Origin of the sequence: Streptomyces sp. ATexAB-D23 (assembly GCF_000373645.1) — a bacterium.
Lineage (GTDB): Bacteria > Actinomycetota > Actinomycetes > Streptomycetales > Streptomycetaceae > Streptomyces > Streptomyces castrisilvae.
Window position 1 is genome coordinate 115,344 of the sequence record NZ_KB892008.1, and the last position, 57,671, is coordinate 173,014.

A 57,671-nucleotide genomic window follows, 5' to 3' on the forward strand; every position below is an offset into this window, starting at 1 on the left:
GCTCTACACGACTGTCGCGGTCGTCGCGGTCCTGCTGATCCTCATCTACCGCAGCCCGCTGCTGTGGCTGGTGCCGCTCGGCGTCGCCGGCGTCGCCGACGCCCTGTCGATGGGAGTCGTCCACGCCCTCAACCGGGCCTTCGACGTCACCGTCACCGGCCAGAGTTCCGCCGTGATGACCATCCTCGTCTTCGGCGCGGGCACCGACTACGCCCTGCTGCTCGTCTCCCGCTACCGCGAGGAACTGACCCGCGCCGAACGCCCCCACGAGGCGATGGCGGCGGCGCTGCGCGGCTGCGGGCCCGCGGTCCTCGCCTCCTCCGGGACCGTCGCGGCGGGCCTGCTGTGCCTGCTGGCCGCCGATCTGAGCAGCAGCCGGGGGATGGGCCCCATCGCCGCCGTCGGCGTGCTGTGCGCGCTCCTGGCGATGCTGACGCTGCTGCCGGCCGTCCTCGTCCTGCTGGGCCGCCGGGTGTTCTGGCCGCTCGTGCCCGTGTACGGCTCCGAGCCGCGCCGCCGCCGCTCGCTGTTCGCCGCCATGGGCGGCTCCGCCGGGAGCCGGCCCGTCGCCGTCCTCGTCACCGGCGGGGTCCTGCTGGGCGCGCTGTCGCTCGGGGTCCTCCACCTGCCCGGCGACCTCAAACAGGAGGACTCCTTCACCACGAAGCCGGACTCGGTCGCGGCCATGGCGACCCTCGCCGACGCCTACCCCGGCCGCTCCAGCCAGCCGATCGCCGTGACCACCCGCACCGAACGGGCCGCCGAGACGCTCGCGCAGGTCCGGGCCACCGAGGGCGTCGCCGCCGCCGAGCGGGGCCGCAGCGGCGGCGGCTGGACCGAGCTGTCCGTCACCGCCGCTGCCGCCCCCGAGTCCGCCGGCGAGAAGGCCACCGTCCTGGCCCTGCGCGAACGGCTGCGCGGCAGCCACGTCGGCGGGCCGGGCGCCCAGCAGATGGACCTGGAGACGGCAGGCACCCGGGACCTGAGGGTCGTCGTCCCGCTCGTCCTGCTCTCCGTCCTGCTCATCCTGATCGCCCTGCTGCGCAGCCTCGTCGCACCCCTGCTGCTCGTCGCCGCCGTCGTCGCGGTCTGGGGCGCCTCCCTCGGCATCGGCGGACTCCTCTTCGAACCGCTCCTCGGGCTCAAGGGCACCGACCCCGGACTGCCCCTGCTCTCCTTCGTCTTCCTGGTTGCCCTCGGCGTCGACTACGGCATCTTCCTGATGCACCGGGTCCGCGAAGAGGCCCGGCGCGGCGCCGAGCCCACCGAGGCCGCGCTCACCGCCCTGCGCACCACCGGCGGGGTCATCGCGTCGGCCGGGCTCGTCCTCGCCGCCACCTTCGCCGTACTGACGAACATGCCGCTGGCCGGCCTGGTGGAAATGGGCTTCGTGATCGCCGTCGGCGTCCTCCTGGACACCTTCCTCGTCCGCACCTACCTGGTGACATCGGCGAGCGTGGCCCTGCAACGGAGGATCTGGTGGCCGGGCGCGCTCAGCCGCACCCCCGAAGCGCCCGCACCCCGCGCACCGGAACCCGTCGAAGCCCCCTGACAGCGGTCCGCCCCGTACCGGAGGATGGCGACGTGCCCCCAGCCCCAGCCCCAGCCCCGAGCCGCCGTGACCGCGTCCTGGCGGTCGTCAACCGCGACCCCATGCGGGCGCCGCACCGCGAGCGCAACGACGCCCTGATCGCCGCGGGTGCCGGAGCGCTCTCCGCGGGCCTCGCGCTGTCCGCCGGCGGCGCCCACACGCTCGGGGCGGCGGGGTGGGCCCTGCTGCTGGGCAGCGCCGTACCGCTCGCCTGGCGGCGGCGGAGCCCCGTGCCGGCCCTGCTCGCCATGGTGCCGCTGCTGGCGCTCTACCACGGCGGCGACAACCTCCACTCCGCCCCGATGCCGCAGACCTGGATCGCGCTCTACACGGTGGCCGTGACCGGCCGCCCGCTGCGCACCCTGCTCGTCGGTATCGGCGTCACCTCCGTGATGGTGACGGTGGTGCTCGCGCTCAGCGCGCACGACGGGCTCGAACTGCTGCGGATCTCCGGGTGGATCGTCGCGGTGCTGTTCTGCGGGGTGGACGTGCGCATCTACCGCCAGTACGTCGCCTCGGTGCTGGAGCGCGCCGAACGCGCCGAACGGACCAGGGAGGAGGAGGCCGGGCGGCGGGTCGCCGAGGAGCGGCTGAGGATCGCCCGCGATCTGCACGACCTCCTCGCGCACAGCATCACCCTCATCGGGGTGCAGACATCGGTCGCCTCGCACATCCTGACCGTCGACCCGGACCGGCTGGACCGGCAGGCGGTGGCCGCGTCGCTGGACGACATAGCCGAGACCTGCCGGGAGGCCAGGGCGGAGCTCCGGACCACCCTCCAGGTGCTGCGCGGCACCGGGCAGGAGGGCGGGGACGGTACGGACCCGGAGGGCCCCCTGCCCGACCTGGCCGCCCTGCCCGGCCTCGTACGGGCCGCCGAGGCGGCCGGGGCGCGCGTCGGCCTCCAGGTCCGGCTCCCGCCCGGCCGCCTCGCCCCGGCGATCGGAGCCGCCGCCTACCGGATCATCCAGGAGTCCCTGACGAACGCGGTACGGCACGCGGGCGCCGGGGTCCGCGTCCGCGTCGTCGTGGAGCCCGCCGCCGGGGCACTGCGGGTCACCGTCACCGACGACGGCACCGGTCCGGTGGACGACGGCTCCGCACCGGGGTTCGGGATCCTCGGAATGCGGGAACGCGCCCGCAGCACCGGGGGCACCCTGAGCGCGGGACCCCGCCCCGGCGGCGGCTTCGAGGTCGCGGCCCTGCTGCCGTTCCCGCCCCCGCCCGAGAAGAATCAGGCACGACACCTCCCCGCGCACACACATGAACACGCACCGGAACGGGAAGCGGAGACCACCTCATGATCCGGGTACTGCTCGCGGACGACCAGACGCTCGTGCGGGCGGCGTTCGCCATGCTCGTCGGCTCCGACCCGGAGATGGAGGTGGTCGGGGAGGCCGCCACCGGCCTGGAAGCGGTCGAGCTCGCCCGCTCGGCGCGCGCCGACCTCGTCGTCATGGACATCCGGATGCCCGAACTCGACGGCATCGGGGCGACCCGGCTCATCGCCGCCGACGAGGACCTGGCCGGGGTGAAGGTGCTGGTCCTGACCACCTACGACACCGACGACCACATCGTCGAAGCGCTGCGCGCCGGCGCCTCCGGCTTCCTGGTCAAGGACACCCGGCCCGCCGACCTGCTCGCCGCGATCAGGACCGTGGCGGCGGGCGAATCGCTGCTCTCGCCCGGCCCGACCGCCCGCCTCATCGCCCGGGTGCTCAGCGCCCCACGGGCCCCCACCGGTCCGGGGCCCGGCGCCCTGGCCATGCTCTCCGAGCGCGAACGCCAGGTCCTCGCCCTGGTCGCGCGCGGCCTCAACAACACCGGGATCGCGGAGAGCCTCGGCCTCAGCCCGCTCACCGCCAAGACCCACGTCAGCCGGATCATGGGCAAGCTGCGCGCCCGGGACCGCGCCCAGCTGGTGATCGCCGCCTATGAATCGGGGCTGGTCGTGCCCGCGGGCGGCGGCGCCGGCGGAAGCTGAGCGGACCGGGTCGCGGGGGCGGGCCCGGCGCGCCGGCCGCGTACCGGACAATGGACGCATGAGCTTGTTCCGGGACGACGGCGTGGTGCTGCGCACGCAGAAGCTGGGCGAGGCCGACCGGATCATCACGATACTGACCCGGGGCCACGGCCGGGTGCGGGCCGTCGCGCGCGGTGTGCGCCGCACCAAGTCCAAGTTCGGGGCCCGGCTGGAGCCGTTCTCCCATGTGGACGTGCAGTTCTTCGCACGCGGCAGCGAACTGGTCGGGCGCGGGCTGCCGCTCTGCACCCAGAGCGAGACGATCGCCCCGTACGGCGGCGGGATCGTCACCGACTACGGGCGCTACACCGCGGGCACCGCGATGCTGGAGACCGCCGAGCGCTTCACCGACCACGAGGGCGAACCCGCGGTCCAGCAGTACCTGCTGCTGGTGGGCGGGCTGCGCACCCTGGCCCGGGGCGAGCACCAGCCGCATCTGATCCTGGACGCCTTCCTGCTGCGTTCCCTCGCCGTCAACGGCTACGCCCCGAGCTTCGTCGACTGCGCCCGCTGCGGGCTGCCGGGACCGAACCGCTTCTTCTCCGTCGCGGCGGGCGGCGTCGTATGCGGCGACTGCCGGGTGCCCGGCAGCGTCGTACCCTCGGCTGAGGCCGTCGCCCTGCTGAGCGCCCTGCTCACCGGCGACTGGGAGACGGCGGACGCGTGCGAGGCGCGTCACGCCAGGGAGGGGAGCGGGCTGGTGTCCGCGTATCTGCACTGGCATCTGGAGCGCGGGCTGCGTTCGCTGCGGTACGTGGAAAAGTGACACAGGGAGACTGAGAAGCTCATGGCAGTACGCGGGATGCTCGGCGGCCGTAACCGGCGCGACCACAAGACCCCGGAGCCGCACCCGTCCGGTGCCGTGCCCCCGAAGATCCCCGGTGAGCTGGTGCCCAAGCACGTCGCCATCGTGATGGACGGCAACGGCCGCTGGGCGAAGGAGCGCGGTCTGCCGCGCACCGAGGGACACAAGGTCGGCGAGGGCGTCGTCATGGACGTGCTCAAGGGCTGCATCGAGATGGGCGTCAAGAACCTCTCGCTGTACGCCTTCTCCACGGAGAACTGGAAGCGGTCACCGGAAGAGGTGAAGTTCCTCATGAACTTCAACCGGGACGTCATCCGCCGCCGCCGTGACGAGATGGACGAGCTGGGCATCCGGATCCGCTGGGTGGGCCGCATGCCCAAGCTGTGGAAGTCCGTCGTCCAGGAGCTTCAGGTCGCCCAGGAGCAGACCAAGGACAACGACCGCATGACGCTGTACTTCTGCGTCAACTACGGCGGCCGGGCCGAGATCGCGGACGCCGCGCAGCGGATCGCGCAGGACGTCGCCGCCGGGCGGCTCGACCCGTCGAAGGTCAACGAGAAGACGTTCGCGAAGTACATCTACTACCCGGACATGCCGGACGTCGACCTGTTCGTGCGGCCCAGCGGTGAGCAGCGCACATCGAACTACCTGATCTGGCAGAGCGCGTACGCCGAGATGGTCTTCCAGGATGTGCTGTGGCCGGACTTCGACCGCCGCGATCTGTGGCGGGCCTGCCTGGAATTCGCCCAGCGGGACCGCCGGTTCGGCGGCGCCGAAGAGGTCGCGGCCTCCGGCAGCTGAGCAGCGGGCCCGGCGGGGGCGTACCACGCTGTACGCCCCCGCCGGGCCCGGATCACTTCACTTCTCGTTGCTCGCGCAGTCCGCGCAGGTGCCGAAGACCTCGACGGTGTGCGCCACGTTCACGAAGCCGTGCTGCGCCGCGATGGTCTCCGCCCACTGCTCGACCACCGGCCCCTCGACCTCGACCGCCTTGCCGCACATCCGGCAGACCAGATGGTGGTGGTGGTCGCCGGTCGAGCAGCGGCGGTAGACGGACTCGCCCTCCGTGGTGCGCAGGACGTCGACCTCGCCCGCGTCGGCGAGGGACTGCAGGGTGCGGTAGACCGTTGTCAGGCCGACCGAGTCCCCGCGGTGCTTGAGGACGTCGTGCAGCTCCTGGGCGCTGCGGAACTCGTCCACCTCGTCGAGCGCCGCCGCCACGGCCGCCCGCTGCCGGGTCGACCGGCCACGGACCGGAGCCGCGTTCGTACCACTGATCGGCGCCGTCGCCACAGGAGCCTCCTCGTGTCGCCCGTACATCTGTCGGGCCATTGTGCCAGCCCGCACCCCGCCGGAGGGGCCCCGGCGGTCAGACGCCGACGTCGTCCGGTGCCGGGCGGGCGGCCGGTACCTCCAGGGTGCACCGTTCCGCCGCCGTCTCGCTGCGCCGGGCCCGGCCGCGGGCCAGTGGGGCGGCGAGCACGGTGAGGGCGACGAAGACCCCGATCGCGAGCAGCACGATCGTCGCGCCGGGCGGGACGTCCTGGTAGTACGAGGTCACGGTGCCGGCCAGGGTGACGCCGACCCCGATGAGGACGGAGAGCACGAACGTCACCTTGAAGGACCGGGTGATCTGCTGCGCGGCGGCGACCGGGACGACCATGAGGGCGCTGACCAGGAGCAGCCCGACGACCCGCATAGCGACGGTGACGGTGACCGCGGCGGTGACCGCGATCAGCAGGTTCAGCACGCGCACCGGCAGACCGGTCACCCGGGCGAACTCCTCGTCCTGGCTGACGGCGAACAGCTGCCGCCGCAGCCCCACGGTCACCAGCAGGACGAACGCGGCGAGCAGCGAGATCGCGGTGATGTCCTCGGAGGAGACCGTGGACAGCGAGCCGAAGAGGTACGAGGTGAGGTTGGCGTTCGAGCCGGTGTCGGAGAGGTTGATCAGCAGGACACCGCCCGCCATGCCGCCGTAGAAGAGCATGGCCAGCGCGATGTCGCCGCGGGTGCGGCCGTACCAGCGGATCAGCTCCATGACGACCGCGCCCGCGACGGCGACGGCCGTGGCCATCCAGACCGGGCTGGTGGAGAGCAGGAAGCCGAGGCCGACGCCGGTCATGGCGATGTGCCCGATGCCGTCGCCCATCAGGGCCTGCCGGCGCTGCACCAGGTAGATGCCGACGGCGGGCGCGATGACGCCGACCAGCACGGCGGCGAGCAGGGCCCGCTGCATGAAGGGGGGTTCGAGGAATTCCATGATCAGCTCAGCAGTCCCGTCCGGACGGGCTCGGAAGCCGCGTGGGGGTGTACGTGGTCGTGGCCGGGCAGGGCGTGCTGCCCGACGGCCTTCGGGGGCGGCCCGTCGTGCATGACACACCCGTCGCGGAGCACGACCGCCCGGTCGATCAGGGGCTCCAGCGGGCCGAGCTCGTGCAGGACGAGGAGCACGGTGGCACCGGCCGCGACCTGTTCGCGCAGGGTGGCGGCGAGGATCTCCTGGCTGGCCAGGTCGACGCCCGCCATCGGCTCGTCCATGATCAGCAGCTCGGGCTCGGCGGCGAGCGCGCGGGCGATCAGCACGCGCTGGTGCTGGCCGCCGGAGAGGGCGCCGACCGAGTCCCTGGCGCGGTCGGCGAGGCCGACGAGCTCGATGGCCCGGTCGACGGCGGCGCGGTCGGCCTTGCGGGGCAGGCCCAGCCGGGTGCGGGACAGCCGCCCGGAGGCGACGACCTCGCGGATCGTGGCGGGCACGCCGCCGGCGGCCGTGGTGCGCTGCGGCACGTAGCCGACCCGGGCCCATGCGCGGAAGCGGCGCAGCGGGGTGCCGAAGAGCTCGACGGTGCCGCCGCTCAGGGGGACCTGGCCGATGACGGAGCGGACGGCGGTGGACTTGCCCGAGCCGTTGGCGCCGAGCAGCGCGACGACCTCGCCGCGGCGCACGGTCAGGTCGATGCCGCGCAGCACGGGGCGTGCCCCGAGGGTGGCGGTGGCGTCACGGACGACGATCACGGGGTCGGGGGTGGTGCTCTGGGGCTCGGGCATGAGCGCCTCCGGTGCTGCTGAGCGGGTCGGGCCGAGGGGTTCGGTGGGGTCGTCGCTCACTTCGCGCCGAGCGCGGTGCGCAGGGCGGCGAGGTTGGACTTCATGACCTCGATGTAGTCATCGCCCTTGGAGGTGTCGGTGATTCCCTCCAGCGGGTCCAGGACGTCGGTCTTCAGCCCGGTGTCGCGGGCGACGGTCTTCGCCGTCTTGTCGCTGGCGAGCGTTTCGAAGAAGACGGTGGTGACCTTCTTCTCCTTCGCGACGGAGTGCAGGGCGCTGATGCGGGCGGGGCTGGGCTCGGCCTCGGGGTCGATGCCCGCGATGCCCTCCTGGGTGAGGCCGTAGCGCTCGGCCAGGTACCCGAAGGCGGAGTGGGTGGTGATGAAGGTCTTGGTCGCGGTGTCCTTCAGCCCCGTCCGGTACGCCGTGTCGAGCGCGCCGAGCTCCTTGACCAGGGCGGCGGTGTTCTTGCGGTAGTCCGCGGCGTGGTCCGGGTCGGTCTTCTCCAGGGACTTGCCGACGCCCTTGGCGACCTCGGTGTACTTCACCGGGTCCAGCCAGATGTGCGGGTCGGCGCCGGCCTCCTCGCCCTCGTGCTCGTGCGCGTCGTGGCCGTGCTCCTCGTCGCCGACCTCCGTGCCGTGGTCCTCCAGCGTGGTCAGCGTCGTGACGTCGAGGGTGTTCGAGGAGTCGGACTGCTTGATCGCGTCGTCCACGGCGGGCTGGATGCCCTTGAGGTAGAGGATGAAGTCGGCGTCGCCGAGGCCGCCGATCTGCCGGGGGCTGAGCTCCAGGTCGTGGGGTTCCACGCCGGGCTTGGTCAGGGTGGAGACGGAGACGTGGTCGCCGCCTATTCGCTCGGCCAGGAACTGCATCGGGTAGAAGGACGCCACCACGTCCAGCCGGTCGCCGTTCTTGTGATCGGAGGCGTTGGAGGTCGAGCAGGCGGAGAGGGTGGTGAGCCCGAGGACGGCTGCGCCTGCGACGGCGGCGGTGGGTATGAGGCGGCGTACGTTCATGACAGTCATTTTCAACAAAAGTGGAAACGATTGTCAACAAGCCGGGTGGGGCGGGGGGCGCGGTGAGGGGCCGGCACCGGGCGAAGGCGGCGGCTCCGGTATCGATTTGATCGAAGGGGCGTGCCCGCCGGTAATCTGGGCCATTCGCCCGCTCGTCTCCCGACCACCACCCCCACAGAGGCGCCCCGGGCCACCCTTGTCCAGTTCCGTCGTCGTAATGAAGAGAGCACCGTGGCCGCCGACAAGATCGACTCCATCGTCAGCCTGAGCAAGCGCCGTGGCTTCGTCTACCCCTGCAGTGAGATCTACGGTGGTCAGCGCGCCGCCTGGGACTACGGGCCGCTGGGCGTCGAGCTCAAGGAGAACCTCAAGCGCCAGTGGTGGCGCTACATGGTCACCTCCCGCGAGGACGTGGTCGGCATCGACTCGTCGGTCATCCTGGCCCCCGAGGTGTGGGTGGCCTCCGGCCACGTCGCCACGTTCTCCGACCCGCTGACCGAGTGCACCTCCTGCCACAAGCGCTACCGCGCGGACCACCTGGAGGAGGCGTACGAGGAGAAGCACGGCAAGCCGCCGGTCAACGGCCTGGCCGACCTCAACTGCCCCAACTGTGGCAACAAGGGCACCTTCACCGAGCCCAAGCAGTTCTCCGGCCTGCTCTCCACGCACCTCGGCCCGACCCAGGACTCCGGCTCCGTCGCGTACCTGCGCCCCGAGACCGCCCAGGGCATCTTCACCAACTTCGGCCAGGTGCAGCAGACCTCGCGCAAGAAGCCGCCGTTCGGCATCGCGCAGATGGGCAAGTCCTTCCGGAACGAGATCACTCCGGGCAACTTCATCTTCCGCACGCGCGAGTTCGAGCAGATGGAGATGGAGTTCTTCGTCAAGCCGGGTGAGGACGAGCAGTGGCAGGAGTACTGGATGGAGCAGCGCTGGAACTGGTACACCGGTCTCGGCCTGCGCGAGGAGAACATGCGGTGGTTCGAGCACCCGCAGGAGAAGCTCTCCCACTACTCCAAGCGCACCGCTGACATCGAGTACCGCTTCCGCTTCGGCGGCAGCGAGTGGGGTGAGCTGGAGGGCGTCGCCAACCGTACGGACTACGACCTCACGGCCCACTCCAAGGCCTCCGGCACGGACCTGTCCTTCTTCGACCAGGAGAAGAGCGAGCGCTACACCCCGTACGTCATCGAGCCCGCGGCCGGTGTCGGCCGCGCGATGCTGGCCTTCCTCCTCGACGCCTACAGCGAGGACGAGGCGCCGAACGCCAAGGGCGTCATGGAGAAGCGCGCCGTGATGCGTCTCGACCCGCGCCTGGCGCCGGTCAAGGTCGCGGTCCTCCCGCTGTCCCGCAACGCGCAGCTCTCGCCGAAGGCCAAGGGCCTCGCCACGGACCTGCGGCAGAACTGGAACATCGAGTTCGACGACGCGGGCGCCATCGGCCGCCGCTACCGTCGCCAGGACGAGATCGGCACGCCGTTCTGCGTCACCGTCGACTTCGACACCCTCGACGACAACGCGGTCACCGTCCGCGAGCGCGACACGATGAAGCAGGAGCGCGTCTCCCTGGACCAGATCCAGGGCTACCTCGGCTCCCGCCTGCTCGGCTGCTGACGGCCGCATCCGCCGACCGGGGCCCCCGGTTCCGCGCCCGCCGCGGAGCCGGGGGCCCCGTGCGTCCGGAAAACGGGGTGAGGAGGGCGCCCCGTATGGGTACCGTCATCCGCATGTATTCGTTCTTCCAGATCTACGAGTGAGCGCGCGGCGGGTCCGACCACCCGCCGCCCCCCCCGTATCGATCCAGGGTCGCGACAGACCTCACTGAGACCAGGAATGGGAGAACCCCGTGGCCAAGAGCCGTAACAACCTCCTCGGCGTCGGCGGACAGCGCAAGAAGCTGTCCCGCACCGGGGCGCAGGGCGTCGGCCCCGCGCGCGACGCCGACCGCAGGACGGCCGCCGACCAGAAGCAGGAGCTGCTCCGCAAGATGCGGGAGCGGGCCACCGGCGTCGCCGAGCCGGAGACCCCGGACGCCGGCCAGGAGACCGCCCAGGAGCGCGAGACCCCGCAGGGGAGCGCCGGGCAGAGCTGACCCGTACGACGGAGCCCCGGCGTACGGACCGCGCGGTCCGTACGCCGGGGCTCCGGCATTCCGGCAGAACCCGCCTCACCCCACCGCGCGCGGCAGCCGCAGGCTCAGCAGCGTCGTCAGGGCGACCGCCGCCAGCTGGACCAGCAGCGTGATGATCAGGGCGTCCCGCATCCCCGAGCCCGGCACCAGGGCCAGGAACAGCGAACCGAGCGTCGCCACGCCCAGCGTCAGCGCGGCCTGCTGGGTCGTCGTCATCACCCCGCCGCCCACCCCGGCCCGCTCCGGCGGCACATCGGACAGGACGATGCGGAACAGCACCGGCAGCTGGAGGCCCTGGCCGAAACCGGCGACGGCCATCCCGGGCACCAGCCCCGCCATCCCCAGGTCCGGCCAGCCGCGCCACACCGTGAGCGCGAGCACCACGACACCGGCCGCCTGCACCAGCCCGCCCGCCGTCACGACCCGGCTGCCGTAACGCCGAACCAGCCGGGGACCGGCCAGCGAGGCCGCGAAGAAGGCCACCGCCATCGGGGCCATCGACAGGCCCGAGGCGGCCGGGCCCAGCTCAAGGCCCTGCTGGAGCGCCACCGCGATGACGAACATGAAGCCGCCGAAGCCCACCGAGAACGGGGCCACCAGCGCCAGCCCGCGCCGCAGCGATTCCAGCCGCAGCAGGCTCGGCGGCACCAGCGGGATCAGCCCGCGCCGGTCCGCCCGCCGCTCCACCCGGTAGAAGGCGCCCGCCGCGAACGGGAACAGCGCGAGCGACACCCAGGTCCACAGCGGCCAGCCCGCCGCCCGCCCCTCGGTGAGCGGGGCCAGCAGGGTCACCAGCGAGACGGCGAGCAGCAGCGTGCCCGGTACGTCGACGGGCGCCGGCCGCTCGGAACGGGTCTCCGGCACCGCGCGCGCCGCCAGCACCAGCCCGACCGCAGCCACCGGGACGTTGACCAGGAACACCGAGCGCCAGCCCGCGCTCTCGCCGAACACCGACGACAGCGGCGCGGCGGCGACCAGCGCCCCGCCCAGGATCTGGCCCGCGACCATGGAGAGCCCGGCCGTCGCCCCGTACAGGCTCATCGCGCGGGCCCGGCGGTGGCCCGAGGTGGCCGCCTGGATGGTGGCGAGCACCTGCGGCAGCATCAGGGCCGCCGCCGCGCCCTGCGCCACGCGCGCCCCGACCAGGGACCAGGCGTCCGGCGCGAGCCCGCAGGCCAGGGAGGTCAGCCCGAAGGCCGCCATGCCGGTCAGGAAGAGCCGCCGCCGGCCCGCCATGTCGCCGAGCCGCCCGCCGAGGACGAGCAGCACGGCGTAGGAGAGCCCGTAGCCCGCGACGACCAGTTCCAGCAGGGCGGGACCCGCCGCCAGGTCGTGGTCGATGGTGGGCAGGGCGACGTTGACGATGAAGAAGTCGATCAGGGGCAGGGCCGCGCCCAGCAGCACGGTGAACAGCCCCAGCGCCCCGAGCGCCGGGGCGGGGTGGTCGTGCCGTGGCACCGGAGACGCGGTGGGGCCTGCCGTCGTCGTGCGTACAGAGGGCGTGCGTACAGAGGAATCACTCACGACAGCGACTCTCGCTCCACTCGGAGCCTGGTACCAGAGTGTCTTTATCCTGGTACAAGTACCACCTGGAACAGCCCGCCTCTTGTCCGCGGAACCTGGAATCGGCCCGGTCCGTCCCGCACCCTGGAGGAATGACGACGATGGCGACCCCGGCCGCGCGGACGGCCGCCCCCGGCCGCAGTGAGCCCGAGATCCGGCGGCACGAGCTCGCGAACTTCCTGCGCAGCCGCCGCGAACGCATCACCCCCGAGCAGGTCGGACTCGTCCGGGGCCGCCGTCGGCGCACGCCGGGGCTGCGCCGCGAGGAGGTCGCCCAGCTCTCCGCCGTCGGCGTGACCTGGTACACCTGGCTCGAACAGGCCAGGGACATCCAGGTCTCGCCCCAGGTCCTCGACGCGCTCGCACGCGCCCTGCTGCTGGACCGCAGCGAGCGCAGCCACCTCTTCTCGCTGGCGGGCGCCGCCGACCCCGCGCCCGGCACCGACTGCCCGCACATCACCCCGGCCCTGCGCGCCATGCTGCGGCAGCTGGAGCCGATCCCCGCCTGCGTGCAGAACAGCCGGTACGACATCCTCGCCCACAACCGCACCTACGGGCGGCTGCTCTGCGACATGGACGCGGTCGCCCCCGAGGACCGCAACGTCATGCTGCTCGCCTACACGAACGAGCAGTGGCGCTCCTCGGTCATGGACACCGCCGAGGTCGCCCGCTATCTGACCGCCAAATTCCGCGCGTCGATGGCCGACCACCTCGCCGAACCCTCCTGGAAGGATCTGCTGGGGCGGCTGGAGGCGGCCTCACCGGAATTCCGTGAGAACTGGGCCCGGCACGAGGTCGTGGGGGCCGGCAGCCGCTCCAAGATCTTTCGCAACGCCTGGGTGGGCCTGCTCCGCGTGGAGACCACCGACCTCTGGCTCGGCCCGGCGGCAGGACCCCGGCTGGTCAGCTACGCCCCCCGGGACGAGGAGACCCGCGAGCGCCTGGAGCGCCTTCAGGAACTGGTCCGCGCCGCCGAGGACTGAGCGGCGGACAGCGCGTCCATGTCCCCGGTCCCGGGCTCCGCGAGGCGTTCGGCGGTCCGGCGGGCCGTGTCCCGCGCCCAGCGTCCGCTGCTCAGCGCCCCGACCAGCAGGACGCACAGCCCGCAGCCGGTGACGATCCACCAGCCGGGCCTGCTCGCCGCCACGAAGCCGTCCGTCGCGCCGGCCGAGGAGCCCCCGCCGCTCATGCCCGCCGCGAGGGCCGCGCCGATCACGGCGACGCCGAGGGTCTGCCCGATCTGCCGGCTGGTGGACGCGACGGCCGCCGCCACGCCCGCCTGGGAGCGCGGCATGCCGGAGACCGCGGTGTTGGTGATGGGCGCGTTCACCATGCCGAAGCCCAGACCGAACAGCACATAGGCGGCGAACATCGAGACCGTGCCGGTCTCCGCGTCGAACGCCGCGAGCATCAGCCCGCTCACCGCCATCGCGCAGCCCGCGACCAGCAGCGGGATGCGCGGCCCGCGCGCGGCCACGAGCCGCCCCGAGAGCGGCGCCAGAACGCAGACCATGGCCGCCATCGGCAGCGTGTACAGACCGGCCTCCAGCGCGCTCAGCCCCCGGACGTCCTGGAGGTAGAGGGTGTTGAGGAAGAGGAATCCGCCGAGACCGGCGAAGGCGCTGACCGCGATGACGGTGGCCCCGCTGAACGGGGCGCTGCGGAAGAACCGCAGGTCGATCAGGGGGTCCGTGCGCCGGGGCTCGTACACCAGCAGACCGGCCAGGGAGGCCGCCGCGAGCGAGGCGAACAGCAGGATCTCGGCGGAGACCCAGCCCTTCTGCGGGGCCTCGATGATCGCGTACGTCAGCGAACCCAGCAGAGTGATCACCAGGAGCTGCCCCACCGGGTCCGGGCGGCGGGCCCGGTGGGCGCGTGACTCGGGGACGTAGCGCCAGGTCAGCAGCAGGGCGGCGATGCCGACCGGCAGGTTGACCCAGAAGATCGAGCGCCAGCCCACCGAGTCGACCAGGAGGCCGCCGGCCACCGGGCCCGCCGCCATCGAGATGCCGACGACACCGCCCCAGACGCCGATCGCGCGGGCGCGCTCACGGGGGTCGGTGAAGGTGTTGGTGATGATCGACATCGCCACCGGGTTGAGCATGGAGCCGCCGACGGCCTGCACCATCCGGAACGCGATCAGCGCCTCCAGGTTCGGCGCCAGCGAACAGAGCGCCGAGCCCAGCGTGAACAGGACGAGCCCCGCCATGAAGACCTTGCGCCGGCCGATCCGGTCGGCGGTGGAGCCCGCGAGCATCAGCAGGGACGCGAGGACGAGCGTGTACGCGTCGATCGTCCACTGCATCCCCGCGACGCTCGCGTCCAGCTCCCGGCGCATGGCGGGCAGGGCGACGTTCAGGGCGGTGGTGTCGAGGCTGACGATCAGCAGACTCATGCAGCAGATCGCCAGCACCAGCATCCGCCGCCGGTGGCTGAGCTCAGGCATTCATCGATAGTACGACTAACTAACGACCCCTGCCGCCAGGGCCTTCGCCGCGTCCCGGACCAGCGGGTGGTCGCCCGCGGCGCCGGAATCGCCGTCGGGCTTCGTCGTCAGCACCGCCAGGACCACCGGCGCCCCCTCGGGCGTCCACGCGATCCCCACGTCGTTGCACGAGGCGTACGAGCCGCCGCCGGTCTTGTCCGCGACCGTCCACTCCACCGGCAGCCCGGCCCGGAAGCGGGTGCCGCTCGTCCGGCAGTTCAGCAGCCACCCGGTCAGCCGTTCCCGGTCCCCGGGCTCCAGCACGTTCCCCAGGACGAGCCGCGCGTAGTCACGGGCGATCGCGGCGGGGCTCGTCGTGTCCGTGACCCGGCCCGGCTCGGCGGAGTTGAGCTCGGGCTCCCAGCGGTCCAGCCGGGTCACCCCGTCGCCCAGCGAGCGGGCGAAACGCGTGACCGTGCCGGGGCCGCCCAGCTCGCGCAGCAACAGATTGGCGGCGGTGTTGTCGCTGTCGCCGATGGCCGCGTCGCACAGCCGGGCGACGCTCAGCCCGTTCGCGATGTTCTCCGGGGTGTTCGTGATGGGCGAATCGGAGACGCAGTCCGCCCCGGTGTAGTGGATCACCTTGTCCAGGACCTCCCCGTCCCGGTCCAGGTCCCGCAGGACGGCCGCAGCGGCGAGCGTCTTGAAGGTGGACAGCATGGGGAAGCGCTCGTCGGCCCGGTGGCGGACCGCGACCCCGGTGGCCACGTTGTACGCGAAGGCCCCGACGCGGGCGCCGTGCACCCGCTCCAGCTCGCGCAGCCGGGCCGTCGTGGAAGCGGACGCACGCGCGGTCGCCGCCCGAGCGGGTCCCGCGCCGAGCAGCAGCGCCCCGGCGGCGCCCGCGCCGCCGAGCGTGAGCAGCCCGCGGCGGCTGGGGGTCGCGGTGCCGGTACGGATTAAGCGTGAGGTGGGCAGCATGGTCTTCGTCTCCTTCGTGAGCCGGCTCCTTGCCGGAAACCCCACGCTACGGCGGGGCTCCGGCAATGCCCGCCCCTTTCCCCCGCCCCGGCGGGCCCCGGCCGCCCGTGGAGCAGTGGCGCGGGTACGGGACAATGGGGCCATGACCACGCTCGCCCCCTCGCCCCCGCTGCTCCGCATCGGCCCGCACACCGTGCAGCCGCCGGTGGTCCTGGCCCCCATGGCCGGCATCACCAACGCCCCCTTCCGCACGCTGTGCCGGGAGTTCTCGGGCGGCAAGGGGCTGTTCGTCAGCGAGATGATCACGACGAGGGCGCTGGTCGAGCGCAACGAGAAGACCATGCAGCTCATCCACTTCGACGCGAGCGAGACCCCCCGCTCCATCCAGCTGTACGGAGTGGACCCGGCCACCGTCGGCAAGGCGGTCCGCATGATCGTCGACGAGAACCTGGCCGACCACATCGACCTGAACTTCGGCTGCCCCGTCCCCAAGGTCACCCGCAAGGGCGGCGGCTCGGCCCTCCCGTACAAGCGGCCGCTGCTGCGCGCGATCCTGCACGAGGCCGTCTCGCAGGCCGGGGACCTGCCCGTCACCATCAAGATGCGCAAGGGCATCGACGACGACCACCTCACCTTCCTCGACGCCGGCCGGATCGCCGTGGAGGAGGGCGTCACGGCCGTCGCCCTGCACGGTCGTACGACCGCCCAGCACTACGGCGGCACCGCCGACTGGGAGGCCATCGCCCGCCTCAAGGAGCACGTCCCGGAGATCCCGGTCCTCGGCAACGGCGACATCTGGTGCGCGGACGACGCCCTGCGCATGATGCGTGAGACCGGCTGCGACGGCGTGGTCGTGGGGCGCGGCTGCCTGGGCCGCCCCTGGCTGTTCGGCGATCTGGTCAGCGCGTTCGAGGGGACGGCGACGAGGCAGGCGCCCACGCTGCGCACCGTCGCGGACGTCATGCTGCGGCACGCGACGCTGCTGGGGGAGTGGATCGGGGACGAGGCCCGGGGCGTGATCGACTTCCGCAAGCACGTGGCCTGGTACCTCAAGGGCTTCGCGGTCGGCTCCGAGATGCGCAAGAAGCTGGCGGTCACTTCCTCGCTGGAGGAACTCGGGTCCCAGCTCCAGGAGCTGGACCTGGACCAGCCCTGGCCGGACGGCGCCGACGGGCCGCGCGGGCGCACCTCGGGCAACAACCGGGTGGCCCTTCCGGACGGCTGGCTGAAGGACCCGTACGACTGCGCGGGCATCGGCGCCGACGCGGAGCTGGACACCTCCGGGGGCTGAGGCCGAGAGAGCGGTGTGACGGGAGGGCACGGGGTGCCCTCCCGTTCTTCTTGCCCTCCTCCCGCACCATCCGCTCATCTGAGCGCTCCGTGGGGCGTAAATCGGGCTGCGCATCCTTGAATCGGCGCTCTGTGTACACGTATTGCCCAGGGTTCTGTCTCTGTGTAAGCGAATTCTCTGCGCGCAGTTACCAAACGGGTGTCCGGATGGTGACATCTGAGCGGCCATTCCGGAGTGATTCTCGCCACTCTGAGAGTGTCTACGCTCTGATGAGCGCGAAAATGAGGGCTGCACTTCTCAAATGATGGCACTGGGTGCCAGGTATCTCTACTTTGATCGATCGAGGTTTTGGCTACTTTCAGCCACCGAACCACCGGGATCGGGGTGCTCTCCGTAATTCTGTGTACGAGTCCTGAACGCAGTGATCCATGGGGCCCGTCGACCGGGTGACTTTCGATCTGCTGGCGGACGGGTGGTTACGGCCCCACGACGCGCAAGTGGACGTACCCACGCACCTTCGATCTGGGTATGTTCCTCGCCGTCAGGGCAGCCACCGCGTCTTCGAGGAGTCGAGACCGTGTCGGAAAACAGTGATGTGCAGAAGTTCGTCTACGACTTCACCGAAGGCAACAAGGAACTGAAGGACCTGCTCGGCGGGAAGGGGGCCAACCTCGCCGAGATGACCAACCTCGGTCTCCCCGTCCCTCCCGGGTTCACCATCACCACCGAGGCCTGCAAGGTCTACCTGGAGAGCGGCGAGGAGCCGGCGGCGCTCCGCGACGAGGTGAGTGCGCACCTCGGCGCCCTGGAGACGCGGATGGGCAAGAGGCTCGGCCAGGCCGACGACCCGCTGCTGGTCTCGGTCCGCTCGGGCGCCAAGTTCTCGATGCCCGGGATGATGGACACGGTCCTCAACATCGGCCTCTCCGACGCCTCCGTCGTGGGCCTCGCCGACCAGGCCGGTGACGAGCGGTTCGCGTGGGACTCCTACCGCCGCCTCATCCAGATGTTCGGCAAGACCGTCCTCGGGGTCGACGGCGACCTCTTCGAGGAGGCGCTGGAGGCCGCGAAGGAGGCCAAGGGCGTCACCGTCGACGTGGACCTCGACGCGGCCGACCTGAAGAAGCTGGTCGAGCAGTTCAAGAAGATCGTCACCCGCGACGCGGGCCGCGACTTCCCGCAGGACGCGCGCGAGCAGATGGACCTGGCCATAAAGGCGGTCTTCGACTCGTGGAACACCGACCGGGCCAAGCTCTACCGCCGCCAGGAGCGCATCCCCGGCGACCTCGGCACCGCCGTCAACGTCTGCTCGATGGTCTTCGGCAACCTCGGCCCCGACTCCGGTACGGGCGTCGCCTTCACCCGTGACCCGGCCAGCGGCCACCAGGGCGTCTACGGCGACTACCTCCAGAACGCGCAGGGCGAGGACGTCGTCGCGGGCATCCGCAACACCGTGCCGCTCGCCGAGCTGGAGCAGATCGACAAGAACTCCTACGACCAGCTGCTCAAGATCATGGAGACGCTGGAGACCCACTACAAGGATCTCTGCGACATCGAGTTCACCATCGAGCGCGGCCACCTGTGGATGCTCCAGACCCGGGTCGGCAAGCGCACCGCCGGTGCCGCCTTCCGCATCGCCACCCAGCTGGTGGACCAGGGGCTGATCGACGAGGCCGAGGCCCTTCAGCGGGTCAACGGGGCGCAGCTGGCGCAGCTGATGTTCCCGCGCTTCGACGACACCGCCAAGACCCGGCGGCTCGGCCGGGGCATCGCCGCCTCGCCGGGCGCGGCGGTCGGCAAGGCGGTCTTCGACTCGTACACCGCCGTCAAGTGGTCCCGCTCCGGCGAGAAGGTCATCCTGATCCGCCGCGAGACCAACCCGGACGACCTGGACGGCATGATCGCCGCCGAGGGCATCCTGACCTCGCGCGGCGGCAAGACCTCGCACGCCGCCGTCGTCGCCCGGGGCATGGGAAAGACCTGTGTCTGCGGCGCCGAGGAGATCGAGGTCGACACCAAGCGCCGCCGGCTGACGGTCGGCGACACCGTGGTGGAGGAGGGCGACCTCGTCTCCGTCGACGGCTCCACCGGCAAGGTGTACCTCGGTGAGGTCCCCGTCGTGCCGTCCCCGGTCGTCGAGTACTTCGAGGGCCGGATGCACGCGGGCGCCGACGACGCCGACGAGCTGGTCGCGGCCGTGCACCGGATCATGGCGTACGCGGACCGGGTGCGCCGGCTGCGGGTGCGGGCCAACGCCGACAGCGCCGAGGACGCGCTGCGGGCCCGCCGCTTCGGCGCCCAGGGCATCGGGCTGTGCCGCACCGAGCACATGTTCCTCGGCGAGCGCCGCGAGATGGTCGAGAAGCTGATCCTGGCCGACACCGACCAGGAGCGCGAGACGGCCCTGGAGCAGCTGCTGCCGCTCCAGAAGGCGGACTTCATCGAGCTGTTCGAGGCGATGGACGGGCTGCCGGTCACCGTACGGCTGCTGGACCCGCCGCTGCACGAGTTCCTGCCCGACATCACCGAGCTGTCGGTGCGGGTGGCGCTCGCGGAGTCCCGCAAGGACGCCAACGAGAACGACCTGCGGCTGCTCCAGGCCGTGCACAAGCTGCACGAGCAGAATCCGATGCTGGGTCTGCGCGGGGTCCGCCTCGGGCTGGTCATCCCCGGTCTGTTCGCCATGCAGGTGCGGGCCATCGCCGAGGCGGCCGCCGCCCGTAAGAACGCCAAGGGCGACCCGCGCGCCGAGGTCATGATCCCGCTCGTCGGCACGGTCCAGGAGCTGGAGATCGTCCGCGAGGAGGCGGACCGGGTCATCGCCGAGGTGGAGGCCGCCACCGGCACCGACCTCAGGCTGAAGATCGGCACGATGATCGAGCTGCCGCGCGCCGCGCTGACGGCGGGGCAGATCGCGGAGGCGGCGGAGTTCTTCTCCTTCGGCACCAACGACCTGACCCAGACGGTGTGGGGTTTCTCCCGCGACGACGTGGAGGCCTCGTTCTTCACCGCGTACCTGGAGAAGGGCATCTTCGGGGTCTCGCCGTTCGAGACGATCGACAAGGACGGCGTCGGCTCGCTCGTACGCAGTGCCGTGGCGGCCGGCCGCGCCACCCGTCCCGACCTGAAGCTGGGCATCTGCGGGGAGCACGGGGGTGACCCCGAGTCGGTGCACTTCTTCCACGAGGCGGGCCTCGACTACGTCTCCTGCTCGCCGTTCCGCATTCCGGTGGCGCGGCTGGAAGCGGGCCGGGCGGCCGCCGGGCCGCGGGGCAGCGACAGCCGCTGACGCGGCACCCAGCACTGATTCCGCGGCCGCCGGTTCGTCCGGCCCTCACCGAACCGGCGGCCGACGCGGAATTCCGGAGGCGGCGGCACCCTGTGCGGGGGTGCCGCCGCCTTGTCGTACCCGCCCCCGAGTCGTTGTCATGTCCGGGTAATTCCTACTCCGGCCGACAGTCGGGTTACCAGCGTCCATTGCTTCGTTTAATACGCAAAGAAATCGGTCCGAACGAACCGGGGTGCGGCCCATGGATCCCCATCCATGGGCCGCACCCCGCTTACCCCCATCGAGTGCGGAGCCGCACCATTGCCAACCGCCGCCGAACGAGCAAAACCCCCCACGGCCTTCACTCGCTCTTCCGGTGGCTCCGGAATCGCACCCGACGTCGTACAGCCTTTCGTCCGGCGGCGGGTCGGGGCGAGACGTTTCACCTCTGGCCGAAACCCCGTGGTGACGTGCTGTTACGGTTCGCATACTCTTGCGAGGGGGGAATTGCAGGTGCAAGGGGTGGGAGTTCGGTGCTGCGTATCCATGTCTCCGGATGGGACCTTTCCAAGGTGCGGATGGCCGCCGGGCCCGACGCGCTGTGGGAGACCATTCTCAGCTTTCACCGGCTGAGGGACCGGAGGGCTTCCGCGGTGTTCGGAAAATGGCGCACGGAAACCCGCCCCCGGCTGAGCGGTGAAGTGCGTCTGCTGTCCGCGGTGGTTCCGCCGCGCGGATATTTCCCCGACTTTCTGACGCCTTCTCAGGAAAGCGCGGAACCACTCGCTCTCGACGCCGGAATGGAGGCCGTGCGCGCGACCCCGCCCGAGCGGCTGCGGGCCGAAATCGCGATGGTGGACGACCGGACCGCGCCCGGCGCCCGGCGCACGGCCCGGCGCGCCCGGCTCGAACCGCTGCGCGAGGGCTGCGACGCGCACCTGGGCCGGCTCGTCGGCGCCCTGCGGGACTACCACCGCGCAGCCGTCGAGCCGTACTGGCCGCACATCCAGTCCGCCGTCGAAGCCGACCGCGTCATCCGGGGCCGCGCACTCCTGGACGGCGGCACCAACGAGCTGCTCGCCTCGCTCCCGCCCGTGATCCGCTGGCGGGCGCCCGTCCTGGAGGCGGACTACCCCGTCGACCGCGATCTCCACCTGGACGGGCGGGGCCTGCTCCTCCAGCCCTCGTACTTCTGCCGGGGCACGCCCGTCGTCCTGCGCGACCCCCTGCTCCCGCCCGTCCTCGTCTACCCGGTCGCCCACCCCGCGGCCCCCGCCTTCGCCGAACCCGGCCCCTGGCTCGGCCGGCTCCTGGGCCAGACCCGCTCCACGGTCCTGCGGGCCATCGGCGACGGCTGCACGACCAGCGAACTGGCCCGCCGCGCCGGGGTCTCCCTCGCCTCGGCCAGCCAGCACGCCTGCGTGCTGCGCGAGGCCGGGCTCGTCCACACCCTGCGGCACGGCAGCTCGGTCCTGCACACCCTGACCCCGCTCGGCGGCTCACTGCTGCGGGGCGGGGCGCCGCTCGCGGTGACCTGAGCGCCCCGGCGGTTTTCCGTCCGGCGCCGCGCGGAAAGGATCTGCCGCCCGCCACCGATGAGTTTCCGGCGGTGCGGGCGTCTACCTGTCGACACCTGTTCGACGGACACGCATCCCGTACGCCGGACGACGCACACGGAACACGCACCGAGAGAGTGAGACGGCCATGGCTCAGATGATCTTCGTGAACCTGCCGGTCAAGGACCTGGAGACGGCCAAGGGCTTCTTCGGCAAGCTGGGCTACTCCTTCAACCCGCAGTTCAGCGACGAGCGCACCGCCTGTCTCGTCATCAGCGACACGATCTTCGCGATGCTGCTCCAGGAGGAGCGCTTCAGGGACTTCACCAAGAAGGAGATCGCGGACGCGTCGACGTCCACCGAGGTGATCCTCGCGCTCAGCGCGGACAGCCGCGAGAAGGTGGACGAACTGGCCGACGCCGCCCTCGCGAACGGCGGATCGCCCGCCAACGAGCCGCAGGACCTCGGCTTCATGTACGGCCGGTCCTTCCAGGACCCCGACCACCACATCTGGGAGGTCGTCTGGATGGACCCGTCCGCCGTCGAGGACCAGGGCTGAGTCCGGGGCTCAGGCCCCGGGCACCGCGAACGTCACCCCGGTCAGCTGCTCCGACGCCACCCACAGCCGCTCACCCGCCACGTCGCTGCGCGTCCAGCCGGCCCGCCAGGACGGGCGGGGCGCGCCGCGCCACCCCAGCAGCCGCGGCCCGGTGAACGAGTCGGGGCGCACGCCCGGCGCGGTGGCCGCGTACAGGGTGGGCAGGGCGCCGGCCGAAGCGGGCTGGGCTATGACGCGGTTGCCGAGCTCCATGACCCGCTCCGCCAGCCTGCGGTTCTCCATCCGGGCGCCCGCCGTCTGGAGGTTGGTCGACGCGTACCCGGGGTGCGCGGCGGCGGCGACCAGAGCGCTGCCGGCCGCCGCCGCCCGCCGGGCCAGCTCATGGACGAACAGCAGGTTGGCGGTCTTCGAGCGCCCGTAGGCGATCCAGCGGCGGTAGTCGCGCTCGCTGTTGAGGTCGCCCATGTCGATGTCGGCCAGCGCGTGCAGCCCGCTGGAGACGCTCACCACCCGCGCGCCCGGGGTGGCCAGCAGCTTCGGCAGCAGCAGCCCGGTGAGCGCGAAGTGCCCCAGGTGGTTGACGCCGAACTGGGTCTCGAAACCGTCGGCCGTCCGCCCGTAAGGCAGGGCCATCACCCCGGCGTTGTTGATCAGCAGGTCGAGCCGGTCCGCCCGGTAGCCCGCCGCGAACTCGCGTACGGACGACAGATCGGCCAGGTCCAGCGCGGCGAACTCCACGTCCGCGCCCCGCACCGCGTACCGGATGCGGTCCGCCGCCTCCTTGCCGCGCCGCTCGTCACGGCAGGCGAGCAGTACCCGCGCGCCGCTGCGGGCCAGCTCCCGCGCGGTGATCAGCCCGATCCCGCTGTTGGCTCCCGTCACCACGGCCCTGCGGCCGCTCTGGTCCGGGATGTCGCGCGCGTTCCAGCCCTGGTTCATGGATCAAGCGTACGACCGGGGCCCGGGGCGGCCGGAAGGGCCCGTTCAGAGGTTCTTCCGGCCGCCGGCGCGTGCGGGCGGTCAGTCCGCCCGGACCTCGAAGACCGGCACACGGACCTCGTCGTCGTCCAGACAGGCGCCCGTCGCCAGGTCGAAGCGCTGCTTCAGGAGCGGCGAGGCGACGAAGGGCCGCCCGCCGTCCGAGCCGACCAGGCCGCGCGAGAGGACGTAGGCGCCGGTGAACGGGTCCCGGTTGTCGATCGCGTACGTCCGCCCCGCCCGGTCCACGAACAGCGCGACCTGACGCCCGTCCGGGAGGAGGGCGGCGACCCCGCGGCCCGGGGTCAGCCGCGAGCGGTCGCAGACCGTGACCCAGCCGTCCCCGGTGGCGAGTCGGACGGCCCGGGTGCTCCGCGCGGTCTCCATCGTCTGCGTCGTCATCAGGAGGCGGTCCCTTCAAGAGTGCGGACGGCGAGGACCGGGCCGGCGAGGATGTCCAGATCGGGCTTGACCTGGTCGCGTTCCGGGACGAACCTCACCGACGGGTCGGGCATGTCCGGGGCGTTGACGAAGGTGACGAACCGGCGCAGCCGCTCCGGGTCGTTGATGGTCTCGGCCCACTCGTCGCGGTAGCCGCGCACATGGTCGGCCATCAGCCGCTCCAGCTCGTCGCAGAGCCCGAGCGAGTCGTGCACGACGACGTCCCGGACGTGCTCCAGACCGCCGTCGATGCGCTCAAGCCAGGCCGAGGTGCGCTCCAGCCGTTCCGCCGTGCGGATGTAGAACATCAGGAACCGGTCGATGAGCCGCACCAGTTCGGCGTCGGACAGGTCCTGCGCGAGCAGGTCGGCGTGGCGCGGGGTGGCGCCGCCGTTGCCGCCCACGTACAGGTTCCAGCCGCCGGCCGTGGCGATGATCCCGAAGTCCTTGCCCCGGGCCTCCGCGCACTCCCGGGCGCAGCCCGAGACCGCCGACTTCAGCTTGTGCGGGGCGCGCAGGCCCCGGTAGCGCAGCTCCAGGTCGATCGCCATCCTCACGGAGTCCTGCACGCCGTAGCGGCACCAGGTCCGCCCCACACAGGACTTGACCGTCCGCAGCGACTTGCCGTACGCGTGCCCGGACTCGAAGCCCGCGTCGACGAGCCGGGTCCAGATCAGCGGCAGCTGGTCGACCCGGGCGCCGAGCAGGTCGATGCGCTGAGCGCCGGTGATCTTGGTGTAGAGCCCGAAGTCGCGGGCCACCTCACCGATCACCACCAGCTTCTCCGGGGTGATCTCGCCGCCGGGGATGCGCGGCACGATCGAATAGGAGCCGTTGCGCTGGAGGTTGGCCAGGAAGTGGTCGTTGGTGTCCTGGAGCGCCGCCTGCTCGCCGTCCAGGACGTAGCCGCTCGCCCCGACCGTCGGCGCCAGTGACGCGATGACCGAGCCGACCGTCGGCTTGCAGACCTCGCAGCCGTCACCGCCGCGCGCCGCCTCGCGCCCGTGGGAGTCGAGGAGTTCCGCGTACGAGGTGATCCCCAGGGTGCGGACGATCTCGTACAGCTCGCTGCGGGTGTACGCGAAGCAGCCGCACAGGCCCGTGTCCCGGCTCCGGGGGAGCAGCTGGCCGATGGTCCTGACGCAACTGCCGCAGCCGGTGCCCGCCTTGGTGCACTTCTTCACCTCGGGCAGCGTGGTGTGGGCACGGATCGTGCCCTTGGTGACGTTGTGGCAGGAGCAGATCACCGCCTCGTCCGGCAGCGCCGAGGGGCCGAGCGCCGCCGGACCGCCCGCCCCGGCGGGCAGCACCAGCTGCTCGGGGGCGACCGGCAGCACGGTCCCGGTCATCGGCCGCAGCGTCCCGTACTGTTCGGCGTCGCCCACCAGCACCCCGCCCAGCAGGGTGCCGTCCGCCGCCATCACCAGCTTCTTGTAGACCCCGGACCTGGCGTCCGCGTACACGACGTCGAGGCAGCCGTCGGCGGTGCCGTGGGCGTCGCCGAACGAGGCCACGTCCACCCCGAGCAGCTTCAGCTTCGTCGACAGGTCGGCGCCGCCGAACGCGGCCCGCCCGCCCGCGATCACCTCGGCGGCCGTCAGCGCCATCTCGTAGCCGGGCGCGACCAGCCCGTACACCCGGCCGTCCGACGCGAGCGCGCACTCGCCGATGGCGAAGACCGCCGGGTCGGACGTACGGCACTCCTCGTCCACGACGATCCCGCCGCGCGGCCCGACCGCCAGACCGCAGTCCCGGGCCAGCTGGTCGCGGGGACGTACGCCGGCGGAGAACACCACCAGGTCCGTGGCGAGCGAGGAGCCGTCGGAGAGGGCCATCCCGGTCACCGAGCCGTCCTCGCCCACGGTCACCTCCTGGGTGCCGACCCCGGTGTGGACGGTCAGGCCCATGTCCTCGACGGTGCGCAGCAGCGCCGCGCCCCCGCCCTCGTCCACCTGGACCGGCATCAGCCGCGGCGCGAACTCCACCACGTGCGTATCGAGGCCGAGCCCCTTCAGCGCGCCCGCCGCCTCCAGACCGAGCAGCCCGCCGCCGACCACCGCGCCGGTCGTCGCCGTCCCCGCGTACGCCTCGATGGCGAGCAGGTCCTCGATCGTCCGGTAGACGAAGCAGCCCTCGCTGTCCCTGCCGGGGACCGGCGGGACGAACGGGTAGGAGCCGGTCGCCAGCACCAGCGTGTCGTAGGCGAACACCTCGCCCGACCGCGCGGTGACCGTACGGGCCGCGCGGTCCACGGACTCGGCCGGGTCACCGAGCCGCAGCTCGAAGCCGTGCCGCTCCATGAAGCCCGGCTCCACCAGCGACAGTTCGTCGGCGGTCCGGCCCGAGAAGTACGAGGTCAGCCGGACCCGGTCGTAGGCGGCGCGGGGCTCTTCGCACAGGACGACGACCCGGGCGGTGCCGGCCGCCGCGGTCAGCCCGCGCTCGGCGAGGCCCTCCAGGAAGCGCTGGCCGACCATCCCGTGCCCGACGACCACGATGGCCGGCGGGGGAGCGGGGGCGGGCGGGGGAGTGGGCACCGGCATCTCAGGGCCTCCGTCGTCGGTGAGCGGATGGGGCAGGGGCCACGGGTACGGGGCCCGCGTGCTCATGACGGAAGCGTGGTCCGGCGGTGTTACCCGTCCGGATCCCCGCTGTTTCCCGGGAGGAACCTTGCGCTCAGCGGCCGGGGCCCGCGCCTGTGAGGGCCGGCCTGGGCGTTTTGGACACGGCGCGGGGCGCCCCGCCGGTCACGGCCGTCCCCCGTGACACCCGGCACGGGGGACGGCCGTACCGGATGCGTCAGACGCCGAGTGCGGGCAGTTCGTGGGCGAAGGGCGGCTCGGCCCCGGCCCGCGCACAGGTGGCCGCGGCGGCGCGGGCGGCGAAGCGGAGTACCCGCTGCCAGCTGTCGGAGGTCAGCCCGGCCAGGGCGCCGGCGGACAGCGGGCCGCGCGCGGACAGGGCGTGCAGCAGCGCCGCGTTGACGGTGTCCCCGGCCCCGATGGTGTCGACGACCCGGACGGATTCACCGGGTACCGCGTACGCGCCGGCGCGGGTGTGGGCGGTGAGGCCCGCCTCGCCCCGGGTGACCACGACGGCGGCGGGGCCGGCGTCCAGCCAGCCCGCGATGTCGTCACCGAGCCACCGCGCGTCCTCCTCGCTGAGCTTCAGGAGCGAGACGGAGGGCAGGAGCCGGCGGAAACGGGCCCGGTAGGCGTCCGGATCATCGATGAGGCCGGCACGGATGTTGGGGTCCAGGGCGATGAAGCGCCCGAGCCGTGCCTCGCGGCGCATCAGCTCCTCGTAGGCGCTCGCACCCGGTTCGAGCACCAGCGAGCAGGTGCCGAACGACACCGCCCGGGTTCCGGCGGGCAGCGGCCCCGGCAGGGTGAAGAGGCGGTCGGCCGTGCCCCGGCAGTAGAAGGTGTACGCGGCCGAGCCGGCGGCGTCGACGGCGGCGACGGCCAGTGTGGTGGGCTCCGGACCCCGCTGCACCAGGCCGAGGTCCACCTTCTCCTCGTGCAGCCGGGCGGCCAGCGACGCCCCGAAGGCGTCCGTCGAGATCCGCGAGCAGAAGGCGACCTTCGAACCGAGCCGGGCCAGGGCGACGGCCGTGTTGTACGGCCCGCCGCCGCGGGCGGGCAGCAACGGGGCCAGGGCGTTGCCGGAGGCCTCGGGTACCAGGTCGATCAGCGCCTCACCGGCGACGACGATCACGGCAGGGGCTCCTTTCGGGCGGGGGCGGTCATCGGAAACGGGCGATCCGAGCTTGTCACGCGCCGGCCACGGTGATCAGCACCTTGATGTGCTCCGGTGCCACCGAGGCGGCGAAGGCCTCGGCCGCGTCCTCCAGCGGGTAGGTGGCGGTGATGATCGCGTCGGTGTCGATGGCGCCCGAGCCGATCAGTTCGAGGGCGGCGCGGTAGTCGTCGGCGGTGTACATGAGAGTGCCCTCGATGCGGATCTCGCGGTCCTGGACGAGGTCCAGCCGGATCGGGGTGGTGCCGGGGGCCCCGACGCCGACGACGATGATCCGGCCGCCCTTGGCGACGAGGTCGATGGCCTGGGCCATGGACTGCTCCCGGGCCACGCAGTCGAAGACCACGTCGGCCGGGCCGTCCAGGACGGCGTGCGCCTGCGCGGCCAGGCCGGCCGCGTCGGCCGCGAGGGCGCCGTCGGCGCCGAGCCGCAGGGCGCGCTCGCGTTTGGTCTCCAGCAGGTCGGTGGCCACGATCCGGGCGGCACCGGCGTGCCGGGCGGCCGCGACGACGAGCAGCCCGATGGGGCCCGCGCCGAGGACGGCCACGGTGCGGCCGGTGAGGTCGCCGGCCTTCGCGACGGCGTGGACCGGGGTGGCGAGGGGCTCGACGAGGCCCGCCTGGAGGTCGGACATGGCCTGAGGCACCCGGTGGACGCGATCGGCGGGGATCGTGAAGAGGTCGGCCATGCCGCCGGGGGTCTGGCAGCCGAACACCTTCAGCTGCTCGCAGATGTTGTAGCGGCCCGAACGGCACTGCGCGCACGTGCCGCAGTAGAGGTTGGGCTCGACGATCACCCGGGTGCCCGGGGCGAAGTCCCCGGCGCCCTCCCCGGTGGCGACGACCACGCCGACCACCTCGTGTCCGGGCCGGTAGGGCAGCTCGATGAAGGGGTGGTGGCCGCGGGCGGCATGGGTGTCGGATCCGCAGATGCCGACGACGGTGCTGCGGATGAGGAGTTCGTTCGCGCCGGGGCGGGGCGCGGGCACCTCCTCGATGCTGATGTCGTCGATGGACCGGACGAGCACGCGGCGGTTTCGCTGGGACATGGTCAGGGAGATCCGTTCGATGTGGAGTGGTCGGGGCGGCGCTGTGCGGCGGGGTCCGCACGGCCGGCCCCCGCCGCTCCGTGCCCATGGGGAGGGGGCACGGAGCGGCGGGGGAACCGCGGACACGGGCTACGGCTGCCGGGCCGGCTCGGTGCTCCGGTCCGGCGCGGCGGGAACCTCCCGGACCCGCAGTACGGCGGTCTCACGGATCGAGGTGATCGCCACGGTCAGAGTGATGGCGGCGAGGAACATCACGTAGAACGAGGGGGAGAGTTCGTTGCCGGTGGAGGTGATCAGCCAGGTGGCGACGTACGGAACCGTCCCGCCGAACGCCGAGACCGCCAGGTTGTACGGGATCGCCATCGCACCGCTCCTGATCCGCGCGGGGAACTGCTCCGCCATCGCCGCGCTCAGGGCGCCGTCGAAGACGGCGATCAGGAGACCGAGGATCAGCATGCCGGCGATCGCCGTGGCGACGCCGCCCCGCGACATCAGGTAGAACGCCGGCCAGGTGAGGACGACGAAGCCGGCGCTGCCCGCGATGAGCATCGGCTTGCGGCCGACACGGTCGGAGAGCGCGCCCATGCACGGCACGGCGATGGCGGTGACCCCGATGCCGATGGTCGTGACCGTGAAGCCCTCCATGGTGCTGAACCCGAGTTCGCTCGTGAGGTAGCTCGGCAGGAAGGCCACCAGCGCCCAGTGCCCGATCGCCTTGAGCAGCAGGATGCCGCACAGCACCAGCATGGCCTTGTACCCGGTGCGGAACGCCTCCTTCGTCGGCGACTCGGACACCCCGCCGGTGTCCTCCAGCTCGCGGAAGGCCGGGGAGTCCTCCAGCTTCATCCGGACGTAGAGACCGACCAGGCCGAGCGGGAGCGCGACGAGGAAGGGGACGCGCCAGCCCCAGTCCGTCATCTGGTCGTTGCTGAGCACGTTGATCAGTACGAGCACGAGTCCGGACCCGGCGACGGACGCGACGAATCCGATGGCGTCCATCCAGCTCGTCATGAAGCCGCGGCGCGTACGGGGGGAGTGCTCGAACAGCAGCGCCACCGCGTTGGAGGTCTCACCGCCGGCACCGAAGCCCTGCACCATCCTGGCGATCACCAGCAGTACGGGGGCGAGCATGCCGACGCTCCCGTACGTGGGCAGCATGCCCATCGCGAACGTCGCACCCGAGGTGAGCAGGACGACGATGACCAGGGTCCGCTGCCGGCCGATACGGTCGCCGAGCGGTCCGAAGAAGAGACCGCCGAGCGGCCGCAGGACGAATCCGATGGCGGAGACCGCGAACGTGGCCAGCAGGGCGGCCGTCGGATCGCCGGAGACGAAGAAGTTGGCGGCGAGAAAGGTCGCCAGCAGCCCGTAGGTGCCGACGTCGTACCACTCGATGAAGTGACCGACGCCCGCGGCTACGAGAACCCTCCGGGCTTCGGGGGATATCTTCTGGCTTTCCGCCTCTGCGTTGCTGTGCACTCTGTGCTCCTGAGATGTCACGGCGCCGGTGACGTGACGAGACCGCCCTGCGCCCCAATAGTGCTGCGGAGTTCCTTGCTGTCGAGCTCGCGCGGCTGCTTGCCGCTGGTCGCGGCGAGCGCCGCGGCGACACCGGCCGCCTGACCGGTCGCCGCGCACGTGGCGCCGACCCGTGCCGATCCGAGCGCCTCGCGGTCCACCGAGATGCACCGGCCGGCCACGAGCAGGCTGTCCGTCTCCCGCGGCAGCAGGCTGCGGTACGGGATCTCGTAGGGGAGCGGCACGAACATGGCGTGCACACCGACCCCGCCCTCGGCCGGGTGGACGTCGATCGGCCAGCAGCCGACCGCGACGGCGTCGTCGAACCGCGCGCTCGCCCTGACGTCGTCGCCGGTCAGCGTGTACGCCCCGACGAGGCGCCGGGTCTCGCGCACGCCGATCTGGGTGCTCGTCTGCAGCAGGCGGCCGTCGGCGAAGGCGGGGCTGTGCTCGCGCAGGTAGTCGAGCAGCACGACGGAGTCCTTGCGGCCCCGCAGCTCCGCGCGGGTCAGCTCGTCGGCGTCGGAGGCGTCGCCGACCACGCGCGTGGTGTTGACCCAGGCGATGTCCTTCTCCATGCCCCCGAACCAGGGCCCGCCGAAGGGCGGCAGCTCGCCCCGGGCCCGCGCGTCGCGCATGGCCTCGACATCCAGGTCGATGTCCTTGCGGGTGGAGGCGACCTGCCCCAGCAGCGGCTGTTCCAGCAGCGTCGCCTCCGGGCCGATCGGGATCCGTACCGGTACGGCGTGCTCGCGGTCCGGGTCCGGTGTCACGTTGCCCACCCGGAACGGCATGGTCATCGGCTGGAGGGTGTCGCCCTTCACCCAGTCGGCCCCGGCGCCGGCCACGATGTCGCCGTTGCCCGTGCAGTCCACGGTGACCTTGGCGAGGATGGCGCGCCGGCCGTCCACGTTCTCGACGAAGACGCCACGCACGGCACCGTCCTCGACGATCGGACGGGCGCCCCAGCTGTGCAGCAGCAGCCCGACGCCCTCGGCTTCGAGCATCTCGTCGGCCACGCGCTTCATGACCTCCGGGTCGGAGTTCAGCACCCAGCCGTCACCGTCGACCGCGCCGCCCTGCTTCGCCGCGCGGGCCAGCCACTCGGCGGGAACGCCCTCGACACAGCGCTGGTAGGGGCGCAGCCAGGAGTTGTAGCCGGCGAGCGTGAGGACCATGCCCGCGGTCCACATCCCGCCGAGGAATCCGTGCCGCTCCACGAGGAACGTCCGCGCGCCCGCCCGCGCCGCGGCGACGGCGGCACACACGCCGGCCGGTCCGCCGCCGACGACCAGGACATCGACATCGGCGGCGACGGGCACCTCCCTGGCCTGCTCGTAGATGGTCCGCTGGGGCGTTCCCGTTTTCGGCATCGTCATGGTTCCTTTCAGTTCACTTCATGTCGGTCGCCGCCGGCCGAGGCACGCGCCTTCAGCTCCGGCGGCAGATAGAGAGTCGTGGCGGGGGCGGTCGAGCCCTGGATGCGCTCGAACAGCAGGTCCGCCGCGCGTGCGCCGATCTCGGTGGCCGGCGGGCGGACGCTGGCCAGCGCGGGCTGGAGGTACTCGGCGAACGGCAGGTCACCGTGACCGATCACCGCGACCTGCGCGGGCACGGTGATGCCCTTCTCGGACAGCGCGCGGTACAGGCCGAGCGCGAAGTAGTCGCTCCCGGTCAGTACCGCCGAACCCGGTCCGAGGCCGCTAGCCAGCTGTTGGGCGTGCCGGTAGGCGGCGCCCGGTTCCCACGGCGACGCCTGCCGCCCCGCCGGCGGCGGTACCAGCGTGACGGTGTCGTCCTGTACGGGGACGCCGCGTTCGGCGAGCGCGCGGTGGAAGCCGGCGCGCCGGTCGGCGGCGGAGGAGTAGGGCACGTCCTCCTCCATCAGGTGGAGGGAGGTGGCGCCGTTGTCGAGGAGGAGGGACGCGGCCTCGAACGCCCCGCGCTCGTGGTCGACACCGACGAAATCGCAGTCGAGGCCCTCCAGGCCGCGGTTGACCAGCACGATCGGCACCCCGGAGTCCCGCAGCCGCTGCCAGTGGTTCGCACCCTCCTGGACGGGAATCACCACGGCCCCGTCCACGCCCCACCGCAGGAGCGCCTCGGCCGCCTCCCGCTCCGTGCCGGGGTCCTCCTCGGTCACCATGAGCAGCAGCGAGTAGCCGTTCGCACGGCAGCGTTCCTCGACCGCGCTGATCAGGAGCGCGTAGAAGGGGTTCGCCGGATGGGTGATGACCATGCCCAGGGTCATCGCGGCACCGGAGACCAGCGACCTGGCCATGGAGTTCGGTACGTAGCCGAGCCGGTCGGCCTCCGCGCGGATGCGCGCCCTCAGCTCCTCACCGACCGAGTCCTTGCCCGTCAGCGCACGCGATACGGTTTTCGCGGAGACCCCCAACGAGTCGGCGATCGTCTTGAGTGTGACGCGCCCGGCAGCTCGCATCGTTCTTCCCTTCGCAGCATCGTCAGTTGATGGGTAAACGTTTACCTCACAGCGCGCGGTCAGCGCTACGGGCAAGGGTGGGTAAACGTTTACCCGAATCATGTGGTCCGACAGGGGGTAAACGTTGGGGTCAGCGATTACCTTAAGGAGCCTTCCCGGTGCCGTCAATGGCCTCGGCCAGTCGGTCCGCGCCCTGCCCGCCGTGACCGTGTCGCCGTTCCCTTAGGGTCGCGACCATGCCTGACATCACCCTGACCACGCTCGTCGTGCTGTGCATAGCCGCCGCGGCGGCCGGCTGGATCGACGCCGTGGTCGGCGGTGGCGGGCTGCTCCTGCTGCCCGCGCTCCTGCTGGGGCTGCCGCACCTGCCGGCCGCGCAGATCCTCGGCACCAACAAGGCGGTCGCCATCGTCGGCACGTCGGGCGCCGCCGTCACCTACGCGCGCAAGGCGCCGGTGAGGATCGGCACGGCGGTACGGATCGGGCTCGCGGCCCTGGCCGGATCGATGACCGGCGCGTTCTTCGCCGCCGGGATCAGCAGCGAGGTGCTGCGCCCGGTGATCATGGTGGTCCTGCTGGCGGTCGCCGGGTTCGTGATGCTGCGGCCCCAGTTCGGCCGGGCTGCCGGGGACGGCGTCCCGCCCCGGGTCACCCGGGCCCGCACGGTCACGGCGATCGTCCTCGTGGGCGGCGGCATCGGCCTGTACGACGGGCTGTTCGGGCCGGGCACGGGTACCTTCCTGGTGCTGGCGCTGACCGCGGTGCTCCACCTCGACCTGGTGACGGCCTCCGCGACCGCCAAGATCGTCAACGTCTGCACCAACGCGGGCGCCCTCGCGATGTTCGCCTACCAGGGCAACGTCCTGTGGCAGCTGGCCGCGCTGATGGCGGTGTTCAACCTGGCGGGCGGACTGCTCGGGGCGCGGATGGCGCTGAGCAGGGGCAGCGAGTTCGTGCGCGGGGTGCTGCTGGTGGTCGTCTTCTCGCTGGTCGCCAAGCTCGCCTTCGACCAGTGGCACGCCTGAGCCGGGTGCCGAGGCGTCTCAGCGCACGCCGGTGAGGTGGGCGTACGCCACCACGTTGCCCCGGTAGCCCGTCGACTCCGAGAACCCGCCGCCGCAGGTGATCAGCCGCAGCGAGGCGTGCTCGGACGCGCCGTACACCCGCTGATCGGGGAACTCCTCGCTCTCGTACACCTCGATGGCGTCGAGCGTGAACACGGCGGTACGGCCGTCCTGCCGGTCCACCTCGACGCTGCTGCCCTTCTTCAGCGAGCCCAGGTCGTAGAAGACGGACGGGCCCTGGGCGTTGTCGACATGGCCGGCGACGATCGCCGTGCCCCTGGCGCCGGGCGGGGTGCCGTCCTTGTACCAGCCGACGATGTCGGTGTTCCCGGCCGGTGGTACGTCGAGGCTGCCGTCGGCCCCGAGGCCGAGCCGCATCATCGGCGCGTCGACCCGGATCGCCGGAATCCTGATGCGCACGGGGGCGGAGGGGCGCAGCGGTTCGGCGACCGGGGAGCCGGGCAGCAGGGCGGGACCGGCGGCGAAGGCCTCGGCGGCGGCGGGTCCGGGCGGGGTGAGCCGGGTGCCCGCGCCGTTCTGGATCAGCCAGACACCGGCCAGCGCCGCGACGACGAGCAGCCAGCCCTTGGCCTTCTGGGACACGGTCGTCCTCCGGGTGCGAAAACGGAACGGGTCCCGTCCCGGTGGCGCGAGGCCACCGGGACGGATACCGGGCGGGACGGAGGGGTGGATGCCTCCGTCAGCTGCCGTCCTGCGTGCCGCTCGCCCGGCGACGCAGGAGCCAGGCTCCGCCGACGGCGGCAGCGGCGAGTACGCCGGCTCCCGCCGCGATCTGGGTGGTGTCCGGTCCGACGCTGCCGCCGACTCCGGTCTTCACGTGCCCCGTGGGGGCGGTGGGCGCGGCCGAGGTGCGCGGCCCGGTGGGGGTCTCGTGCCCGCCGGACCCGGTCTCGTCCCACCCGGACCCGGACCCGGCCTCGTCCCTGCCGGGCGCGCTCTGGTGGCCGGAGGGGGCCGGGCGCTCGGTGGGCGTGGTGCGGCCCGCCTCCGCGGGCGCGTCGGGTACGAGGGCCGAACCGGCGGCCTCCGCCTCATCCAGGCCGTCGAGCGCGTCGCGGCCGTCCAGCCCCTCCCGGCCGTCCTGGCCGTCCTGGCCGTCCTGGCCGCCGAGGCCGTTCGGGCCGGTGAAGTCGTAGTCGGAGGCGCCGGGGGCCTCGGCGGGGCCGTCGGACGAGGCGGTGCCGTCGGACGAGGCGGCGCCGGAGCCGGAGTCCCGCGAGGCACCGGCCGCGCTGTCCCCGGACGCCCGGTCCGCGGCCCGCACCTCGACCTCGCCGGTGGCCTCCTTGCCGTTCGCGCACTCCACGCCGATGCTGTACGGCCCCGGCTCGATGCCGCCCGGCACCCGGAACGAGCCGGCCAGCACCTCTTCGAGCGTGGCGGGCGCCAGCGGGAACCGGGGGGCGTCCAGCGCGCTCGCGTCTCCGGTGGCACCGGTGTCGCTCCCGCAGGCGGTGGTGTCCACGGTGACCGTGGCGCCCGGGGCGGCGCTCGCCGGGGTGATCCGCAAGGGTGCCGGCTCGTCCCCGTACGCGGACGGGGCGGCGGCGCTGAGGCCGAGCGCGGCGGTGGCGAGGGCCGCGGCAGCGGTGCCGGTCACGAGTCGGGCAGGACGGCGCATGGGGGTTTCCTCCGAGCAAGGGGCGCTGGCGGGTGTGTCCTGACCCCGAGCCAACAGCCGTACGGGCCCCCATGCCTGCTGACACCAAGTCAGCTTTCACCCGTACGGCCCGGCGCGGCCTCCTTGCCACGGGGTATCGCCGCAGGTCGTGGCGGTGGCGGCGGGCAGGGTGCGCGGTTCTTCGCCCCTCGGTGCCGATCGGGTGACGAGGTCCCCGATAAATGTGTCGTACGTCACATGAGTGACCCCGCTCCGGGCGGGAACACGCATCACAACCCCCCACGGGACGGTGCGCACCGCCGCCCCCGGCCGCCGCCCCCTCCGGACCTACCCCCCCTGGGTCCGGAGGGGGCGGACTGCATTCGGCGTGCCCTGCGGCGCGTTGGCCGACCACTGGACGACCGGCGGCCTGATCCGGGCGCAGCGGGGCCGCCCCTCGGCGTCGGAGAGCGGGAGCCGTGCGGTGAGGTGGCCGGAGCCGGTGGCCGCCGCCAGGACGTCCGCGTCGATGTCGGTGAACATCAGCTTGGCCCGCCGGAACATGGAGAACAGTCCGTCGTCGTCGACCGTGCCCCAGGACAGGTAGACGAAGCGCCCGCCGAGCCGGTTCTGCACGTACGGCCCGCGCACCGCGACGCCCTCCTCGTCCGTGGTCGCCGTGCAGTCCAGGGTCCAGTGGGCGCCGGCCGCGTCGCCCGGGTGCAGGCCCAGGAGTTCGCCGGGCAGGTCCTTGCGCTGGACGCCCACGTGGACGTTCTCGTAACCGGGGAAGCCGGGCCCCGGCGGGCACGAGCGGCCGGGCAGCCGTGAGCCCTCGATGTGGATGCGCAGGGGCACGGTGTGCGGGCCTTCGGCGGGAGTCTCCATGGGGCCATGATCCCGCGCCGGACCACCGGCTCCGGCACTCTCCCCCGCCGCGCTTGACCTCAACCTTGGTTGATGTACGAACGTCTTCGCCATGGACCTCATCACCGCGGAATCCACCGCCGCCACCCTGTCCGGAACCACCCCCCTGAAGGTGGCCGTCATCCTCGCCAGCAACCGTGAGGGCCGGTTCGCGCCCGTCGTCGCCGACTGGTTCCTCGCCCATGCCGACGGCCACCCGGCGATCGAGACGGAGCTGATCGACGTCGCCGGGCTCGACCTGCCCACCGCCCTCTCCTACCGCCCGGAGCCGGGTTCCCGGGAGGTGGTCGCCGATGTCGGGGCGCGGCTCGCGCGGGCCGACGCCTTCGTCGTCGTCACCCCCGAGTACAACCACTCCTATCCGGCGCCACTGAAGAACCTCATCGACTGGTACCGCGCCGAGTGGCAGGCCAAGCCGGTGTCCTTCGTCTCCTACGGCGGGGTCTCCGGCGGGCTCCGGGCGGTCGAGCACCTGCGGCAGGTCTTCGCCGAACTGCACTCCGTCTCGATCCGCGACACGGTCTCCTTCCACAACGCCGGCGCCCAGTTCGACGACGAGGGCAGGCACCGCGACCCGGCCGGGGCCGACGCGGCGGTGAAGTCGCTGCTCGACCAGCTGGTCTGGTGGGGCCGGGCGCTGCGGGCCGCGAGGGACGCCCATCCGTACGCCGGCTGATGGCGCGTCGGGGGCGCGGGGGCCGACAATCGGCCGGGAAGCGCAACCGCCCACCCTCGTGAGGAGACCGCGAAGTGACGACACCGGCATGGCTGACCGTACTGACCACGACGGACAGCGAGGAGAAGGCCAGGGAGCTGGCGCGGGGAGTGGTCGAGGCGCGGCTCGCCGCCTGCGTGCAGATCTCCGCGCCCGTCACCTCGGTCTATCGCTGGCAGAACGCCGTCGAGGCCACCGAGGAGTGGCAGCTGCTGTTCAAGACGACGGCCGAGCGGTACGACGAGCTGGAGGCCCACCTCCAGGAGGCGCACGACTACGACACCCCGGAGATCATCGCCCTGCCGATCCTGCGGGGCAGCGCCCGCTACCTGGGCTGGGTCTCCGCCGAGACGGCCCCGGTCACCTCGCTCTGAACGCGCCGCCCTGCCCGGCGGCGGCCGTCATCCGGCGGCCGCCGCGAGGGCTTCGTCCACGCCCCGCTCCCGGGGTCCCAGGAAGTGCGGGTCCGGCCTGAACAGGGCGTCCAGCGCCGCCTTCCCCGCCGCGAACACCTCCCTGGTCCCGCCGTAGTACCAGGTCACGTCGTGCTTGGCGGTCACGCCCACGCCGTACGCGTCGATCCCCGCCACCCGGCACAGCGCGATGGCCCGCCGGATGTGGAAGCCCTGGCTCACCAGCACCGCACGGTCGACGCCGAAGATCTTCTTGGCCCGCACGCAGGAGTCCCACGTGTCGAAGCCCGCGTAGTCGCTGACGATCCTGTCGTCCGGCACGCCCTGCCCGACCAGGAATGTCCGCATCGCGTTCGGCTCGTCGTACTCCACCCGGCTGTTGTCACCGGTCACCAGTACGACCTTCACCTTGTCGTCCCGGTAGAGCGCGGCGGCCGTCCGCAGCCGGTTCGCGAGGTACGGGGACGGCTTCCCGTCCCACAGCCCGGCCCCGAACACCACCGCGACCTGCCGCGCCGGCACGTCGTCGGCCGACCGCACCCGGGAGTCGGCGAACGCGTGCAGCCAGGTCGCGGGCGCGAGGGCGAGCACGCAGGCGGCCATCAGCCCCTGCACGGCCCGCCGCCGCCCCCGCCGGGTGCGCGGCAGCCGGGGCCGCACCCGGGAGGCGGCCCCGCGCAGCACGGCGGCGGCCCTCCGCGGCCGGGCCCCGCCCGCCCGTCCGCCCCACGGTGTCAGCCACTTCCGTGCTCCCACGTCCCCGCCCTCACTCGCCCGTCTCCCGCGCCGGGGCGGCGTGCGCGCAGCCGGCCCGCCCCCTTCTCCCTCCCTGGACGAGCGAACGGCCGAAAGGGTTCTCCGCCCGCCGGTTGCGAACGGCCGGGTGGGGGGGGGCTCACTTGTCGGTTACAGGCGGCCGGGAGGGGGCCGCACTCGTCGGTATCGGACGGCCGGGAGGGTTCTCCGCTCGTCGGGTTACGGGTGGCCCGGAGGGGACCCTGCTTCCCGGGCGCACGACGGCCGAAACGATTCTTCGCCGTCTTGGTACCGGCCGATACCATCGGCCGATGTCGCTCCCACGGTTGATCGCCTCCGACCTCGACGGAACCCTTCTGCGGGGTGACGGCACGCTCTCGCCCCGCACCCTGCGCGCCCTGCGCGTGGCGCGGGACGCCGGGACGGAGGTCGTCATCGTGACCGCTAGGCCGCCCCGCTTCGTGGACCGGCTCGCCGAGGCCACCGGCCTCGCGGGAACGGCGGTGTGCAGCAACGGCGCGCTCGTCTACGACATCGCGAGCCGTACCGTCGTCTCCTCCCAGGTCCTGCCCCTGGCCGTCGCCCAGCGGGTCGCCACCGCACTCGCCGCCGCCGTGCCGGAGGTGGGCTTCGCACTGGAGACGGGCAACCAGGTGCTGTACGAACCGGCCTACCGGCTGCGCATGTCCGAGGACGCCGGTGCCGAACTGCCCGTGCCCTCCCTCGCCGAGCTGTGGCTGACCGAGGCTCCCGTCACCAAGCTGCTCGCCTGGTCGGAGCGGCTCGACGCGGACACGCTGCTGGCCGCCGCCCGGCAGGGCGCGGGCGACACGGTGCAGCTGACCCACTCCGGCGGGCGGGGGCTGCTGGAGATCAGCGCGCCCGGGGTCACCAAGGCCGGTGCGCTCGCGGTGCTGTGCGCGGCCCGGGGCATCGAGGCCGCCGAGGTCATCGCGTTCGGGGACATGCCCAACGACCTCACCGTCCTCACCTGGGCCGGCACCGGCTACGCCATGGCCAACGCCCACCCCGCGGTGCTGGCCGCCGTGCCGACGCACGCCCGGACCAACGAGGAGGACGGGGTCGCCCAGATCATCGAGCACCTGTTCGCCACCCGGGACCGGCAGGGCACGGACGCCTGAGGAGGCCGCAGGGCACGGACGCCTGAGGAGACTGTCCGGGGCGGCTGTCCGGGGCGGTCGTCCGGCGCGGTCGTCCGGGGCTCGATCCGGGCGTGCGCCGGGGCACGTACGCCCGGGTGCGCGCCGCCTCCTGACAGCGGGCCGCGTCCCCGGGTGAGGCGGCGGAAAACCCCCGTGACCGGCGTGCAACGACGCGGCAACCTGGCTCCGCCACCATCGGCTCATGCACCGCATCCGGTACCCGAGCCCGCCCGGCCACGCGAGCGGCACCGCGCCCGCCGCCCCCGCCCTGGTCGCCGTCGCCCACGGCAGCCGGGACCCGCGCGCCCTGCACACCGTGACCGAACTCCTCGCGCAGGTGCGCGAACTGCGTCCCGGGCTCGATGTCCGCCTCGGGCACATCGAGCTCAACGCGCCCCTCCTGCCGGACACCCTGCACGCCCTCGGCAGCGGCGACGCCGTCCTCGTACCGCTGCTGCTCGGGCGCGGGCACCACGTCAAGCACGACATCCCCGCCGCCGTCGCCGCGGCCCCCGCCCTGCGCGCCCGGACCGCGGGCCCGCTCGGGCCGCACCCGCTGCTGGTGGAGGCGCTGCACGGCCGGCTCACGGAGGCGGGCTGGCACCCCTCGGACCGGGGGAGCCGCGACAGCGCGGTCGTGCTCGCCGCCGCCGGATCGCGCGACCCCGAATCGGCCGCCGACACCCGGCGCACCGCACGGCTGCTCGGGGAACGGCTCGGCGGGGTGCCCGTCGTACCCGCGTACGCCTCCGCCGCCGCGCCCACCGTCCGGGCCGCCGTGCGCGCGCTCGCCGCCCGGGGCCACCACCGGATCGCCATCGCCTCGTACTTCACCGCACCCGGGCGGTTCGCCTCCGCGGCGGCGGCCGGGGCGCCCTGGATCGCCGCCGCCCCGCTCGGCGCCCACCCGGCGATGGCCCGGCTGCTCCTGCACCGCTACGACCGGGCGCGGGCGGGCGGCGCACCGGAGTACGAAACCCTGATGAACACACGTTTCCCGGCCCCCGCCTGACCGCTCCTGCCCGCGCGGCCGATTAGGGTCGGTGCCATGAACGGCACGGACGGCACACAGCACCCCGGGGCGGCGCCCTACGGCCCGGCCGACGCCGAGCGCTGGGACCCCGAGCCGGACAAACGACCGGGCCGCACCGCCTTCCAGCGCGACCGCGCCCGCGTGCTCCACTCCGCCGCGCTGCGCAGGCTCGCCGGGAAGACCCAGGTCGTCACGCCGGGCACCCGCAGCCCGGCCTGGGACGCCAGCCCGCGCACCCGGCTCACCCACTCCCTGGAGTGCGCCCAGGTCGGCCGCGAGCTCGGCGCCGCCCTCGGCTGCGACCCCGACCTGGTCGAGGCGGCCTGCCTCTCCCACGACATGGGCCACCCGCCCTTCGGCCACAACGGCGAGCAGGCGCTCAACGACTTCGCGTCCGACTGCGGCGGCTTCGAGGGCAACGCCCAGTCGCTGCGGCTGCTGACCCGTCTCGAACCCAAGCGCTTCGTCCCCGACACCCGCACCGGCGACCTGGTCAGCGTCGGGCTCAACCTCACCCGCGCCGCGCTCGACGCCGCCACCAAATACCCCTGGCCCCGGGCCGCGCACCCCACCGACCCCGGCTCACCCAAATTCGGGGTCTACGAGGACGACCTCCCGGTCTTCGAGTGGTTCCGCGAGGGCGCCCCGCTCCACCGCAAGTGCTTCGAGGCCCAGGTCATGGACTGGTCCGACGACGTGGCGTACTCCGTCCACGACTTCGAGGACGGGCTGCACGCCGGGCACATCGACCCCAACTGCCTGGAGGCCGAGCCGGAGCGCCAGGAGATCTGGGGCGTCGCCGTCGGGCGGTACGTCCCGGCCGACACCGACCCGGGGGAACTGGCCGAGGCCCTGGACCGGCTCATCGCCCAGGAGTGGTGGCCGCACGGCTACGACGGGTCCGCCGTCGCCCAGGCCCGGCTGAAGGACGCCACCAGCCAGCTGATCGGCCGGTTCTGCCTCGCCGCCGAGACCGCCACCCGCGAGGCGTACGGCACCGGACGCCTCGGCAGGTACGGCGCCGAGCTCGTCGTCCCCCGGGGCGCGCGCAACGAGTGCGCGGTGCTCAAGGCCATCGCCGACCGCTACGTCATGCAGCGCGCCGAACAGGAGGAGATCCGGGCCGGCCAGCGGATCGTCATCGCCGAGCTGGCCGCCGCGCTGACCGCCCGCGCCCCCGAGGGCCTGGAGCCGCAGCTGCGCGCGCTGTACGAGGCGGCGCCCGACGACCGGGCCCGCAAGCGGGTCGTCGTCGACCAGATCGCCGCCCTCACCGACGCGTCGGCCCGATCCCTGCACCGCGCGCTCACCGCACCCCGCGTCTGACCGCCACCGGGGGTGACCTGATCGGGCCACACCCCCTTTCGCCACTACGCTGCGTGCGGGACGCTCGCAGTTGGCGCCGCGCAGCAGCAAGCACCGAGGAGGCATCACGTGGTCGACGCACATCGGACGTTCGTCATCGTCGGCGGAGGACTCGCAGGGGCGAAGGCAGCCCAGACCCTCCGGTCGGAGGGTTTCAGCGGCCGGGTCATCCTGATCGGCGACGAGCGCGACCATCCCTACGAACGCCCGCCACTGTCCAAGGGGTACCTCGCGGGGAAGGAGGAGCGCGACAGCGTCTTCGTCCACGAGACCGCCTGGTACGCGTCGGCCGACATCGAACTCCACCTCGGCCAGCCCGTCACCGCCCTGAACCGCGACGCCCGCTCCGTGGAGCTGGGTGACGGCGCCGTCATCCACTACGACAAGCTGCTGCTGGCCACCGGCGCCGAACCGCGCCGCCTCGACGTGCCCGGCACGGACCTCGCGGGCGTCCACCACCTGCGCCGCCTCGCCCACGCCGACCGGCTGCGCAACGTGCTGGCCGCGCTCGGCCGCGACAACGGCCACCTGGTGATCGCCGGGGCCGGCTGGATCGGCCTGGAGGTCGCCGCGGCGGCCCGCGGCTACGGCGCCGAGGTCACCGTCGTCGAACCGGAGGCCACCCCGCTGCTGCGGGTCATCGGCCCCGAGCTGGGCCAGATCTTCACCGAGCTGCACAGCGACCACGGCGTCCGCTTCCACTTCGGCGGCCGGCTCACCGAGATCGTCGGCCAGGACGGCATGGTCCTCGCCGTGCGCACCGACGACGGCGAGGAGCACCCCGCCCACGACGTGCTCGCCGCGATCGGCGCCGCCCCGCGCACCGCGCTCGCCGAGGCGGCCGGCCTCGACATCGCCCCGCGCGAACAGGGCGGCGGCATCGCGGTCGACGCCTCGCTGCGCACCAGCGACCCGCACATCCACGCCGCCGGTGACGTGGCGTGCGCGGTCCATCCGCTGCTCGGTTCCCGGCTCCGCGTGGAGCACTGGGCCAACGCCCTGAACAGCGGCCCCGCGGCGGCCCGCGCCATGCTCGGCCAGGACGTCAGCTACGACCGGGTGCCGTACTTCTTCTCCGACCAGTACGACCTCGGCCTCGAATACTCCGGCTGGGCGCCCCCGGGCAGCTACGACCAGGTCGTCATCCGGGGCGACGCGGGCAAGCGCCGCTTCATCGCGTTCTGGCTGAAGGACCGCACCGTGCTCGCCGGGATGAACGTGAACGTGTGGGATGTCACGGAGACCGTGCAGAAGCTGATCAGGGCCGGCCGCCCGGTCGACCCGGACGCCCTGGCCGACCCGTCGGTACCGCTGGAGTCCCTGATCTGACCGGCCGCCACGCGTCTGCGGCAGACGTAGGGCCGGTGTGCGGACGCACGCGAGAGCGGGTGGGGGCGTGCGGGGGAGTCCCCGCAGGAAATGGCGTACGACCCGGGTATCTGTTCGTCGTCGGGTGCGCACGCCATTTTCGAGGAGTCTTCCCCGAGGGACCCCACCCCCACCCACCGCACAAAGGCGCACCCCGCAAGGGGACCCGCCTCCGGGCGTGGGTTGTCGTAGCTCCCCCGTAGACTTCACGCGTGGCAGGCAGGATCAATGACGACGATGTGAAGGCGGTACGGGACGCGGTCCCGATCGACGCCGTCGTTTCCGAGTATCTCCAGCTGCGCAACGCCGGCGGGGGAAACCTCAAGGGCCTGTGCCCCTTCCACGACGAGAAGTCCCCCTCCTTCCAGGTCAGTCCGAGCAAGGGCCTCTTCCACTGCTTCGGCTGCCAGGAGGGCGGCGACACGATCGCCTTCGTGCAGAAGATCGACCACCTGACCTTCGCCGAGGTGGTCGAGCGGCTCGCCGCCAAGGCCGGCATCACCCTGCGCTACGAGGAGGGCGGCTACAACCCCTCCCACCAGCGCGGCGAGCGGATCAGGCTGGTCGAGGCGCACAAGGCGGCCGCCCAGTTCTACGTGGACCAGCTGGACGGCCCCGAGGCCGAGATCGGCCGGAAGTTCCTCGCCGAGCGCGGCTTCGACCAGGCCGCCGCCACCCACTTCGGCGTCGGCTACAGCCCGGCCGGCTGGGACCACCTCACCCGCTTCCTGCGCGGCAAGGGCTTCAGCGACAAGGAGCTGATCACCTCCGGCCTCTCCCAGGACGGCAGGCGCGGCCCCATCGACCGCTTCCGCGGCCGCCTGATGTGGCCGATCCGCGACACCGCGGGCGACGTCGTCGGCTTCGGCGCCCGCAAGCTGCGCGACGACGACAACGGCCCGAAGTACCTCAACACCCCCGAGACCCCGATCTACAAGAAGTCCCAGGTGCTCTACGGCATCGACCTGGCCAAGAAGGACATCGCGAAGTCCAGCCGGGCCGTCGTCGTCGAGGGCTACACCGACGTGATGGCCTGCCACCTCGCCGGGGTCACCACCGCCATCGCCACCTGCGGCACGGCGTTCGGCGGCGACCACATCAAGATCCTGCGCCGGCTCCTCATGGACAACGGCAGCGCCCGCGTGATCTTCACCTTCGACGGTGACGCGGCCGGCCAGAAGGCCGCCCTGCGCGCCTTCGAGGACGACCAGAAGTTCGCCGCCGAGACCTACATCGCCATCGCCCCCGACAACATGGACCCGTGCGACCTGCGCCTGGCCAAGGGCGACGACGCCGTCCGCGACCTGGTCGAACCCCGCACCCCGCTCTTCGAGTTCGCACTGCGCCAGATCGTCGCCCGCTACGACCTGGAGACCCCGGCGGGCCGCGCCGCCGCCCTGGACGAGGCCGCCCAGGTCGTCGCCAAGATCAAGACGGGCAGCATCCAGCGCGAGGTCGCCGTCCAGCTGGCCGGCTTCGTCGGCATCCTGGACCAGGAGTACGTCGTCCACCGGGTCAACCAGCTCGCCCAGTGGGCCCGCGGCCGGGGCGGCGACCGGCGCGCCCCCGCCCCCCGCAACGGCGCCCGCCACCAGCAGCAGGTCCAGGCCCCGCCCGCGGTCTCCGGCCCCGCGCTCAACCTCCGCAGCCCCGCCCACCGCACCGAACGCGAGCTGCTCAAGCTCGCCCTCCAGAAGCCCGAACTGGTCTCGCCCGCCTTCGACGCCTACGGGACCGACGAGTTCACCGCCCCGCCCTACGCCGCCGTGCGCGAATGCGTCGCGGAGGCCGGCGGCGCCGAACAGGGCCTCGGCGACAACCGCGAATACCTGGTCCGGGTGCTCGACGCCACCCCCGACGAGACCGTGCGCAAGCTGGTCACCGAGCTGGCGGTCGAGGTCTTCCACGGCAAGTCCATCGACGAGGCCTACGCCGGCGAGCACCTGGTCAAGGTCCGCCTGCGCGCAGTCGACCGCCGGATCAACGACGTCCAGAGCAGCCTGGCCCGCCTCGGCAGCAACGTCGCCCCCGACCACCTGGCCGCCGCGCAGAACGAGGTCTGGGTCCTCCAGCAGTACGCCCAGTCCCTGCGCAACCACGGCGCCGCCGCCCTCTGACCCCGGCCCGCCGCGGCCGGCCGGTCACGGAATGCCCCTCCCAGGTCCCAGAAAGTCACCGCACGCCCCTCGTGGCAGCTGTGTGTCGTACCCCACACTGGATGGCGGTGCCTGAGTCATCGGAGCGCGGCCCCATCCCCGCGGTCCGGCAGCGATCACCTGGAGGTCGCCCCCGTGCAGACCCGGACCGTGACCGATACCGAGAGCCTGCCCGCCATCCCCGTGCAGGCCGGGGCCGCGCGCCACCCCGAGGCGGTCATGGAGGAGTCCGTGGAGCCGGACGAGCCCCCTCAGCCGCGCGGCCGGCCGGAGACCGGCCCCACCTCCGACCTGTTCCGCCAGTACCTGCGCGAGATCGGCCGCATCCCGCTGCTCACCGCCGCCGACGAGGTCGAACTCGCCCGCCGCGTCGAGGCCGGCCTGTTCGCCGAGGAACGCCTCGCCCGCACCCCCGACCCGGACACCCGCCTCGCCGTCGACCTGGACCGCCTCGTCGTCATGGGCCGGACGGCCAAGCGCCGCCTCATCGAGGCCAACCTGCGCCTGGTGGTCTCGGTGGCCAAACGCTACGTGGGCCGCGGCCTGACCATGCTCGACCTCGTCCAGGAGGGGAACCTCGGCCTGATCCGGGCCGTGGAGAAGTTCGACTACGCCCGCGGCTACAAGTTCTCCACGTACGCGACCTGGTGGATCCGGCAGGCCATGTCCCGCGCCCTCGCCGACCAGGCCCGGACCATAAGGGTCCCGGTCCACGTCGTCGAGCTGATCAACCGCGTCGTCCGGGTCCAGCGCCGCATGCTCCAGGAACGCGGCTACGAGCCCACGCCCGAGGAGGTCGCCGCCCACCTCGACCTCACGCCCGAACGGGTCGGCGAGATCCTCCGCCTCGCCCAGGAACCCGTCTCCCTGCACGCCCCGGTCGGCGAGGAGGACGACGTCTCGCTCGGCGACCTCATCGAGGACGGGGACGCCGCGTCCCCCGTGGAGTCCGCGGCCTTCCTGCTGCTGCGCCGGCACCTGGAGGCCGTTCTCTCCACCCTGGGGGAGCGCGAACGCAAAGTGGTCCAGCTGCGCTACGGGCTGGCCGACGGCCGGCCCCGCACCCTGGAGGAGATCGGCCACATCTTCGGCGTGACGCGCGAACGCATCCGCCAGATCGAGTCCAAGACCCTCAACAAGCTGCGCGACCACGCCCTGGCCGAACAGCTCCGCGGCTACCTCGACTGACGCGCACGCGCGTACGGCCGGGGCAGCCGCGGAACTCCGTACGGCTCAGTCGACCTCGACGACCGCCTGGGCGAACTGCGCCGCGTACAGCCGTGCGTACGCACCGTCGGCCGCCAGCAATTCGTCGTGCGTGCCCTGCTCGACGATCGACCCGTTCTCCATGACCAGGATGATGTCGGCGTCCCGGATGGTGGAGAGCCGGTGCGCGATCACGAAGCTCGTACGGCCGTGCGCGAGGCCCGCCATCGCCTTCTGGATCAGCACCTCGGTACGGGTGTCGACGGAGCTGGTCGCCTCGTCCAGCACCAGTATCACCGGGTCGGACAGGAACGCGCGTGCGATGGTGATCAGCTGCTTCTCGCCCGCGCTGACCCCGGCGCCGTCGTCGTCGATCACCGTGTCGTAACCGTCCGGCAGGGTACGGATGAAGCGGTCGGCGTGGGCCGCCTTCGCCGCCTCCTCGATCCGCTCCCGGGTGACGTCGCCCGACGCCCCGTACGCGATGTTCTCCGCGATGGTCCCGCCGAACAGCCAGGTGTCCTGGAGGACCATGCCGATGCCCGACCGCAGATCGGCCCGCGACATCTTCGCGATGTCGACCCCGTCGAGCGTGATCCGGCCGCCCGTCACCTCGTAGAACCGCATCAGGAGGTTGACCAGCGTCGTCTTGCCGGCGCCCGTCGGGCCGACGATCGCGACCGTGTGGCCCGGTTCGACGTTCAGCGACAGGTCCTCGATGAGCGGCTTCTCCGGGTCGTAGCGGAACGCCACCTTCTCCAGCGCGACGCTGCCGCGCAGGATGCCGGGGTGCTCGCCCTTGTCCTTCGCCGGGTCGGGCTCCTGCTCGTCGGCGTCCAGCAGCTCGAAGATCCGCTCCGCCGACGCCACCCCCGACTGCACCAGGTTCGCCATCGAGGCGACCTGGGTCAGCGGCATCGAGAACTGCCGCGAGTACTGGATGAACGCCTGCACATCACCGATCGAGAGCGTGCCGGACGCCACCCGCAGGCCACCGACCACGGCGATCAGCACGTAGTTCAGGTTCGAGACGAACATCATCAGCGGCTGCATGATCCCGCTGTTGAACTGCGCCTTGAACCCGGCCTCGTACAGCGCCTCGTTCTGCTCGGCGAAGTCCCGCGCGGACTCCTGCTGCCGGCCGAAGACCTTCACCAGGGTGTGCCCGGTGTACATCTCCTCGATGTGGGCGTTGAGCTTGCCCGTCACCTTCCACTGCTGGACGAAGTGCGGTTGCGAGCGCTTGCCGACCTTCGTCGCCACGACCACCGACAGCGGCACCGTCACCAGTGCGACCAGCGCCAGCAGCGGCGAGATCCAGAACATCATCACCAGCACGCCGATGATCGTCAGCAGGGAGTTGATGAGCTGGCCCATCGTCTGCTGCATCGTCTGCGAGATGTTGTCGATGTCGTTGGTCGCCCGGCTCAGCACGTCGCCGCGCTTGGCGCGGTCGAAGTACGACAGCGGCAGCCGCGACAGCTTCGTCTGGATGTCCTCGCGCAGCTGGAAGACGACCCCGTTGATCACCCGGATCGCCAGCCGCGTCGACACCAGCATCAGCAGCCCCGCGCCGAGGTACACCGTCAGCGCCACGAGCAGCACCTGGGCCACCGCGGTGAAGTCGATGCCCTGCCCCGGTGTGAAGTCCACCGTGGACAGCACGTCGGCCAGGCTGCTGTTGGTCCCGCGCAGGCCCTCGACGGCCTGCTCCTTCGTCGTCCCCGCCTCCAGGCCCCGGCCGACGACCCCGGCGAACACCAGGTCCGTCGCCTTGCCGAGGACCTTCGGGCCGAGCACGGAGAGCCCGACGCTCAGCGCTATGCCCGCCAGCATCGCGTACAGGGTGTTCTTCTCGACGCCGAAGCGCTTCAGCAGCCGCTTCGAGGACCCCTTGAAGTCCATGGACCGCTCGGTCGGCGCCCCGCCCGCCATCATGCGTCCGCCAGGCCCGGCCATTACGCGGCCTCCGCTTCCGTCAGCTGGGAGAGCACGATCTCCCGGTAGGTGTCATTGCCGTCCATCAGCTCGTGGTGGGTGCCGGTCCCGACGACCTGCCCCTCGTCCAGCACGATGATCCGGTCGGCGTCACGGATCGTGGACACCCGCTGGGCCACGATCACCACCGTCGCCCGCGCGGTCTCCCGCAGCAGCGCCGCCCGCAGCGCCGCGTCCGTCGCGTAGTCCAGCGCCGAGAACGAGTCGTCGAAGAGATAGATCTCCGGCTGCTGCACCAGCGTCCGCGCGATGGAGAGCCGCTGGCGCTGACCGCCGGAGACATTGGTGCCCCCCTGCGCGATCGGCGCGTCGAGCCCGTGCTCCAGGCCCTCCACGAACTCCTTCGCCTGGGCGACCTCCAGCGCGTGCCACAGCTCCTCGTCGGTCGCGTCCGGATTCCCGTACCGCAGGTTCGTCGCGACCGTCCCGGAGAACAGGTACGGCTTCTGCGGGACCAGGCTCACGGTCTTCGCCAGCAGCACCGGATCCAGCGTCCGCACGTCCGTCCCGTCGACCAGCACCTGACCGTCCGACACATCGAACAGCCGGGGTACGAGACCGAGCAGCGTCGACTTCCCGCTGCCCGTCGACCCGATGATCGCGGTCGTCTCGCCCGGCCGCGCCACCAGGTCCACCGACCGCAGCACCGGCTCCTCGGCGCCCGGGTAGCGGAAGTCCGCGCCGCGCACCTCCAGATGGCCGTGGGCGCGCAGCTCCCGCACCGGCGCGCTGGGCGGGACGACGCTGGAATCGGTCTCCAGGACCTCCTGGATGCGCTCGGCGCAGACCTCGGCGCGCGGCACCATGATGAACATGAAGGTGGCCATCATCACCGACATGACGATCTGCATCAGATAGGCGAGGAACGCGGTCAGCGCGCCGATCTCCATCCCGCCGCTGTCGATGCGGTGCGCACCGAACCAGACGACGACGATCGAGGACACGTTCACGACGGTCATCACGGTCGGGAACATCAGCGCCATCAGCCGGCCCGTGGACAGCGTCACGTCCGTCAGCTCGGTGTTCGCGCCCCTGAAGCGCCCCTCCTCGTAGTCGTCGCGGACGAACGCGCGGATGACGCGGTTGCCGGTGATCTGCTCGCGCAGCACCCGGTTCACCGTGTCGAGCCGCTCCTGCATCAGCCGGAACAGCGGGCGCATCTTCCGCACGATGAGACTCACCGCGATCCCGAGGACCGGCACCACCGCGAGCAGCACCGCCGACAGCGGGATGTCCTGGCCGAGCGCCATGACGACGCCGCCGATGCACATGATCGGGGCCGACACCATCAGCGTGAACGACATCAGGACCAGCATCTGTATCTGCTGGACGTCATTGGTCGTACGGGTGATCAGCGAGGGGGCGCCGAACCGTCCGACCTCGCGCGAGGAGAACGACTGCACCCGGTCGAAGACCGAAGCACGCACATCGCGCCCGAGCGCGGACGCGGTACGGGCACCGATGTAGACCGCCCCGATGTTGCAGATCACCTGGGCGATGCTGACGACGAGCATCACGCCGCCGTACTGAAGGATGTAGCCCGTGTCCCCCTTCACGACACCGTTGTCGATGATGTCGGCGTTGAGGGTCGGGAGGTAGAGGGTCGCGGAGGTCTGCAACAACTGGAAGACGACCAGCACCGCGAGCGGTTTCTTGTACGGAGCGAGATAGGCCCGCAGGAGTTTTATGAGCACGCGTGTCTCTCGGAGTCGGCGTAGGTCTGGGGGAGCCGACCCATCTTCCGGCACCGCTCACCGGGACCGCGAACGGTTTTGTTCAAGTCCAGGTCAAAAACCAGACTCGGTCCATAATTCCGCGGCCCCGCCCTCACTCACCGCACAGGGGAGAACGCTCCCGGGTGGATCTGGTCCCTGGTCGCCACGTACTGCTGGCGCACGGCCTGCCCCACCGGCAGCTCCTCGCCCGGCTCCAGCACCTGCGCCGCGGCACCCTGCCAGGCCGGGGGCGTACGCCCGTCGAGCGAGCCCTGCGAGACCCCCAGCGCCCAGGCCGCCTGCCGGGCGGCGCCCAGCGCCGCGTACTGCGCCGGCTGCACCACGACGACCTGCGTCCCCAGCAGCGCGGGCGCCAGCTGCCGCACCGCCGGCAGCTCGGCCGCCGCCCCCAGCAGGAACACCCGCCGCACCTCCACGCCCCGGCCGCGCAGCACGTCGAGCGCGTCGGCCAGCGAGCAGAGCATCCCCTCGAACGCGGCCCGCGCCAGATGCTCCGGCTTCATCGACTCCCGCCGCAGCCCGCACAGGGTCCCGGCGGTGTGCGGCAGCTGCGGGGTCCGCTCACCCTCCAGATACGGCAGCAGTACGAGCCCCGAGGAGCCGGGCGTCGACTTCAGCGCCAGCGCCGAGAGCGCGTCGAGCCCCTCCACGCCCAGCATCTCGGCGGTCCCGCGCAGGACCCGCACCGCGTTCGACGTGTGCACCACCGGCAGATGCATGCCCGTCGCGTCGGCGAACGAGGTGATCATCCCGGTCGGATCGGCCAGCGCCTCGTGATGCACCGCCATCACCGAACCCGATGCCCCCAGCGACACGACCGCGTCCCCGACCCCGACGCCGAGCCCGAAGGCCGCCGCCATGGTCTCGCCGGTCCCGGCGGAGATCAGCAGCCCCTCCGGCGTCGTCCCGGCGGCCTCGGAAGGACCGAGCACCTCCGGCAGCGCCGCCTGGTGACCGAGTGCCAGCTCCACCAGCTCCGGCCGGTAGGACTCGCTGCCCGCCGACCAGAACCCGGTCCCGGACGCCGCGCCCCGGTCGGTGGTCCGCCGGGCGGGCCGCCCCAGCAACTGCCACACCAGCCAGTCGTGCGGCTGCATCACCGCGGCGACCCGCTGCGCCTGCTCCGGCTCGGTCCGCGCCAGCCAGCGCAGCTTCGAGACCGGCTGCGCGGCCTGCGGCACCGCCCCGACCGCCTCGGCCCAGGCCTGCCGCCCGCCGAGCCCGTCGATGAGATCGGCCGCGGCGGCCTGCGCCCGCTTGTCGTTGCCGAGCAGCGCCGGGCGTACCAGGTTGCCCTGGTGGTCCAGTGGTACGAGGCCGTGCTGCTGCGCGGACACCCCGATCGCCTGCACGCCTTCGAGCAGCCCGCCCGTGGCGGCCTCACCGAGGGAGAGCAGCCACGCCTGCGGGTCGACCTCGGTGGCCTTCGCCTCGACGGGATGCGCGGCGTACCCCTGCCGCAGTACGGCGCCCGTGTCCGTATCGCAGACCACGATGTGAGTGAACGCGGAAGAACTGTCCAAGCCGGCGACTATGCCCATACACAGATTCTGCCGCACCACCGGAGGTTTCCCGTACCGGTGGTGCGGCAGACGTGGGTCCGGACCGACTCAGGTGTTGGTGGTCCCCCAGTCGTCCTCGCCGCCCGCACCGCGCCCGCGCAGCGACCGCACCCGCTCCGTCACGGACGCGGGCACCTTGTCGCCGACCTTCTCGCCGACCGCGTGGTACGCCTTCCCCGCGAACTCCCGGCCGCTCTGGGCCGCGGTCTCGCAGGTGTTGCGCACGGCCGGGTTCTGGGCGAACTGGCGTGCGGACTTCTTCAGCTGCTCGTAACGCTCGCGCCCGGCCCGCGTGCCGAGCACGTAACCGAGGGCCACTCCGGCGATGAACGTGAGCCGGTACCGCATGGGTGCCACCCTTCCTTCGCTCCGTGCGACGTGTGCTGCCCCGCCTACCCGCAGACGCCCGAGATCACCCCGGTCACTACCGATTGGCGAAGCACCCCCCTGCTTGCGCTAATGTATGTGTCGCAGCGAACGCGCGCCGCCCGGCATCCGCCAGGCAGGTGCGTTCGAGGCACCGCAGCAATCCCCTGTAGCTCAATTGGCAGAGCAGCCGGCTGTTAACCGGCAGGTTACTGGTTCGAGTCCAGTCGGGGGAGCGCGATCCCCTGTAGCTCAATTGGCAGAGCATTCGGCTGTTAACCGGAGGGTTACTGGTTCGAGTCCAGTCGGGGGAGCGATCGGAACAGGGCCCCTCAGGGGTCCTTTTTCGTATGCCCGGAACCGGCCGCCGAGCAGCGCCGTCTTCATGGTCATCAGCGACCGGGCATCCGCAGCGGCAGATCGTATGACCGGCTATGCTGCGGCAGACGGTGCGCACACATGTACGCGCCACGCCGAAACGGGGCGGTAGCTCAGCCGGTTAGAGCAGCGGACTCATAATCCGTCGGCCGTGGGTTCGAGTCCCACCCGCCCCACCCAGCTTCCCCAGGCAGAATCGTTCTGACCTGGGGAAACGTGCATTGCGCGGCGGTTGCTCGTGCGGTACCAGCCGCACGCCGTGCGGTACAGGCCCGCTGTCGCAGCGTGCCAGCGCACCTTGGACGCGTTTGACCTGGCCTTTTGCGGCAGTTTCCTGAGAGAGCGTCGTGGCGCGGTCCCACGGCCGTCGATGGAGCTTCGCGCTCCGTCCGCAACCCGCCACATCGCATGACGTCCCCGCTGTCCCTGCTGTGCCCGGTCTGCCAGGAGACACAGCCTGCATCGGCGAGGCCGGAGTGGCAGGCTCTTGCTTGCCCTGCACGTGACGCGGCGGCGCACCTGGTGCACGCCGCCCCCGCGGTCTACGTCTCACCACAGGGGAAAGTTGTTCTTGGCGCTCTCGCTCATCCGCTCATCGCCGGGGCGCTGAGCGTGCCCGCCTTCGTCCGCGTCAGACTCTGCAGCATGCGGAGCACACGCGACGTCTGTCATTCAGTTACACGACACCGCGCACCGGTCCTGCACCCTGTACACGGGTCCGGGCTGGGCCCGGCCTCTGCTGGCGGCCGCCCGCGCCCATCACCGGCTGGAGTTCCGTCCGGCGGGAGAGGACGTGTCCCGCTCCGGTGCTGCGCTCCGGGGCACGGCATCTGTGCACACGCGTCGAGAGCCTTCCTCGCTTCGAAGTGGCTGTGCCTCCCGGAGCCTTCGTTCCTTGCACAGGAGGTGCGCTTCGAGGGTGCGCTCCGCTTTGTCAAATCCTTCTGGTGTCAGGGGAGATGTCGTCTAACGTCTGGTCTGACGGGGAGGGATGGAGGGGGTGCTGATGAGCGGGGGCGGCGGGAAGCGGAGCCGTCTTTCACCCAAGGCTGTACTCGCCGTGTGGGTGCGCAGTGGAGGCAGGTGCATGCTGTGCAATGCCTATCTGCTGGAGGGGGCATTGTCGGGACGGACTCTGGCTTTGGGGGAAGTCGCGCACATCATCGGGCAGAGCACTGATCCACGCTCGCCGCGCGGCGGAGGTCCGTTGGAGAAGGCGCTGCGGGACGATGCGGACAATCTGATGTTGCTGTGTGCCCAGCAGCACATGGAGATCGATGCAAAGGCCGCGCTGGACGTCTTCACCGTCGAGTGGCTACGCGGCGTCAAGCAGGAGCACGAAGACCGTGTGAGACACCTGACCGCGCTGGGGCCGGAGAGGGCCACCACGGTGGTGCGGATGGTGGGGCCGGTGCACGGAAATGCGGTGGAGCTGTCGCGGGAGACCGCTGCGAACGCTGTGACGGCGGGCCACCGGTTTCCTTTGTACTTGGAGTCCTACACCCGGCACGGTGTGGAGATCGATCTGCGGCACACTCCCGGCGAACAGGCAGCCGCTGCCTGGGACGCGGAGTCTGCCGCCGAGGCCAGCCGTCACTACTACCAGCAGGCTACAAAGGTCATCGATGACGTGGTCCAGAACCGGCTGCGGCCGGGGATAGAGCGGGACTCCGTGCAGCACGTGAGCGTGTTTGGGTTCGCGCGTCTGCCGTTGCTGGTCTACCTGGGGTCGCTCTTGGACGACACCGTGCCGACGGACATTTACCAGCGTCACCGGCACGAGCAGTCCTGGGCGTGGCCCGCTGAGAGCGGCCCGGTCACCGAGTTCGCCGCGCATCCGGTTCAGGCCGGGCCAGCCGGGGACGAGGCTGTCGTCGTAGTCAATGTCTCGGGTGTCATCGCCCCTTATGAGATTCCGCAGGAGATTTCGGCTCTGCGCCGCTACGAAGTCAGCCCGGTGGGCGCGCAGACCGGCCCGGACATACTGCGGTGCCGAGCGTCACTGCAGCGGCTGGAGAAAGCGCTGCGGATACTTCTCGCGCGGCTGGAAAGGGAAGCGAAGTCGCTGCGCCGCCTGCATGTCCTGCCTGCCGTTCCCCTCTCCGCAGCTGTTGCCCTGGGCCGTGCTCACCATCCGCAGGTGCACCCACAGTTGGTGATCTACGAGCGTCTGGCGGGTAGCTATGTGCCCACCTTGGAAGTGGGGCAGGTTTCAGGCTGACGCAGGGCGGCGGGCCCACCGTGTGGCATCTTCTCCTCAGAGCTTGGATGTTCGGGGCCGCAGCGCTGTGCGTGGTCATGCCGGGGATGCACTGGAGGCGCGGCCCAGGTTCGCGTAGCCCTGTTGCTGACGTCCGGCAGCCGTAGGGGTAGCGGCCCTGCTGGGGGATACAGGGCCGCCGGTTCAGTGATGCGGGACTACTTCCTACGTGATTGATGGGGAATGAAGTGTTGTGCCGGCACTATCCCGGTGTGGGGCTGGGCGCACAGGTGGGTCCCGGTTATGGGGTGGCGCATCTGGGTGCCCAGCAAGTTGACCAGGGTGGCGGTGGTTGCCATCAGGTCGGCGGCGGAGCCGTGGAACGTGGGAGTGGAGCAGCCTCTTGTGGGACGCAGTTCGTCACCCGGGGCGGGTTCTGCCCACAGTGCGTGGTACGCCTCAAGGCTCGGGTCGTCCAGGACGTCGCCGCCAGCGGTGTGGTCGATGGTGGACAGGGGGGTGTGGTTGCCGGGGGCGGCGATGGTGAGGATTCCCAGGCTGGCGGTGAGGCTGTCCGTGGCGAGCTGGGCTAGGACGGCTTTGCGGCAGGGCCGCTGGGCGAGAAGGTCAAGGAAGCGTCCGGCGGTGATGCTGACGGTGGCGTCGATGATGAGGTCGGCTTGGTCCGCAACGGTCAGGAGGGCGGGGTCGGGAGGCGAGGCGGTGGTGTCGATGCGGATGTCGTCGCGGATGCTGCGCAGGTGGGAGGCCAGAGCTGTCGCCTTATTCATGCCGATGTGGTGTTCGGTGTAGTTCTGCCGTACCAGCAGGCCGCCGGTGACACGGCCGGGGTCACTGAGGGTGAGATGTGAGGCGCCGGCCCGGGCGACCATTTCGGCTGCCCAGGAGCCGATGCCGCCACAGCCCCAGATGTGGATGTGGCAGTCCTGGAAGACGCGAACGGGGCGGAGAGTGTCACGGCGGGTGGTTACTTCGGGGCGTTCGTCGGAGAGGTAGCACCATTCGATGGGGGCGTGGCGTAGGTCGTCGGGCAGGCCGCCCAGGCGGCTGGGGGTCGCGAGGCGTGCGAGGCGGCGTAGCGTGTCGCTGGCCTGGGGCTGCAGGCGGCCGGCGAGGAGGAAGGGGGGTGCTGCGGGGGCGGCGGGGTGCCGGACGGCCAGGACGAAGTGCTGGGCGGTGCCTTCGGGGTTGCGCAGGGCGCTGGCGGCAAGTGCGGTCAGCACCGCTGGGGATGCGGCACCGGCCGGCAGAGGTTCGTGGGCGAGGAGTTCGGCCAGGGTGCTGCCCGCGCCCAGGGGCAGGGTGTCCATTGGCAGGATCGGGGTGCGGTGGCTGTGGGAGTGTGCGGGGGCACTAGCCAGGTCGAGCCGGTCGGTGGTGTGCTGGGTGAGCCAGGCTGTGGTCGGCCGGTGTGAGACGGGTTCTCGTACGACGACGGTGGGAGTGCCCGGGGTGTGGTGCAGGACGCCGCCGACGGGGTGGTAGAGGGCGGTGGCGGGGTCGAAGATGCCGGCTGCGGCGTCTGTGAGCCACTGCCACAGGCGGTTGACGACGGGGATGATTCCGGCGGCGGGGTCCCATTCGCGGGCTGGGTCGAGGTAGAGGCACAGTCGGTTGCCCTGCAGGACGTGCGGGGTGCCAGCGAACCGGATGTGGGGGGTGCACACCTGGGGCGGAATCATCGGGGTGGCGGGCAGAGTGAGTAGGAAGTCCTCACTCTCTTTGAGCTGCAGGCCTCCTGGAGCGTGTGGCATGCCTTCGGTGCGGATGCTGATGGGGACGGTGACCAGGCCGTCGGCGTCGGTACGGGGGCGGGCGGTGATGCGCAGGTCGGGTGCGTGCGCGGTTGCCAGCGTTGTGAGCTGGTCCAGGAGACGGCGCTGGGAGGATCTGGGGTGGGCCGCGGGCGGCTTGCGTTTGCTCATCCGGCACGCCCGGTGCGGGAGGTTGTGGTGACCAGCAGCGGGGTGGCGAACTTGGCCGCCGTAGGGGTGAGGGAGGCGGTGACACGCGGCTGGTCGGGGAAAGCGTCGCCGAACAGCTTGCGCCACAGCCGCACGCTCCGGTCGTAGTCCGGCTCGTCGTAAGCTTCGCGGATCTCGCGGGCGTGGGTGTGGATGCGGTCCCGGAAGTAGCTGTAGGTCGTCTGGTCCCAACGGTGGTCGAAGGTGACACCCGAACCGGAGGGGTCGGGGATGGAAGGCTTGTAGGGGCGCTCCTGCAGCCATCGGTCGAGGTCCTTGACGATGGTGAGCAAGGTGGTGGGAACGTCGCTGTAGCAACCGGGATTCGTGAGCGCCTTGATCTCCGCGACTCGCTCACCGAGCAGGGTGGTGAGGATGATGGAGCGGGTGCCGGTGAAGGAGCCGCGGTGGTTGCGCAGGTACTTCATCAGGCGGATGACCTTGCGCAAGTTGTTGTTGGCGATGCTGTCCTTCTTCTGCATCCAGTCGGTGAAGCCGGCCGGGTTGGTCCGCTCCCACGTGTTGGCATCGCGGTTGACGATCACCTCGCGGCCGTCGGCCAGTTGAAGGTAGGGGACGATGTCGACGTGCATGGAGTTGGCGTAGCTGAGTTGCACACAACGGCACTTGCGGGTGTGGGGCATGCCTCCGTAGACGCTGTGGTGATGGAGCGCGGCGTAGACCTTGTCGATGTAGGTCTTGGGGCTGTTGGCCCACTCGGCGTTCTCGGCGAGGTGGAGCATGAAGTCGGCGTCGAATTCGCTGTCGCCGACGGGGTTGATGATGGTGCGCTGTGCCCAGGAGCCCTGGCGCTTCCTGCCGCGGATGAGCGGGCCGAGTTCGGGGTCTGCCTTGAGGGCCTTGTAGATGGCCTCGACGCGGACGTCGAGGAGAGTGAGCTTGGCCTGGCTGAGGTTCACGGTGTTCTTGAGGAAGGTGTCGAAGTTCTTTCGGCACTGCATGATGAGGTTTCCTTTCTGTGGCGAGCCAGTTCGGGGCTCAGGGGACAGGGAGGTGCGGGGTATGCCGACGGGAGACACGACGGCATAGGGCGTGGAAGAGCCCGGGAAGGGACATGGCCTTGCCCGTGAGGCGGGCGTACGGGTGCGAATACGGGTGTGCATACGCGAGGGGCCTCGTGTGGGCTCGCGGAGGGGGCCGACCATGGCACTGGGCAGAGGGTCGGCCGATGCGCGGCATCAGCGGATGGCC

Annotated in this window: 47 protein-coding genes and 3 tRNA genes (1 of these 50 only partly in view); 25 read left to right on the forward strand and 25 right to left on the reverse strand. The window is 71.8% G+C overall.

Annotated features, from left to right (window positions below; translation table 11 throughout):
• The 5 genes in view from B082_RS0110030 to B082_RS0110050 are tightly spaced (at most 58 nt apart) and all read left to right on the forward strand, a layout consistent with a single transcriptional unit that may run on beyond the window.
• Positions 1–1,552: the 3' portion of an MMPL family transporter gene (locus B082_RS0110030; protein ID WP_199783782.1), read on the forward strand. Its footprint begins 548 nt before the window's first position; 1,552 of the gene's 2,100 nt are visible here — the last part of the coding sequence; its start codon lies off the left edge, out of view; the stop codon is at positions 1,550–1,552.
• A gap of 32 nt (positions 1,553–1,584) precedes the next feature.
• Positions 1,585–2,895, forward strand: coding sequence for a sensor histidine kinase (locus B082_RS35880; RefSeq protein WP_078622541.1), 1,311 nt, complete (start codon positions 1,585–1,587; stop codon positions 2,893–2,895).
• Entirely contained in the window at positions 2,892–3,575 is a 684-nt protein-coding gene (locus B082_RS0110040; protein ID WP_018551668.1) for a response regulator, read from the forward strand. Before B082_RS35880 ends, B082_RS0110040 begins: the two co-directional genes overlap by 4 nt.
• A 58-nt stretch (positions 3,576–3,633) precedes the next feature.
• Positions 3,634–4,380: a DNA repair protein RecO gene (gene recO / locus B082_RS0110045; protein ID WP_018551669.1), complete on the forward strand. Its 747-nt coding sequence runs from the start codon at positions 3,634–3,636 to the stop codon at positions 4,378–4,380.
• 21 nt (positions 4,381–4,401) lie between these two features.
• Positions 4,402–5,220 carry an isoprenyl transferase gene (locus tag B082_RS0110050; protein WP_026249621.1) on the forward strand — a complete coding sequence of 273 codons (819 nt, stop codon included), beginning with the start codon at positions 4,402–4,404 and terminating at the stop codon, positions 5,218–5,220.
• Positions 5,221–5,277: 57 nt separating this feature from the next.
• Here B082_RS0110050 and B082_RS0110055 read toward each other — a convergent pair whose 3' ends face one another.
• The 4 genes from B082_RS0110055 to B082_RS0110070 all read right to left on the reverse strand — a co-directional run bounded on the left by B082_RS0110055 (position 5,278) and on the right by B082_RS0110070 (position 8,486).
• Entirely contained in the window at positions 5,278–5,712 is a 435-nt protein-coding gene (locus tag B082_RS0110055; RefSeq protein ID WP_018551671.1) for a Fur family transcriptional regulator, read from the reverse strand.
• Positions 5,713–5,788: 76 nt separating this feature from the next.
• On the reverse strand, positions 5,789–6,682 hold the full coding sequence (locus B082_RS0110060; RefSeq protein ID WP_018551672.1) for a metal ABC transporter permease: 894 nt from the start codon (positions 6,680–6,682) through the stop codon (positions 5,789–5,791).
• A gap of 2 nt (positions 6,683–6,684) precedes the next feature.
• Positions 6,685–7,467 (reverse strand): metal ABC transporter ATP-binding protein, encoded by a 783-nt coding sequence (locus tag B082_RS0110065; RefSeq protein ID WP_018551673.1) that lies wholly within the window; start codon positions 7,465–7,467, stop codon positions 6,685–6,687.
• A gap of 56 nt (positions 7,468–7,523) precedes the next feature.
• Positions 7,524–8,486: a metal ABC transporter substrate-binding protein gene (locus B082_RS0110070; protein WP_018551674.1), complete on the reverse strand. Its 963-nt coding sequence runs from the start codon at positions 8,484–8,486 to the stop codon at positions 7,524–7,526.
• Positions 8,487–8,717: 231 nt separating this feature from the next.
• On the opposite strand from B082_RS0110070, the gene B082_RS0110075 reads away from it, so the two are divergent.
• Together B082_RS0110075 and B082_RS0110080 are read left to right on the forward strand one after the other, a co-directional pair.
• Positions 8,718–10,100, forward strand: a complete 1,383-nt coding sequence (locus B082_RS0110075) for a glycine--tRNA ligase (protein ID WP_018551675.1) — start codon at positions 8,718–8,720, stop codon at positions 10,098–10,100.
• A 232-nt stretch (positions 10,101–10,332) separates the two neighbouring features.
• Positions 10,333–10,578: a DUF6243 family protein gene (locus B082_RS0110080; RefSeq protein WP_018551676.1), complete on the forward strand. Its 246-nt coding sequence runs from the start codon at positions 10,333–10,335 to the stop codon at positions 10,576–10,578.
• A gap of 75 nt (positions 10,579–10,653) precedes the next feature.
• Here B082_RS0110080 and B082_RS0110085 read toward each other — a convergent pair whose 3' ends face one another.
• Positions 10,654–12,075, reverse strand: coding sequence for an MFS transporter (locus B082_RS0110085; protein ID WP_018551677.1), 1,422 nt, complete (start codon positions 12,073–12,075; stop codon positions 10,654–10,656).
• A 197-nt stretch (positions 12,076–12,272) separates the two neighbouring features.
• Between B082_RS0110085 and B082_RS0110090 the strand changes: the two genes are divergently transcribed.
• A complete protein-coding gene (locus B082_RS0110090; RefSeq protein ID WP_026249623.1) occupies positions 12,273–13,163 on the forward strand; it encodes a helix-turn-helix domain-containing protein in 891 nt (296 codons plus the stop codon).
• Here B082_RS0110090 and B082_RS0110095 read toward each other — a convergent pair.
• Positions 13,133–14,626, reverse strand: a complete 1,494-nt coding sequence (locus B082_RS0110095) for an MFS transporter (RefSeq protein ID WP_086023910.1) — start codon at positions 14,624–14,626, stop codon at positions 13,133–13,135. The genes B082_RS0110090 and B082_RS0110095 overlap by 31 nt on opposite strands.
• A 15-nt stretch (positions 14,627–14,641) precedes the next feature.
• Positions 14,642–15,586 (reverse strand): class A beta-lactamase, encoded by a 945-nt coding sequence (bla, locus tag B082_RS0110100; protein WP_018551680.1) that lies wholly within the window; start codon positions 15,584–15,586, stop codon positions 14,642–14,644.
• A 142-nt stretch (positions 15,587–15,728) separates the two neighbouring features.
• Here bla and dusB point away from each other — a divergent pair, with 142 nt between their 5' ends.
• The 4 genes from dusB (at position 15,729) to B082_RS0110120 (ending at position 22,260) form a co-directional block, all read left to right on the forward strand.
• Positions 15,729–16,877: a tRNA dihydrouridine synthase DusB gene (dusB, locus tag B082_RS0110105; RefSeq protein ID WP_018551681.1), complete on the forward strand. Its 1,149-nt coding sequence runs from the start codon at positions 15,729–15,731 to the stop codon at positions 16,875–16,877.
• A gap of 577 nt (positions 16,878–17,454) precedes the next feature.
• Positions 17,455–20,166, forward strand: a complete 2,712-nt coding sequence (gene ppdK / locus B082_RS0110110) for a pyruvate, phosphate dikinase (protein WP_026249624.1) — start codon at positions 17,455–17,457, stop codon at positions 20,164–20,166.
• A gap of 512 nt (positions 20,167–20,678) precedes the next feature.
• The gene (locus tag B082_RS0110115; protein WP_199783784.1) at positions 20,679–21,683 is read left to right on the forward strand and encodes an ArsR/SmtB family transcription factor; all 1,005 of its coding nucleotides are present in this window, start codon (positions 20,679–20,681) and stop codon (positions 21,681–21,683) included.
• Positions 21,684–21,849: 166 nt separating this feature from the next.
• On the forward strand, positions 21,850–22,260 hold the full coding sequence (locus B082_RS0110120) for a VOC family protein (protein WP_018551684.1): 411 nt from the start codon (positions 21,850–21,852) through the stop codon (positions 22,258–22,260).
• A 9-nt stretch (positions 22,261–22,269) separates the two neighbouring features.
• Here the strand turns inward: B082_RS0110120 and B082_RS0110125 are convergent, their stop codons facing one another.
• From B082_RS0110125 to B082_RS0110160, 8 genes are all read right to left on the reverse strand, one after another.
• A complete protein-coding gene (locus B082_RS0110125; RefSeq protein ID WP_018551685.1) occupies positions 22,270–23,199 on the reverse strand; it encodes an oxidoreductase in 930 nt (309 codons plus the stop codon).
• Between the two features lie 81 nt (positions 23,200–23,280).
• The gene (gene nirD, locus B082_RS0110130; RefSeq protein WP_018551686.1) at positions 23,281–23,640 is read right to left on the reverse strand and encodes a nitrite reductase small subunit NirD; all 360 of its coding nucleotides are present in this window, start codon (positions 23,638–23,640) and stop codon (positions 23,281–23,283) included.
• Positions 23,640–26,222, reverse strand: coding sequence for a nitrite reductase large subunit NirB (gene nirB / locus B082_RS0110135; protein ID WP_026249625.1), 2,583 nt, complete (start codon positions 26,220–26,222; stop codon positions 23,640–23,642). Before nirB ends, nirD begins: the two co-directional genes overlap by 1 nt.
• A gap of 256 nt (positions 26,223–26,478) precedes the next feature.
• Complete coding sequence (locus tag B082_RS0110140) at positions 26,479–27,396, reverse strand: carbohydrate kinase family protein (protein ID WP_018551688.1); 918 nt, start codon at positions 27,394–27,396, stop codon at positions 26,479–26,481.
• Positions 27,397–27,451: 55 nt separating this feature from the next.
• The gene (locus tag B082_RS0110145; RefSeq protein ID WP_018551689.1) at positions 27,452–28,486 is read right to left on the reverse strand and encodes a zinc-dependent alcohol dehydrogenase; all 1,035 of its coding nucleotides are present in this window, start codon (positions 28,484–28,486) and stop codon (positions 27,452–27,454) included.
• A 129-nt stretch (positions 28,487–28,615) separates the two neighbouring features.
• Positions 28,616–29,965, reverse strand: coding sequence for an MFS transporter (locus B082_RS0110150; protein WP_018551690.1), 1,350 nt, complete (start codon positions 29,963–29,965; stop codon positions 28,616–28,618).
• Positions 29,966–29,982: 17 nt separating this feature from the next.
• Positions 29,983–31,377 (reverse strand): FAD-dependent oxidoreductase, encoded by a 1,395-nt coding sequence (locus tag B082_RS0110155; RefSeq protein WP_018551691.1) that lies wholly within the window; start codon positions 31,375–31,377, stop codon positions 29,983–29,985.
• A 14-nt stretch (positions 31,378–31,391) separates the two neighbouring features.
• Entirely contained in the window at positions 31,392–32,447 is a 1,056-nt protein-coding gene (locus B082_RS0110160; protein ID WP_018551692.1) for a LacI family DNA-binding transcriptional regulator, read from the reverse strand.
• A 236-nt stretch (positions 32,448–32,683) separates the two neighbouring features.
• Between B082_RS0110160 and B082_RS0110165 the strand changes: the two genes are divergently transcribed.
• Positions 32,684–33,472, forward strand: a complete 789-nt coding sequence (locus tag B082_RS0110165; protein WP_018551693.1) for a sulfite exporter TauE/SafE family protein — start codon at positions 32,684–32,686, stop codon at positions 33,470–33,472.
• Positions 33,473–33,490: 18 nt separating this feature from the next.
• On the opposite strand, the gene B082_RS0110170 is transcribed toward B082_RS0110165, so the two are convergent.
• From B082_RS0110170 to B082_RS0110180, 3 genes are all read right to left on the reverse strand, one after another.
• Complete coding sequence (locus B082_RS0110170) at positions 33,491–34,114, reverse strand: class F sortase (protein WP_018551694.1); 624 nt, start codon at positions 34,112–34,114, stop codon at positions 33,491–33,493.
• A 97-nt stretch (positions 34,115–34,211) separates the two neighbouring features.
• Positions 34,212–35,153 (reverse strand): hypothetical protein, encoded by a 942-nt coding sequence (locus tag B082_RS0110175; RefSeq protein ID WP_202453171.1) that lies wholly within the window; start codon positions 35,151–35,153, stop codon positions 34,212–34,214.
• A gap of 327 nt (positions 35,154–35,480) precedes the next feature.
• Positions 35,481–36,020, reverse strand: a complete 540-nt coding sequence (locus tag B082_RS0110180) for a DUF5990 family protein (protein WP_018551696.1) — start codon at positions 36,018–36,020, stop codon at positions 35,481–35,483.
• A gap of 91 nt (positions 36,021–36,111) precedes the next feature.
• Here B082_RS0110180 and B082_RS0110185 point away from each other — a divergent pair, with 91 nt between their 5' ends.
• Positions 36,112–36,735, forward strand: coding sequence for an NADPH-dependent FMN reductase (locus tag B082_RS0110185; protein ID WP_018551697.1), 624 nt, complete (start codon positions 36,112–36,114; stop codon positions 36,733–36,735).
• Positions 36,736–36,809: 74 nt separating this feature from the next.
• Entirely contained in the window at positions 36,810–37,148 is a 339-nt protein-coding gene (gene cutA, locus B082_RS0110190; protein WP_018551698.1) for a divalent-cation tolerance protein CutA, read from the forward strand.
• A gap of 27 nt (positions 37,149–37,175) precedes the next feature.
• Here the strand turns inward: cutA and B082_RS0110195 are convergent, their stop codons facing one another.
• A complete protein-coding gene (locus B082_RS0110195; protein WP_018551699.1) occupies positions 37,176–37,871 on the reverse strand; it encodes a SanA/YdcF family protein in 696 nt (231 codons plus the stop codon).
• Positions 37,872–38,269: 398 nt separating this feature from the next.
• Here B082_RS0110195 and B082_RS0110200 point away from each other — a divergent pair, with 398 nt between their 5' ends.
• From B082_RS0110200 to B082_RS0110225, 6 genes are all read left to right on the forward strand, one after another.
• Positions 38,270–39,085, forward strand: coding sequence for a Cof-type HAD-IIB family hydrolase (locus B082_RS0110200; protein ID WP_018551700.1), 816 nt, complete (start codon positions 38,270–38,272; stop codon positions 39,083–39,085).
• A 223-nt stretch (positions 39,086–39,308) separates the two neighbouring features.
• A complete protein-coding gene (locus B082_RS0110205; protein WP_018551701.1) occupies positions 39,309–40,118 on the forward strand; it encodes a sirohydrochlorin chelatase in 810 nt (269 codons plus the stop codon).
• A 36-nt stretch (positions 40,119–40,154) separates the two neighbouring features.
• Positions 40,155–41,465 carry a deoxyguanosinetriphosphate triphosphohydrolase gene (locus B082_RS0110210; RefSeq protein ID WP_018551702.1) on the forward strand — a complete coding sequence of 437 codons (1,311 nt, stop codon included), beginning with the start codon at positions 40,155–40,157 and terminating at the stop codon, positions 41,463–41,465.
• A 108-nt stretch (positions 41,466–41,573) separates the two neighbouring features.
• Entirely contained in the window at positions 41,574–42,833 is a 1,260-nt protein-coding gene (locus B082_RS0110215; protein ID WP_018551703.1) for an NAD(P)/FAD-dependent oxidoreductase, read from the forward strand.
• A gap of 251 nt (positions 42,834–43,084) precedes the next feature.
• The gene (dnaG, locus tag B082_RS0110220) at positions 43,085–44,989 is read left to right on the forward strand and encodes a DNA primase (RefSeq protein ID WP_026249626.1); all 1,905 of its coding nucleotides are present in this window, start codon (positions 43,085–43,087) and stop codon (positions 44,987–44,989) included.
• 174 nt (positions 44,990–45,163) lie between these two features.
• Positions 45,164–46,216, forward strand: a complete 1,053-nt coding sequence (locus B082_RS0110225; protein WP_018551705.1) for an RNA polymerase sigma factor — start codon at positions 45,164–45,166, stop codon at positions 46,214–46,216.
• 45 nt (positions 46,217–46,261) lie between these two features.
• Here B082_RS0110225 and B082_RS0110230 read toward each other — a convergent pair whose 3' ends face one another.
• The 4 genes from B082_RS0110230 to B082_RS0110245 all read right to left on the reverse strand — a co-directional run bounded on the left by B082_RS0110230 (position 46,262) and on the right by B082_RS0110245 (position 51,878).
• Positions 46,262–48,193, reverse strand: coding sequence for an ABC transporter ATP-binding protein (locus B082_RS0110230; protein WP_026249627.1), 1,932 nt, complete (start codon positions 48,191–48,193; stop codon positions 46,262–46,264).
• The gene (locus B082_RS0110235) at positions 48,193–49,926 is read right to left on the reverse strand and encodes an ABC transporter ATP-binding protein (RefSeq protein ID WP_026249628.1); all 1,734 of its coding nucleotides are present in this window, start codon (positions 49,924–49,926) and stop codon (positions 48,193–48,195) included. The genes B082_RS0110230 and B082_RS0110235 overlap by 1 nt, the downstream gene beginning before the upstream one ends.
• Before the next feature lie 137 nt (positions 49,927–50,063).
• The gene (locus tag B082_RS0110240) at positions 50,064–51,509 is read right to left on the reverse strand and encodes an FGGY family carbohydrate kinase (RefSeq protein WP_018551708.1); all 1,446 of its coding nucleotides are present in this window, start codon (positions 51,507–51,509) and stop codon (positions 50,064–50,066) included.
• Between the two features lie 69 nt (positions 51,510–51,578).
• Positions 51,579–51,878: a hypothetical protein gene (locus B082_RS0110245; protein ID WP_018551709.1), complete on the reverse strand. Its 300-nt coding sequence runs from the start codon at positions 51,876–51,878 to the stop codon at positions 51,579–51,581.
• A gap of 181 nt (positions 51,879–52,059) precedes the next feature.
• Here B082_RS0110245 and B082_RS0110250 point away from each other — a divergent pair.
• The 4 genes from B082_RS0110250 (at position 52,060) to B082_RS0110265 (ending at position 54,495) form a co-directional block, all read left to right on the forward strand.
• A tRNA-Asn gene (locus B082_RS0110250) sits at positions 52,060–52,132 on the forward strand.
• A 5-nt stretch (positions 52,133–52,137) separates the two neighbouring features.
• A tRNA-Asn gene (locus B082_RS0110255) sits at positions 52,138–52,210 on the forward strand.
• Positions 52,211–52,376: 166 nt separating this feature from the next.
• Positions 52,377–52,450, forward strand: a tRNA-Ile gene (locus B082_RS0110260).
• Between the two features lie 911 nt (positions 52,451–53,361).
• A complete protein-coding gene (locus tag B082_RS0110265) occupies positions 53,362–54,495 on the forward strand; it encodes an SAVED domain-containing protein (protein WP_234018136.1) in 1,134 nt (377 codons plus the stop codon).
• A gap of 197 nt (positions 54,496–54,692) precedes the next feature.
• Here the strand turns inward: B082_RS0110265 and B082_RS0110270 are convergent, their stop codons facing one another.
• A complete protein-coding gene (locus tag B082_RS0110270) occupies positions 54,693–56,420 on the reverse strand; it encodes a ThiF family adenylyltransferase (RefSeq protein WP_018551711.1) in 1,728 nt (575 codons plus the stop codon).
• A complete protein-coding gene (locus B082_RS0110275) occupies positions 56,417–57,421 on the reverse strand; it encodes an SMODS domain-containing nucleotidyltransferase (RefSeq protein WP_018551712.1) in 1,005 nt (334 codons plus the stop codon). The genes B082_RS0110270 and B082_RS0110275 overlap by 4 nt, the downstream gene beginning before the upstream one ends.
• Positions 57,422–57,671: the final 250 nt, after the last annotated feature.

What these genes read in the sequence shown, in the direction of transcription:
- B082_RS0110125 (WP_018551685.1), bottom strand. Translation starts at nt 23,199, where the DNA reads ATGAACCAGGGCTGGAACGCGCGCGACATCCCGGACCAGAGCGGCCGC.
- bla (WP_018551680.1), bottom strand. Translation starts at nt 15,586, where the DNA reads ATGCTGCCCACCTCACGCTTAATCCGTACCGGCACCGCGACCCCCAGC.
- B082_RS0110065 (WP_018551673.1), bottom strand. Translation starts at nt 7,467, where the DNA reads ATGCCCGAGCCCCAGAGCACCACCCCCGACCCCGTGATCGTCGTCCGT.
- nirB (WP_026249625.1), bottom strand. Translation starts at nt 26,222, where the DNA reads ATGCCGGTGCCCACTCCCCCGCCCGCCCCCGCTCCCCCGCCGGCCATC.
- B082_RS0110275 (WP_018551712.1), bottom strand. Translation starts at nt 57,421, where the DNA reads ATGCAGTGCCGAAAGAACTTCGACACCTTCCTCAAGAACACCGTGAAC.
- B082_RS0110230 (WP_026249627.1), bottom strand. Translation starts at nt 48,193, where the DNA reads ATGGCCGGGCCTGGCGGACGCATGATGGCGGGCGGGGCGCCGACCGAG.
- B082_RS0110145 (WP_018551689.1), bottom strand. Translation starts at nt 28,486, where the DNA reads ATGTCCCAGCGAAACCGCCGCGTGCTCGTCCGGTCCATCGACGACATC.
- B082_RS0110160 (WP_018551692.1), bottom strand. Translation starts at nt 32,447, where the DNA reads ATGCGAGCTGCCGGGCGCGTCACACTCAAGACGATCGCCGACTCGTTG.
- B082_RS0110095 (WP_086023910.1), bottom strand. Translation starts at nt 14,626, where the DNA reads ATGCCTGAGCTCAGCCACCGGCGGCGGATGCTGGTGCTGGCGATCTGC.
- B082_RS0110050 (WP_026249621.1), top strand. Translation starts at nt 4,402, where the DNA reads ATGGCAGTACGCGGGATGCTCGGCGGCCGTAACCGGCGCGACCACAAG.
- nirD (WP_018551686.1), bottom strand. Translation starts at nt 23,640, where the DNA reads ATGACGACGCAGACGATGGAGACCGCGCGGAGCACCCGGGCCGTCCGA.
- B082_RS0110240 (WP_018551708.1), bottom strand. Translation starts at nt 51,509, where the DNA reads ATGGGCATAGTCGCCGGCTTGGACAGTTCTTCCGCGTTCACTCACATC.
- B082_RS0110120 (WP_018551684.1), top strand. Translation starts at nt 21,850, where the DNA reads ATGGCTCAGATGATCTTCGTGAACCTGCCGGTCAAGGACCTGGAGACG.
- B082_RS0110270 (WP_018551711.1), bottom strand. Translation starts at nt 56,420, where the DNA reads ATGAGCAAACGCAAGCCGCCCGCGGCCCACCCCAGATCCTCCCAGCGC.
- B082_RS0110155 (WP_018551691.1), bottom strand. Translation starts at nt 31,377, where the DNA reads ATGCCGAAAACGGGAACGCCCCAGCGGACCATCTACGAGCAGGCCAGG.
- B082_RS0110245 (WP_018551709.1), bottom strand. Translation starts at nt 51,878, where the DNA reads ATGCGGTACCGGCTCACGTTCATCGCCGGAGTGGCCCTCGGTTACGTG.
- B082_RS0110090 (WP_026249623.1), top strand. Translation starts at nt 12,273, where the DNA reads ATGACGACGATGGCGACCCCGGCCGCGCGGACGGCCGCCCCCGGCCGC.
- B082_RS0110070 (WP_018551674.1), bottom strand. Translation starts at nt 8,486, where the DNA reads ATGAACGTACGCCGCCTCATACCCACCGCCGCCGTCGCAGGCGCAGCC.
- B082_RS0110040 (WP_018551668.1), top strand. Translation starts at nt 2,892, where the DNA reads ATGATCCGGGTACTGCTCGCGGACGACCAGACGCTCGTGCGGGCGGCG.
- B082_RS0110265 (WP_234018136.1), top strand. Translation starts at nt 53,362, where the DNA reads ATGCTGTGCAATGCCTATCTGCTGGAGGGGGCATTGTCGGGACGGACT.
- recO (WP_018551669.1), top strand. Translation starts at nt 3,634, where the DNA reads ATGAGCTTGTTCCGGGACGACGGCGTGGTGCTGCGCACGCAGAAGCTG.
- B082_RS0110165 (WP_018551693.1), top strand. Translation starts at nt 32,684, where the DNA reads ATGCCTGACATCACCCTGACCACGCTCGTCGTGCTGTGCATAGCCGCC.
- B082_RS0110205 (WP_018551701.1), top strand. Translation starts at nt 39,309, where the DNA reads ATGCACCGCATCCGGTACCCGAGCCCGCCCGGCCACGCGAGCGGCACC.
- B082_RS0110185 (WP_018551697.1), top strand. Translation starts at nt 36,112, where the DNA reads ATGGACCTCATCACCGCGGAATCCACCGCCGCCACCCTGTCCGGAACC.
- B082_RS0110180 (WP_018551696.1), bottom strand. Translation starts at nt 36,020, where the DNA reads ATGGAGACTCCCGCCGAAGGCCCGCACACCGTGCCCCTGCGCATCCAC.
- B082_RS0110060 (WP_018551672.1), bottom strand. Translation starts at nt 6,682, where the DNA reads ATGGAATTCCTCGAACCCCCCTTCATGCAGCGGGCCCTGCTCGCCGCC.
- B082_RS0110175 (WP_202453171.1), bottom strand. Translation starts at nt 35,153, where the DNA reads ATGCGCCGTCCTGCCCGACTCGTGACCGGCACCGCTGCCGCGGCCCTC.
- B082_RS0110210 (WP_018551702.1), top strand. Translation starts at nt 40,155, where the DNA reads ATGAACGGCACGGACGGCACACAGCACCCCGGGGCGGCGCCCTACGGC.
- dusB (WP_018551681.1), top strand. Translation starts at nt 15,729, where the DNA reads ATGACCACGCTCGCCCCCTCGCCCCCGCTGCTCCGCATCGGCCCGCAC.